At 74.9% G+C, this 54,364-nt stretch carries 57 protein-coding genes (2 of these 57 only partly in view); 36 read left to right on the forward strand and 21 right to left on the reverse strand.

Features of this window, described 5'->3' with window-relative positions:
- The 6 genes from ACFVU7_RS32415 to ACFVU7_RS32440 all read left to right on the forward strand — a co-directional run.
- Positions 1-27 carry the end of a cytochrome P450 gene (locus ACFVU7_RS32415; protein WP_049658615.1) on the forward strand. The gene continues 1,170 nt to the left of window position 1, outside the view, so only the last 27 of its 1,197 coding nucleotides appear in the window; its start codon lies off the left edge, out of view; it ends in the stop codon at positions 25-27.
- On the forward strand, positions 24-3,509 hold the full coding sequence (gene car, locus ACFVU7_RS32420; RefSeq protein ID WP_388048612.1) for a carboxylic acid reductase: 3,486 nt from the start codon (positions 24-26) through the stop codon (positions 3,507-3,509). The genes ACFVU7_RS32415 and car overlap by 4 nt, the downstream gene beginning before the upstream one ends.
- A gap of 12 nt (positions 3,510-3,521) precedes the next feature.
- The gene (locus ACFVU7_RS32425; RefSeq protein ID WP_049658964.1) at positions 3,522-3,869 is read left to right on the forward strand and encodes a nuclear transport factor 2 family protein; all 348 of its coding nucleotides are present in this window, start codon (positions 3,522-3,524) and stop codon (positions 3,867-3,869) included.
- Positions 3,870-3,989: 120 nt separating this feature from the next.
- Positions 3,990-5,033 carry a glycosyltransferase gene (locus ACFVU7_RS32430; protein ID WP_388048614.1) on the forward strand — a complete coding sequence of 348 codons (1,044 nt, stop codon included), beginning with the start codon at positions 3,990-3,992 and terminating at the stop codon, positions 5,031-5,033.
- A gap of 123 nt (positions 5,034-5,156) precedes the next feature.
- On the forward strand, positions 5,157-6,767 hold the full coding sequence (locus ACFVU7_RS32435) for a cytochrome bc complex cytochrome b subunit (RefSeq protein WP_388048616.1): 1,611 nt from the start codon (positions 5,157-5,159) through the stop codon (positions 6,765-6,767).
- Between the two features lie 31 nt (positions 6,768-6,798).
- On the forward strand, positions 6,799-7,275 hold the full coding sequence (locus ACFVU7_RS32440) for a PPOX class F420-dependent oxidoreductase (RefSeq protein ID WP_063780248.1): 477 nt from the start codon (positions 6,799-6,801) through the stop codon (positions 7,273-7,275).
- 115 nt (positions 7,276-7,390) lie between these two features.
- Here ACFVU7_RS32440 and ACFVU7_RS32445 read toward each other — a convergent pair whose 3' ends face one another.
- A complete protein-coding gene (locus ACFVU7_RS32445; protein ID WP_049655118.1) occupies positions 7,391-7,660 on the reverse strand; it encodes a DUF1876 domain-containing protein in 270 nt (89 codons plus the stop codon).
- A gap of 177 nt (positions 7,661-7,837) precedes the next feature.
- Here ACFVU7_RS32445 and ACFVU7_RS32450 point away from each other — a divergent pair, with 177 nt between their 5' ends.
- The 4 genes from ACFVU7_RS32450 (at position 7,838) to ACFVU7_RS32465 (ending at position 11,642) form a co-directional block, all read left to right on the forward strand.
- Positions 7,838-8,743, forward strand: a complete 906-nt coding sequence (locus ACFVU7_RS32450) for a YndJ family protein (RefSeq protein WP_388048618.1) — start codon at positions 7,838-7,840, stop codon at positions 8,741-8,743.
- On the forward strand, positions 8,740-9,252 hold the full coding sequence (locus tag ACFVU7_RS32455) for a DUF1990 family protein (RefSeq protein WP_388048620.1): 513 nt from the start codon (positions 8,740-8,742) through the stop codon (positions 9,250-9,252). The genes ACFVU7_RS32450 and ACFVU7_RS32455 overlap by 4 nt, the downstream gene beginning before the upstream one ends.
- A gap of 1,140 nt (positions 9,253-10,392) precedes the next feature.
- Positions 10,393-11,040 carry a hypothetical protein gene (locus ACFVU7_RS32460; RefSeq protein ID WP_388048622.1) on the forward strand — a complete coding sequence of 216 codons (648 nt, stop codon included), beginning with the start codon at positions 10,393-10,395 and terminating at the stop codon, positions 11,038-11,040.
- On the forward strand, positions 11,037-11,642 hold the full coding sequence (locus ACFVU7_RS32465; RefSeq protein WP_388048624.1) for a hypothetical protein: 606 nt from the start codon (positions 11,037-11,039) through the stop codon (positions 11,640-11,642). Before ACFVU7_RS32460 ends, ACFVU7_RS32465 begins: the two co-directional genes overlap by 4 nt.
- Positions 11,643-11,759: 117 nt before the next feature.
- On the opposite strand, the gene ACFVU7_RS32470 is transcribed toward ACFVU7_RS32465, so the two are convergent.
- The 3 genes from ACFVU7_RS32470 to ACFVU7_RS32480 form a co-directional block, all read right to left on the reverse strand.
- Positions 11,760-12,521: a zf-HC2 domain-containing protein gene (locus tag ACFVU7_RS32470; protein ID WP_388048626.1), complete on the reverse strand. Its 762-nt coding sequence runs from the start codon at positions 12,519-12,521 to the stop codon at positions 11,760-11,762.
- A complete protein-coding gene (locus tag ACFVU7_RS32475; protein WP_082345936.1) occupies positions 12,518-13,090 on the reverse strand; it encodes a sigma-70 family RNA polymerase sigma factor in 573 nt (190 codons plus the stop codon). Before ACFVU7_RS32475 ends, ACFVU7_RS32470 begins: the two co-directional genes overlap by 4 nt.
- A gap of 85 nt (positions 13,091-13,175) precedes the next feature.
- Complete coding sequence (locus ACFVU7_RS32480) at positions 13,176-13,754, reverse strand: hypothetical protein (RefSeq protein WP_053112229.1); 579 nt, start codon at positions 13,752-13,754, stop codon at positions 13,176-13,178.
- A 188-nt stretch (positions 13,755-13,942) separates the two neighbouring features.
- On the opposite strand from ACFVU7_RS32480, the gene ACFVU7_RS32485 reads away from it, so the two are divergent.
- Entirely contained in the window at positions 13,943-14,332 is a 390-nt protein-coding gene (locus ACFVU7_RS32485) for a co-chaperone YbbN (protein WP_049655132.1), read from the forward strand.
- A 106-nt stretch (positions 14,333-14,438) separates the two neighbouring features.
- Here ACFVU7_RS32485 and ACFVU7_RS32490 read toward each other — a convergent pair whose 3' ends face one another.
- Complete coding sequence (locus tag ACFVU7_RS32490) at positions 14,439-15,401, reverse strand: helix-turn-helix transcriptional regulator (RefSeq protein ID WP_388048628.1); 963 nt, start codon at positions 15,399-15,401, stop codon at positions 14,439-14,441.
- Between the two features lie 174 nt (positions 15,402-15,575).
- On the opposite strand from ACFVU7_RS32490, the gene ACFVU7_RS32495 reads away from it, so the two are divergent.
- The 5 genes from ACFVU7_RS32495 (at position 15,576) to ACFVU7_RS32515 (ending at position 20,422) form a co-directional block, all read left to right on the forward strand.
- Entirely contained in the window at positions 15,576-16,310 is a 735-nt protein-coding gene (locus tag ACFVU7_RS32495; protein ID WP_117487248.1) for an alpha/beta hydrolase, read from the forward strand.
- Positions 16,311-16,466: 156 nt separating this feature from the next.
- A complete protein-coding gene (locus ACFVU7_RS32500) occupies positions 16,467-16,805 on the forward strand; it encodes a hypothetical protein (protein WP_388048630.1) in 339 nt (112 codons plus the stop codon).
- A complete protein-coding gene (locus ACFVU7_RS32505) occupies positions 16,802-18,325 on the forward strand; it encodes a dihydrolipoyl dehydrogenase family protein (protein ID WP_388048631.1) in 1,524 nt (507 codons plus the stop codon). The genes ACFVU7_RS32500 and ACFVU7_RS32505 overlap by 4 nt, the downstream gene beginning before the upstream one ends.
- Positions 18,326-18,453: 128 nt before the next feature.
- Entirely contained in the window at positions 18,454-19,548 is a 1,095-nt protein-coding gene (locus ACFVU7_RS32510) for a glycosyl hydrolase (RefSeq protein ID WP_074002277.1), read from the forward strand.
- 124 nt (positions 19,549-19,672) lie between these two features.
- Positions 19,673-20,422 carry a GNAT family N-acetyltransferase gene (locus ACFVU7_RS32515; RefSeq protein WP_074002276.1) on the forward strand — a complete coding sequence of 250 codons (750 nt, stop codon included), beginning with the start codon at positions 19,673-19,675 and terminating at the stop codon, positions 20,420-20,422.
- A gap of 81 nt (positions 20,423-20,503) precedes the next feature.
- Here ACFVU7_RS32515 and ACFVU7_RS32520 read toward each other — a convergent pair whose 3' ends face one another.
- Positions 20,504-21,466 (reverse strand): DUF4436 family protein, encoded by a 963-nt coding sequence (locus tag ACFVU7_RS32520; protein ID WP_388048633.1) that lies wholly within the window; start codon positions 21,464-21,466, stop codon positions 20,504-20,506.
- A 156-nt stretch (positions 21,467-21,622) separates the two neighbouring features.
- Here ACFVU7_RS32520 and ACFVU7_RS32525 point away from each other — a divergent pair, with 156 nt between their 5' ends.
- Positions 21,623-22,633: a LacI family DNA-binding transcriptional regulator gene (locus ACFVU7_RS32525; RefSeq protein ID WP_049654763.1), complete on the forward strand. Its 1,011-nt coding sequence runs from the start codon at positions 21,623-21,625 to the stop codon at positions 22,631-22,633.
- 85 nt (positions 22,634-22,718) lie between these two features.
- Here the strand turns inward: ACFVU7_RS32525 and ACFVU7_RS32530 are convergent, their stop codons facing one another.
- The 3 genes from ACFVU7_RS32530 to ACFVU7_RS32540 all read right to left on the reverse strand — a co-directional run bounded on the left by ACFVU7_RS32530 (position 22,719) and on the right by ACFVU7_RS32540 (position 24,439).
- Entirely contained in the window at positions 22,719-23,237 is a 519-nt protein-coding gene (locus ACFVU7_RS32530; protein ID WP_387966370.1) for a GNAT family N-acetyltransferase, read from the reverse strand.
- A gap of 119 nt (positions 23,238-23,356) precedes the next feature.
- A complete protein-coding gene (locus ACFVU7_RS32535; RefSeq protein WP_074002275.1) occupies positions 23,357-23,818 on the reverse strand; it encodes a molybdopterin-dependent oxidoreductase in 462 nt (153 codons plus the stop codon).
- Positions 23,819-23,971: 153 nt separating this feature from the next.
- A complete protein-coding gene (locus ACFVU7_RS32540) occupies positions 23,972-24,439 on the reverse strand; it encodes a MarR family winged helix-turn-helix transcriptional regulator (protein WP_049654766.1) in 468 nt (155 codons plus the stop codon).
- A 130-nt stretch (positions 24,440-24,569) separates the two neighbouring features.
- On the opposite strand from ACFVU7_RS32540, the gene ACFVU7_RS32545 reads away from it, so the two are divergent.
- Positions 24,570-25,352, forward strand: coding sequence for a dioxygenase (locus ACFVU7_RS32545; protein ID WP_387819280.1), 783 nt, complete (start codon positions 24,570-24,572; stop codon positions 25,350-25,352).
- Between the two features lie 46 nt (positions 25,353-25,398).
- Here the strand turns inward: ACFVU7_RS32545 and ACFVU7_RS32550 are convergent, their stop codons facing one another.
- A complete protein-coding gene (locus ACFVU7_RS32550) occupies positions 25,399-26,046 on the reverse strand; it encodes an NAD(P)-dependent oxidoreductase (protein ID WP_388048636.1) in 648 nt (215 codons plus the stop codon).
- A gap of 193 nt (positions 26,047-26,239) precedes the next feature.
- On the opposite strand from ACFVU7_RS32550, the gene ACFVU7_RS32555 reads away from it, so the two are divergent.
- Positions 26,240-26,857, forward strand: coding sequence for a maleylpyruvate isomerase N-terminal domain-containing protein (locus tag ACFVU7_RS32555; RefSeq protein ID WP_388048638.1), 618 nt, complete (start codon positions 26,240-26,242; stop codon positions 26,855-26,857).
- Between the two features lie 9 nt (positions 26,858-26,866).
- On the opposite strand, the gene ACFVU7_RS32560 is transcribed toward ACFVU7_RS32555, so the two are convergent.
- From ACFVU7_RS32560 to ACFVU7_RS32570, 3 genes are read right to left on the reverse strand one after another with little or no spacing between them, the layout of a single operon-like run.
- Entirely contained in the window at positions 26,867-27,253 is a 387-nt protein-coding gene (locus tag ACFVU7_RS32560) for a VOC family protein (protein WP_049654752.1), read from the reverse strand.
- Between the two features lie 4 nt (positions 27,254-27,257).
- On the reverse strand, positions 27,258-27,803 hold the full coding sequence (locus ACFVU7_RS32565; RefSeq protein WP_388048640.1) for a GNAT family N-acetyltransferase: 546 nt from the start codon (positions 27,801-27,803) through the stop codon (positions 27,258-27,260).
- Positions 27,800-28,258 carry a group II truncated hemoglobin gene (locus ACFVU7_RS32570; protein ID WP_049654748.1) on the reverse strand — a complete coding sequence of 153 codons (459 nt, stop codon included), beginning with the start codon at positions 28,256-28,258 and terminating at the stop codon, positions 27,800-27,802. Before ACFVU7_RS32570 ends, ACFVU7_RS32565 begins: the two co-directional genes overlap by 4 nt.
- A 242-nt stretch (positions 28,259-28,500) precedes the next feature.
- On the opposite strand from ACFVU7_RS32570, the gene ACFVU7_RS32575 reads away from it, so the two are divergent.
- The 3 genes from ACFVU7_RS32575 to ACFVU7_RS32585 are packed head-to-tail and all read left to right on the forward strand — an operon-like array spanning position 28,501 to position 31,250.
- A complete protein-coding gene (locus ACFVU7_RS32575) occupies positions 28,501-29,265 on the forward strand; it encodes an SDR family NAD(P)-dependent oxidoreductase (RefSeq protein WP_388048642.1) in 765 nt (254 codons plus the stop codon).
- Between the two features lie 20 nt (positions 29,266-29,285).
- Positions 29,286-29,663, forward strand: coding sequence for a MerR family transcriptional regulator (locus ACFVU7_RS32580; protein ID WP_388048756.1), 378 nt, complete (start codon positions 29,286-29,288; stop codon positions 29,661-29,663).
- A 51-nt stretch (positions 29,664-29,714) separates the two neighbouring features.
- Entirely contained in the window at positions 29,715-31,250 is a 1,536-nt protein-coding gene (locus ACFVU7_RS32585) for an AMP-binding protein (RefSeq protein WP_380738438.1), read from the forward strand.
- Between the two features lie 18 nt (positions 31,251-31,268).
- Here the strand turns inward: ACFVU7_RS32585 and ACFVU7_RS32590 are convergent, their stop codons facing one another.
- Positions 31,269-32,093: a LuxR C-terminal-related transcriptional regulator gene (locus tag ACFVU7_RS32590; RefSeq protein ID WP_388048644.1), complete on the reverse strand. Its 825-nt coding sequence runs from the start codon at positions 32,091-32,093 to the stop codon at positions 31,269-31,271.
- 147 nt (positions 32,094-32,240) lie between these two features.
- Between ACFVU7_RS32590 and ACFVU7_RS32595 the strand changes: the two genes are divergently transcribed.
- The 3 genes from ACFVU7_RS32595 to ACFVU7_RS32605 all read left to right on the forward strand — a co-directional run bounded on the left by ACFVU7_RS32595 (position 32,241) and on the right by ACFVU7_RS32605 (position 34,312).
- Entirely contained in the window at positions 32,241-33,059 is an 819-nt protein-coding gene (locus tag ACFVU7_RS32595; protein ID WP_388048646.1) for a TIGR03084 family metal-binding protein, read from the forward strand.
- 70 nt (positions 33,060-33,129) lie between these two features.
- The gene (locus ACFVU7_RS32600; RefSeq protein WP_079272077.1) at positions 33,130-33,744 is read left to right on the forward strand and encodes a hypothetical protein; all 615 of its coding nucleotides are present in this window, start codon (positions 33,130-33,132) and stop codon (positions 33,742-33,744) included.
- Positions 33,745-33,829: 85 nt separating this feature from the next.
- Entirely contained in the window at positions 33,830-34,312 is a 483-nt protein-coding gene (locus tag ACFVU7_RS32605) for a hypothetical protein (protein WP_143204529.1), read from the forward strand.
- A 57-nt stretch (positions 34,313-34,369) separates the two neighbouring features.
- Here the strand turns inward: ACFVU7_RS32605 and ACFVU7_RS32610 are convergent, their stop codons facing one another.
- From ACFVU7_RS32610 to ACFVU7_RS32620, 3 genes are all read right to left on the reverse strand, one after another.
- On the reverse strand, positions 34,370-37,600 hold the full coding sequence (locus tag ACFVU7_RS32610) for an error-prone DNA polymerase (protein ID WP_388048649.1): 3,231 nt from the start codon (positions 37,598-37,600) through the stop codon (positions 34,370-34,372).
- A gap of 128 nt (positions 37,601-37,728) precedes the next feature.
- Positions 37,729-39,435, reverse strand: a complete 1,707-nt coding sequence (locus tag ACFVU7_RS32615) for a DNA polymerase Y family protein (RefSeq protein ID WP_388048651.1) — start codon at positions 39,433-39,435, stop codon at positions 37,729-37,731.
- 1 nt (position 39,436) lies between these two features.
- Positions 39,437-40,072, reverse strand: coding sequence for a hypothetical protein (locus tag ACFVU7_RS32620; RefSeq protein ID WP_387819302.1), 636 nt, complete (start codon positions 40,070-40,072; stop codon positions 39,437-39,439).
- Positions 40,073-40,456: 384 nt separating this feature from the next.
- On the opposite strand from ACFVU7_RS32620, the gene ACFVU7_RS32625 reads away from it, so the two are divergent.
- The 3 genes from ACFVU7_RS32625 to ACFVU7_RS32635 all read left to right on the forward strand — a co-directional run bounded on the left by ACFVU7_RS32625 (position 40,457) and on the right by ACFVU7_RS32635 (position 42,591).
- A complete protein-coding gene (locus tag ACFVU7_RS32625) occupies positions 40,457-41,158 on the forward strand; it encodes an ArsR/SmtB family transcription factor (protein ID WP_388048653.1) in 702 nt (233 codons plus the stop codon).
- Positions 41,155-41,922 (forward strand): SRPBCC domain-containing protein, encoded by a 768-nt coding sequence (locus ACFVU7_RS32630; RefSeq protein WP_388048655.1) that lies wholly within the window; start codon positions 41,155-41,157, stop codon positions 41,920-41,922. The genes ACFVU7_RS32625 and ACFVU7_RS32630 overlap by 4 nt, the downstream gene beginning before the upstream one ends.
- 96 nt (positions 41,923-42,018) lie before the next feature.
- Positions 42,019-42,591 (forward strand): dihydrofolate reductase family protein, encoded by a 573-nt coding sequence (locus tag ACFVU7_RS32635; RefSeq protein ID WP_387819308.1) that lies wholly within the window; start codon positions 42,019-42,021, stop codon positions 42,589-42,591.
- 58 nt (positions 42,592-42,649) lie between these two features.
- Here the strand turns inward: ACFVU7_RS32635 and ACFVU7_RS32640 are convergent, their stop codons facing one another.
- The gene (locus ACFVU7_RS32640) at positions 42,650-43,489 is read right to left on the reverse strand and encodes a class I SAM-dependent methyltransferase (RefSeq protein WP_388048657.1); all 840 of its coding nucleotides are present in this window, start codon (positions 43,487-43,489) and stop codon (positions 42,650-42,652) included.
- Between the two features lie 123 nt (positions 43,490-43,612).
- Here ACFVU7_RS32640 and ACFVU7_RS32645 point away from each other — a divergent pair, with 123 nt between their 5' ends.
- Entirely contained in the window at positions 43,613-44,203 is a 591-nt protein-coding gene (locus tag ACFVU7_RS32645; RefSeq protein ID WP_388048659.1) for a DinB family protein, read from the forward strand.
- 75 nt (positions 44,204-44,278) lie between these two features.
- Here ACFVU7_RS32645 and ACFVU7_RS32650 read toward each other — a convergent pair whose 3' ends face one another.
- Positions 44,279-44,836 carry an ATP-binding protein gene (locus ACFVU7_RS32650; protein ID WP_388048661.1) on the reverse strand — a complete coding sequence of 186 codons (558 nt, stop codon included), beginning with the start codon at positions 44,834-44,836 and terminating at the stop codon, positions 44,279-44,281.
- Positions 44,837-44,929: 93 nt separating this feature from the next.
- On the opposite strand from ACFVU7_RS32650, the gene ACFVU7_RS32655 reads away from it, so the two are divergent.
- The 6 genes from ACFVU7_RS32655 to ACFVU7_RS32680 all read left to right on the forward strand — a co-directional run bounded on the left by ACFVU7_RS32655 (position 44,930) and on the right by ACFVU7_RS32680 (position 49,966).
- Entirely contained in the window at positions 44,930-45,520 is a 591-nt protein-coding gene (locus ACFVU7_RS32655) for a hypothetical protein (RefSeq protein WP_388048663.1), read from the forward strand.
- A 28-nt stretch (positions 45,521-45,548) separates the two neighbouring features.
- The gene (locus ACFVU7_RS32660; RefSeq protein WP_388048665.1) at positions 45,549-45,845 is read left to right on the forward strand and encodes a hypothetical protein; all 297 of its coding nucleotides are present in this window, start codon (positions 45,549-45,551) and stop codon (positions 45,843-45,845) included.
- Between the two features lie 128 nt (positions 45,846-45,973).
- Positions 45,974-47,110, forward strand: a complete 1,137-nt coding sequence (locus ACFVU7_RS32665; RefSeq protein WP_388048667.1) for an SUKH-4 family immunity protein — start codon at positions 45,974-45,976, stop codon at positions 47,108-47,110.
- A gap of 23 nt (positions 47,111-47,133) precedes the next feature.
- Positions 47,134-47,583: a DUF6191 domain-containing protein gene (locus ACFVU7_RS32670; protein ID WP_388048669.1), complete on the forward strand. Its 450-nt coding sequence runs from the start codon at positions 47,134-47,136 to the stop codon at positions 47,581-47,583.
- Positions 47,584-48,022: 439 nt separating this feature from the next.
- Positions 48,023-49,066 (forward strand): DUF2332 domain-containing protein, encoded by a 1,044-nt coding sequence (locus ACFVU7_RS32675; protein ID WP_388048671.1) that lies wholly within the window; start codon positions 48,023-48,025, stop codon positions 49,064-49,066.
- A gap of 141 nt (positions 49,067-49,207) precedes the next feature.
- Positions 49,208-49,966 carry a MerR family transcriptional regulator gene (locus ACFVU7_RS32680; protein ID WP_375875231.1) on the forward strand — a complete coding sequence of 253 codons (759 nt, stop codon included), beginning with the start codon at positions 49,208-49,210 and terminating at the stop codon, positions 49,964-49,966.
- Positions 49,967-50,111: 145 nt separating this feature from the next.
- Here ACFVU7_RS32680 and ACFVU7_RS32685 read toward each other — a convergent pair whose 3' ends face one another.
- Both ACFVU7_RS32685 and ACFVU7_RS32690 read right to left on the reverse strand, forming a co-directional pair.
- Positions 50,112-52,505, reverse strand: coding sequence for an FtsX-like permease family protein (locus tag ACFVU7_RS32685; RefSeq protein WP_388048673.1), 2,394 nt, complete (start codon positions 52,503-52,505; stop codon positions 50,112-50,114).
- Positions 52,502-53,215, reverse strand: a complete 714-nt coding sequence (locus ACFVU7_RS32690; RefSeq protein WP_234348522.1) for an ABC transporter ATP-binding protein — start codon at positions 53,213-53,215, stop codon at positions 52,502-52,504. Before ACFVU7_RS32690 ends, ACFVU7_RS32685 begins: the two co-directional genes overlap by 4 nt.
- 301 nt (positions 53,216-53,516) lie before the next feature.
- Between ACFVU7_RS32690 and ACFVU7_RS32695 the strand changes: the two genes are divergently transcribed.
- A protein-coding gene (locus ACFVU7_RS32695) for a histidine kinase (protein WP_380738473.1) crosses the window boundary here: on the forward strand, positions 53,517-54,364 show its 5' portion. 601 nt of this gene lie beyond the right edge of the window; only the first 848 of its 1,449 coding nucleotides appear in the window; the start codon lies at positions 53,517-53,519; its stop codon lies off the right edge, out of view.

The raw sequence follows: 54,364 nt of genomic DNA on the forward strand, positions 1-54,364 counted from the left end.
GCCGACGCCCTGCCGGTCGCCTGGTGAGCTCCGCCACGGCCGGGGCCGGCCACCGTCCGGGCGCGACGGGGCAGTCGGAAGGGCCGGGCGCGACGGGGCAGTCGGAGGCCGTACGGGCGGCGCTCGCCGATCCGGCCACCAGCCCGGCCGAGATCATGGCGACCGTCATGGCGGCCTACCGGGACCGGCCCGCCCTCGGCGAACGCGCCCGCGACCACGCGACGGGGCGGCTGCTCCCGAGGTACGACACCGTCAGCTACGGGGAGCTGTGGGCGCGCGTCCGGGCGCTCGCCGGGGCCTGGGCGCACGAGCCCGGGTACCGGCTGGCCCCGGGCGACCGGATCTGCGTCCTCGGCTTCAGCAGCACCGACCACGCCACCGTCGACCTGGCCGGCGTCCACCTGGGCCTGGTCTCCGTGCCGCTGCACGCCAGCGCGCCGCTCTCCCAGCTGGCGCCGATCGTCGCGGAGACCGGGCCGCGGCTCCTCGCCACCAGCGTCGAACGGCTGGACACCGCCGTCGCCGCGGTGCTCGGGCAGCCGTCGGTCCGCCGCCTCCTGGTGTTCGACCACCACCCCGGGGTCCCCGCCGAGCGCGCCGCCGTCGAGGCCGCCGCCCGGCGGCTGGCCGAGGCCGGCGGCACCGCCGTGCTCGACACGCTCACCGCCGCGGTCGGGCGCGGCGCCCTGCTGCCCGACCCCCCGCTGCACGTCCCCGCCCCGGGCGAGGACCCGCTGGCCCTGCTCCTCTACACCTCCGGCAGCACCGGCGCGCCGAAGGGGGCGATGTACCCGCAGCGCCTCGCCCGCAACGCGTGGTGGGGATTCGTCTACGGGCCCGCCGACGTGCCGTCCGTCGTCGTCCACTACATGCCGCAGAGCCACCAGGCGGGCCGGATGTCGGTGCTGGGCACGCTCGCCCGGGGCGGCCTGGGCTGCTTCACCGCCAGGAGCGACCTGTCCTCCCTGTTCGAGGACATCGCGCTGGTCCGGCCCACCGAGCTGACCATGGTCCCCCGGATCTGCGACATGCTCTTCCAGCGGTACCGCGGCGAACTCGACCGGCGGGCCGGCGAGCCCGGCGACGTCGACGCGGCCGTCAAGGCCCACCTGCGGGAGACCGTCCTGGGCGGGCGGGTGGCGAAGGCCTTCTGCGGGACGGCGCCGCTGTCCGCCGAGGTCGCGGAGTTCGTCGAGTCCTGCCTGGGACTGCACCTGTACACCGGGTACGGCTCGACCGAGGCCGGCGGGGTGCTGCTGGACACCGTGGTGCAGCGCCCGCCCGTCCTCGACTACAAGCTGGTCGACGTCCCGGAGCTGGGCTGCTTCCGCACCGACCGGCCGCACCCGCGCGGCGAGCTGCTGCTCAGGACGAGCGCCGCCATCCCCGGGTACTACCGCCGGCCCGAGCTCACCGCCGCCGTCTTCGACGAGGACGGCTACTACCGCACCGGCGACATCATGGCCGAGGTCGGACCGGACCGGCTGGTCTACGTCGGCCGCACCAAGGACGTGCTCAAGCTGTCCCAGGGCGAGTTCGTCACCGTCTCCCGGCTGGAGGGCGTCTTCCTCGGCAGCCCGCTGGTCCGGCAGGTCTTCGTGTACGGCAACAGCGAACGCTCCCACCTGCTCGCCGTGGTGGTGCCCACCCCGGAGGCGATCGCCCGCGCCGACGGCGACCCGGCGGCGCTCAAGCTGCTGATCGACCGGGAACTGCGGAGCACCGCCCGGGAGAACGGGCTCAACCCGTACGAGGTGCCCCGGGACTTCCTGGTCGAGACGGAGCCCTTCAGCCCGGCCAACGGCCTGCTCTCCGACAGCCACAAGCTGCTGCGCCCCCGGCTCCATGAACGCTACGGCGCGGCCCTGGAGCGCCGCTACGCCGAACTCGCCGACGAACAGGGCCGGCAGTTGCGGGAACTGCGCCGGACCGGTGCCGACCGGCCGGTCCAGGAGACCGTGAACCGGGCCGTGCGCGCCGTCCTGGGCCGGGCCGACGCCGGCGCGGACACCGGCGCGCGGTTCACCGAGCTCGGCGGCGACTCGCTCTCCGCGCTGTCCTTCACCACCCTCCTGAAGGAGGTCCTGGACGTCGAGGTGCCGGTCGGCGTCGTCCTCGGCCCGGCCACCGACCTGGCCGGGGTGGCGGCGTACGTCGAGGCCCGGCGCACCGCCCCGGGGAGCAGGCCCACGGCCGCCTCCGTGCACGGCGGCGGCGCGACCGAGGTCCGGGCCCGCGACCTCACCCCGGACCGGTTCATCGACGCCCCGACCCTGGCCGCCGCGCCGGGCCTGCCCGGCCCCGCGGAGTCCCCCCGGACCGTCCTGCTGACCGGCGCCAACGGGTTCCTCGGCCGCTTCCTCTGCCTGGAGTGGCTCCGCCGGCTGGCCCCGTCCGGCGGCCGGCTGGTCTGCCTCGTCCGCGGCCGCACGCCCGCCGACGCGGCCGAGCGGCTCGACCGGGCCTTCGGCACCGGGGGCGAGGCGTCCCGGCGGTACCGGGAACTGGCCGCCGGCACGCTGACGGTCCTCGCCGGGGACCTCGCCGAACCGCGCCTGGGCCTGGACCGGGCGGTGTGGAACGGGCTGGCCGAGTCGGTGGACCTGGTCGTCCACCCGGCCGCGCTGGTCAACCACCTGCTGCCCTACGCCGAGCTGTTCGGCCCCAACGTCGCGGGCACCGCCGAACTGGTCCGGCTGGCGCTCACCGAACGGCTCAAGCCCGTCACCTACCTGTCCACCGTGGCCGTGCGCGGCGGAGCCGGGCCGTCCGCGCTCGACGAGGACGCCGACGTCCGGGAGGCGATCCCGCACCGCCGCCTCGGCCGCGGCTACGCCGACGGGTACGCCGCGGGCAAGTGGGCGGGCGAGGTGCTGCTGCGGGAGGCCCACGAACGGTACGGCCTGCCGGTCACCACGTTCCGGTCGGGCATGATCCTCGCGCACAGCAGCTACCCGGGACAGCTGAACGTGCCCGACGTGTTCACCCGGCTGGTCCTCAGCCTGGTGGCCACCGGGATCGCACCGCGGTCGTTCCACCGCGGCGGCGCGCCCGCGCGGTACGACGGCCTCCCGGTCGACTTCCTCGCCGAGGCGGTCACCGCGTTGGGCACCCCGGGCCCGGACGGCTACCGCACCTACAACGCCTGGAACCCGCACGACGACGGCGCCTCGCTGGACACCCTCGTGGACTGGCTGGTCGAGGACGGCCACCCGATCCGGCGCATCGACGACTACGACGACTGGTTCGCCCGCTTCACGACCGCGGTCCGGGCCCTGCCGGAACGGCAGCGCACCCACTCGGTGCTGCCCCTGCTGCACGCCTTCGAGCAGCCGGGCGAGGACCGGCCCGCCCCGGCCCCGCGGTTCCGGGAGGCCGTCCGGGCGGCCGGGATCGGGCCCGACCGGGACGTGCCGCGGCTGTCCCCCGCCCTCGTCGCCAAGTACGTCACCGACCTGCGCGGCCTCGGCCTGCTCGACCGGCACCCCTCCCCTCCCCGCCCGCACTGAACGGAGAAGCCCATGGACCAGGACCTCGACGCGACGGTGGACGCCGGACTGCGGCTGCTGGAGGCACGCGACCTCGCCGGCTTCCGGGCCCTGTGCACCCCCGGCGCCACGGTGTGGCAGAACGACGGCGACGGCACCCGGCCGATCGACGCCCGGCTGGAGCGGATCGCCGCGTTCTTCGCCACCGTCGACTCCCTGCGGTACGAGGTCGTGCGCCGCTTCCACAAGCCCGACGAGGTGCTCCAGCAGCACGTCCTGGTGCTGGAGGCGCCGGACGGCACCCGCAGCCGGGTCCACGCCACCACCTACTTCCGCTTCGAGGACGGGCTGATCGCCGAGATCGAGGAGCACCTGCAGTAGTCCCGGATCCCTGGTTCCCTGGATCCGGGGGGCCGTGGGTACGTGGGTACGTGGGTCCGTGGGTCCGTGGGTCCGTGGGGCCCTGTTCCGCTCAAGTCGCTGGTTCGTCAGGGAGGTTCGGTGACCGGCCGAGTCGTCTACGCGTCGTTCGAGTTCCAGTTCCCGCTGGGCGGCATCCGCGTCCTGAACCAACAGGTCGCGCTGCTGCGGGCCGCCGGCGTCGAGGCGTACCGCTGGACGCCCACACCGGGCTTCCGCTACACGTGGTTCGACGACGACGTGCCGACGCTGTCCGGGATGACCCTGGACCTCGGGCCCGAGGACGTGCTCGTGCTGCCCGAGGTCAGCGTGCTCCCGGGCCGCGACCCGGCGCCCGGCGGCCGCAAGGTCGTCTACTCGCAGGGGCACTACGTCCACTTCCTGACCTGCCCCGCCCCCGGCCCGTACCCGGGCTGGTCGGCCCGGCCGGCCCTGTGGACGGTCTCGAAGGCGGGCGCCGACATGCTCCGCCGCGCCCTGCCCGGGTTCGAACCGCACCTGGTGCCGAACACCGTCGACACCGGGCTGTTCCGGCCGGCGTCGACCGGGCGGGTCCGGCGCATCGCGTGGATGTCCCGCAAGCGCCCGGTCGAGAGCACGCTGCTCCACCGTCTGCTCCACGCCGACCCGCGGTCCAGGGGCGTCGAGCTGTACGACATCCACGCGGTTCCGCACGAGGAGGTCGCCCGCGTGCTGTCGGACACCTCGGTGTTCATCGCGCTGGGAGCGCCCGAGGGCGAGGGCTTCGGCCTGCCGCCGGCCGAGGCGATGGCCAGCGGCTGCCTGGTGACCGGTTACGCCGGCGGCGGCGGAGCGGAACTGTTCGACTCGCCGTCCGCGTGGCGGATCCCGGAGCTCGAAACGGACCGGCTGGCGGACCGGGCCCTGGAACTGCTCGACCTGCCCGGCCAGGACGAGGTGCGGCGGGCGGGCCGCCGCTGGGTCTCCGAGCGGTACACCACCGAGGCCGCGGTGGAGGCACTGCTCGACGGCATCCGCAAGGTGCGCGCCCTGCCCGGCGGCGCGGCTCCGGCCACCCATCCGACCGCCTGGATGGAGGAGTTGCTGAGGCGCTTCCCGATCCCGCCGGAGGCGTACGCCCGGGTGGAACCACCGACCGCCTAGGACCCGCCGCCCTTCGGCGCACCGACCACCCCGGATAGAAATGGGGATTACCCCCCGGTTATCGTGGGCACCAGTGCGAATCGGGGACTCCTCCCCGCTTCCTTCGGACCGAGGTGCGTGCACATGACCCGGAATCAGAGCCCTGGGCGGGGGCAGCGGGCCGCCGACTGGGCGGACGGCCGGCTGGGGATCTACTCCCTGGCCAGGGCGAACCTGCGGAAGATCTTCCCGGACCACTGGTCCTTCATGCTGGGCGAGATCTGCCTCTACACCTTCGTCATCATCATCCTGACCGGCGTCTGGCTGACGCTGTTCTTCAAGCCCAGCATGGGCGAGGTGGTCTACGCCGGCTCGTACGTGCCGCTCAAGGGCGTCCCGATGTCGGAGGCCTACGCCTCCACCGTGGACATCAGCTTCGAGGTCCGCGGCGGCCTGCTGATCCGGCAGATCCACCACTGGGCGGCGATCGTCTTCGTCGCCGCCATGTTCGTCCACATGATGCGGGTGTTCTTCACCGGCGCCTTCCGCAAGCCCCGCGAGATCAACTGGGTCTTCGGCTTCCTGCTGCTCTTCCTCGGCATGCTGGACGGCTTCTTCGGCTACTCCCTGCCCGACGACCTGCTCTCCGGCACCGGCATCCGGTTCATCGAGGGCTCGATCCTCGCCGTGCCGCTGGTCGGCACGTACATCCAGATGTTCCTGTTCGGCGGGGAGTTCCCCGGCCACGACATCGTGCCGCGGTTCTTCACCATCCACGTGCTGCTGATCCCGGGCATCATGCTCGGCCTGCTGGTGGCCCACCTGATCCTGGTCTTCTACCACAAGCACACCCAGTGGGCGGGCCCCGGCAGGACCGAGAAGAACGTCGTCGGCATGCCGCTGATGCCGGTCTATATGGCCAAGGCCGGCGGGTTCTTCTTCCTCGTCTTCGGCATCGTCGCGCTGGTCGCCGCGATCGCGACCGTCAACCCGATCTGGGCGTACGGCCCGTACCGTCCCGACCAGGTCTCCACCGACGCCCAGCCCGACTGGTACATGGGCTTCGCCGAGGGCCTGATCCGGATCATGCCCGGCTGGGAGATCGGACTGTGGGGACACACCCTCAACCTCGGGGTGCTCATCCCGTTCGCCCTGTTCCCACTGGTCCTGGGCGCCATCGCCGTCTACCCGTTCATCGAGAACTGGGTGACCGACGACAAGCGGGAGCACCACCTGCTCGACCGGCCGCGCAACGCGCCCGTCCGCACCGCGCTCGGCGCCGCCTGGATCAGCCTCTACCTGGTGGCCCTGGCCGCCGGCGGCAACGACCTGATCGCCACCCACCTGCACCTGTCGCTCAACTCCATCACGTACGCCGCCCGCGTCGGCTTCTTCGCCGTCCCGGTCGCCGTCTTCGTCCTCACCAAGCGCTGGTGCCTCGGCCTCCAGCGCCGCGACAGGGAGAAGGTGCTGCACGGCCGCGAGACGGGTGTCATCAAGCGCCTGCCGCACGGCGAGTTCACCGAAGTGCACGCCCGGCTCACGCCGCGGGAACTGCACCGGCTCACGGCGCACGAACAGCCCCGCCCCCTCGAACTGCCCGCCCCGGTGGACGAGAATGGAGTGGCCCGCCCGGCGGGGGTGCTCACCCGCACCCGGACCCGGCTCTCCCGCGGGTTCCACGGCGAGGGCGGCCGGATCCCCAAGCCCACCGCCGAGGAGTTCCACGAGATCACCGAGGGCCACGGGCACTGACCCGCACCCCCCGATGGCACAGGGAGGACAGGTGCACGACCGAACCGACCGAAGCGACCGGACCGACCAGGTCGACCCGACCGACCGGATCGCCGACAGCAGGTACCTCCTGCTCACCACCTTCGGCGAGGACGGCAGCCGGCTGGAGTCACAGCTCTGGGTGGTGCAGGACGGCACGGCCCTCGGGGTCTGGACCCCGGCCCACTCCGGCGAGGCCGAACGGATCCGCCGCCACCCCCGGGTACTGATCGGCCCCTGCGACGCCCACGGGCGCCCCACCGGCCGCCGGATCCCGGCCCGGGCCCGGCTCTGCGACGCCGACGACACCGCCCGCTACCGCACCTCGCTGATCAACAAGTACGGCCTGACGGCGCTGATCGCGCTCGCCCGCAGCCGGTTCCGGGTGGGGCTGGCCGGGACGGTCGGCATCCGGATCACGCTGAACGAACTGGAACGGCGGCTGGTCGGGCCGGAGTGGCTACCGCCGGCCACCTACTGCGTCAACTGACGGGCCGTCGCGTCCGGTCGTCAACCTCCGTCGAGTGCCGGGGCCTTGAGAAGGTCTGCCCCGGCACTCGGCGCTTTCCGGCACCTCGACGCGACTGCTGGCAGCGGGCCGGAGGTCACGACAGCGGGTGGGTCGGGACCGGACTGACCTCCTGGATCTCGGCGTGGGCCTTGGTGAGCAGCTGCGAGGCGAGCTCGTTGAGCGCACGGGCCCCCGCGATCTCCTCGCCGACCCTCAGCTGTTCCGGGTCGGAGGGGTGGCGGCTGCTGTAGCCGTGGGCGCGCAGTTCGCTCCCGTCGCGCAGCCGCAGCAGTGCGGCGGCGCTGGTCCGTGCCCCCTCTTCGCGGAACTCCATCTCGATGTGCCAACCGACCAGAGTCTGCATGGCGGATCACCTCCATCGGTTACCCCTCCAGAGTGCGCCGCACCCACCGTGAACACCAGGCCAGCCGGTCCGGGCGGCACCGGGGGCGACATCGGCGCTGAGTTGAACACGTTCAACTCAGCCGCGTAGAGTCGGCGGCGCAAGCTATTTGAACGCGTTCAAGGGGGTGTGTCCACGATGGCTTCGCTCGCGACGGCCGTGTCCGCGATGGGCCCGAGCACCACGGAACTGGTCGACCTGCTGGTCCTGCTCGGCATGGGAGCCGTCGTCCCGCTCGGCCTCGCCCTGGTCGACGAGCCCGGCCTCGCCCGGATCCGCCGGCTCTGGCCGCTCGCCGCCGTCCCCGGCGCGCTCTCGCTCTGGCTGCCCCGCGGCGGCGGCCTCGCCACCAGCTGCGCCCTGCTCTACGCGCTCGGCACCCTGGCCGTCGCCCTGCACGCCCCCCTGCGGCTGGCCCGCACCCGCTCGCTCGCACCCGCCGAGGTCGCGGTGCTCACCGCGCTCGCCGCACCCTCGGTCGCCGGGGTCGCCCTGGTCGCCGAACGCTCCGGCTACCCGCTGTTCGGCTTCGAACCGCACATCCTGGCGCTCACCGTCCCCCACTTCCACTACGCCGGATTCACCGCCGCCCTGGTCGCCGGACTGGTCTGCCGCGCCGCCCGCCCGGGCTCCACCCCGGCCCGCTGCGCGGCCCTCAGCGTCCCGGCGGGCACCCTGCTGGTGCTGGCCGGCTACTTCCTCGGCAACTGGTGGCAGTTCGCCGGAGCCGCCGTCCTGACCACCGGAATGTGGCTGGTCGGCCTGGTCACCTGGCGCGACCTGCGCCCCCGCAGCGGCGACCGGACCACCGCCCGCCTGCTCGCCGCCTCCTCGGCCGTCCTCGCGCTCACCATGCTGCTCGCCCTGTGGTGGGCACTCGGCCGGGCCGCCGGACTCCCCCACCCCACCCTGACCTGGATGGCCGCCACCCACGGCGTCGGCAACGCGCTCGGCTTCGCCCTCTGCGCACTGCTCGCCTGGCGCCGGATCACCGCGGACCGGACCGACGCCACCCGGACCGACACGACGGAGACCCCCCGATGAACGACTACAGCTACCCCGAGCAGGGCGCCAGCCGCACCGGCCACCTCCCCGCCGGCTACAACCACCTGCGGCACAGCGCCCTCATCGGCCACGGCCGCCCCGCCCTGGAAGCCGCCGGCGCCGCCCTGCTCGACTGGCGGATGCACCGGCTCGCGGGTGTCCGCATCGACGCGACGGCCGACCGCGCCGCCCCCGGCGTCGCCGTGCACTGCGCCATCGGCCTCGGCCCCCTGCGGGCCGGCGCCCCCAACCGGGTCCTGGCCACGGTCGACGGCCCGGACCGGTACGGCTTCACCTACGGCACCAGGACCGGCCACCTGGCCCAGGGCGAGGAGACCTTCCTGGTCGCACTCGCCCCCGACGGCGAAGTCCGCTTCTCCGTCACCGCCTTCAGCCGCCCCGTCGCCTGGTACGCCCGCCTCGCCGGCCCACTCCTCCCCCTCGCCCAACGCGCCTTCGCCCACCACTGCGGACGCGTCCTCACCCGCATCGCCACCCAGGCCACCTGACCAGCGCCCCAGCACCATCAACCAGCCCGCCTAACACTTCGGGCCCACACTCACCCACATCGCGGCGCAGACCGCCCAGGCGATGGCGGAGTGGCCACCCGAGCACCCCGCGAAGGCCAGCCGGACGGCGACCCGGTCCAGCGGCAACCACCCGACGGCAGAGGCCAGTCGGGAGAAGCTCTGCCCGAAACCGAAGGCCCGCAACTGGCCCGCAGCGCGGCGCAGACCGCCTGGAGGGGCATCTCACCGCCACCACCATCAATCAACCGGTCCACCTGGCCCACCCATTCACCAACCCACAGCCCCCGCGCGCCCAACCCATAGCCGCCCGACGGTGTGGGCTCGTACTGGCCCGCAGTGCGGCACCGACCACCGGGGCGACGGCGGAGGGATCCGGCTGGGCAGCAGAGCCACCCGAACGCCTCCCGGAGGCCGGTCGGATGGCAAGCCGTTCGAGCACAACCGCCCAACAGCAAAGGCCGGTCGGGCGGTGGAGGCGGGCATCGGCTGGATGGCAGGGCCACCCGAGCCATGGTGAAGGCCGGCTGGACGACTGCCGCCGGGCAGCCGAGGCCGGTTGGGGCAGCGCTCCGCCCGACACCGCCAGCCCACACTCACCCACCTCACGGCGCAGACCGCCCAGGCGATGGCAGGGAACTCCAACTGGTCGGCAAGGCCACCCGAGCGCCTCGCGGACGCCGGTCGGATGGCGATCAGGTCGAACACAACCACCCGACGGCAAAGGCTGGTTGGATGGCGCTCTACCCGAAACCGCGGGCCCTCACTGGCCCGCATCGCGTCACAGGCCGGCCGAGCGACGGCGGCGGGCATCGGCTTGATGGCAGGACCACCCGAGCCATAGTGAAGGCCGGCTCAACGACGGCCGCCGGGCAGCGGAGGTCGATTGGGGGCGGCGCTCCGCCCGACACCGCCAGCCCACACTCACCCACATCACGGCGGAGGCCGGTCGGAGGGCGGGCCGGCTGGACGGCAGCCGCGAGGCGGGCGGCCGAGGCCGAGCAGGTGGTGACGGAGGCCGGCTGGGTCTCGGGGCCAGCCGGGCGGGGCGGGGGTCGGCTGGGTGGGGGTGGGGCATAAAACGGCTGGTCGGGGCGGGGGTGTGTTCGGGATGATCGGCGGATGATGTCGATGCGACCGGTCCTGGAGATCTTCGCCTCCGACGGCTTCACGCTCTGGCCGACGGCCGAGCTCGGGCCGTACGGGGATCTCGCGCTGGACGGGCGGTTGACGTCGGACGAGGTGGGCACGGTGGTGTGGCGGCTGGCGGGCTGCAACGACGTCGAGCCCGACCCCGGGCAGGCCGAGGGGCGCGGTCCCCGGCCGGCGGACCCGTTGGGCGCGTTCCTGCAGGCGCTGTTGACCGAGCCGCACCCGTACGCCCCCGGCGGGCTCGTGGTGGCCGACTCCGCCACCGGCGCCGTCTTCAGGCCGGGCTGCTGCAACGGGCTGGAGGGCTGGCGCGAGTGGCTGAACGTCACGGACGGGTCCGGCACCGCCTGGTTCGGCCACGACCCCGACGCCCGGGCCGAGTGCGTCGGCCGGGTGGTCCGGCTGACCCAGGATGCCGAGGGCGACGAGGGCCCGGTGGTCGAGTTGCCGGTGGACGAACTGCGCCGGCTGCTCGCCGGAGTCGAGCGGGACCTGCGCGACTTCCTCGCGCTCGCGGCGGGCTGGGCCGAGCGGCAGCTGCCCGGGCACGCCGCCGCCGTCACCGCCGCGCTCGCCCGAGCCCTGGACCTGGACCCGGACCTGAAGCCGCCGTCATGACCAGCTTCCACACCCACCGGGCCCGGGTGCACGACGCCTCGCTCCCGCCGTACCGGCGGCACAGCGCGCTGCGCACCTGCCTGACCCGCTTCGCCCCGTACGGCCTGCGGGCGACGTACCACCACCTCACCGTCAGCGCCCGGATTCCGCGCTTCCTGGAGGCCGACCCGGACGCCCTGGTCCGCGCGGTGGACGAGCTGCACGAGGCGCGCGAGCTGTGGCGGGCCAGGGCCGAGGAGTACGCGGAGCGGCGCCGGGCGCAGAAGCGGGCCGGGCGGCGGCTGCCTCCGGAGACGGCCTGGTGGCACGTGCGCTGGTGGGGGTCGCCGAACGCGGCCTGGGAGCACGACCCGTTCCTGCACCCGCCGTTGCGGCTGCCCGACTATGTCCGGCGGCAGAACGCTCTGCTGGACGGTGTCGTGCTGCCCGGGTGCCCGGCCTGTGGGGAGCAGGGCCCGCCGGTGCCGCTCCCGACCGGCCCCGGCGACGACCGCGGCGACGGCCACGGCCGGGCCGAGCTGTGCCGCTGCTGCGCGCGGGTGCTGACGCCCTGCGGTTGCGGGCGGTGGCACAGCTTCGAGCCGGCGCTGCGGACCGGCTGAAGCCGGATCTGGGGTCGGGAGCACATGACCGGCGGCGGCGAGCCGAGCCCGTACTGGCCGGGTGTCCGGGGCGAGGCCCGGGTGGAGCGGTTGGAGTCGTACACGATCCACTGGGGGTCAGGGGTGGTGTACGGGGATCGCGACCAGTAGCGCGCCGCCGTCCTGGACGCGGACCTCGAAGTGGTCGATGTCCGCCAGTCGGAAGGCCGCGCCGCCGGTGGTGCGCACGGTGCCGTCGCCGCTCCCGTCGCCGTTCCCGTAGCCGCCGGCCGGGACGGACCAGGTGGTGACCGTCTGCTGCTCGCCGGTGTACGAGACGGCGACCAGTCGGCAGGTCAACGGGCCCTGGATGCCGGAGAGTTGCAGGCTGACCTGGGTACCCCAGGTGGTGCCGTCCAGGCCGACGGTCGCGTGCGCGCCGGTGCCCGGGTCGGTGGCGCTGAACTGCTCGGCCACCGCGACCACGGCCGGGGTGTTGTCGGCGGTGAGCACCGCGGCGGTGACGGCGGGGCCGGCCGCCACCATCGCGGTGGCGGCCAGGGCCAGCACCAGCCGCCGCACCCGGCCCCGCCGCCGGGTGGCGCCGACCTCGGCGACCAGCCGGTCCAGCAGTCGGGGGTCCGGCTGCGGGGCGGGACCGGCCGGGTCCGTTCCGGCCGCCCGCGCGGTGGCCGCGTATTCGGCCAGCAGCGGTTCCACGGGCCCGAGTTGGTCCACCTGTCCGGCGCACTGCGGGCAGTCGGCGAGGTGTTGCTCGAAGGCGGCGCGCTCGGCGGGTTCCAGCAGGCCGAGGACGTACGCGCCGGCGTCGGCGTGCACCGGGCCGCCGGGCGCCCGGTCGGGGTCGGGGACGGGGTCGCGGTCGGGGTGCCTGGTCACGATGTCACTCCCCGTTCCTCCAACGCGAGCCTGAGCGAGCGCAGCGCGTAGAACACCCGCGAGCGCACCGTCCCGGCCGGGATGCCGAGTTCGGCGGCCGCCTCGTTGGCCGTACGGCCCTTCAGGTAGGTCTCGACGATGATCTCCCGGTGCACGGGCGAGAGGTCGCCGAGCGCGTCCGCGACGGTCATCATCCGCAGCGCCCGGTCGATCTCGTCCTCGGCGGGCAGCTGCTCCAGTGCCGAGGCGTCCACCTCGCGCGGCCGGGCCATGGCGCCGCGGTGGCCGTCGATCACGATCCGCCGCGCGACGGTGACCAGCCAGGGCCGCAGCGAGCCGGCCTCCGGGTCGAGCCGGTGGATGTTGCGCCAGGCGCGGAGCAGGGTCTCCTGCACGACGTCCTCGGCCCGCTGCCGGTCCCCGGCGACCAGGTGGAGCACGAACCCGAACAGCGGACCGGCATGCTCCCGGTACAGGGCGCGCATCAGGTCCTCGTCCGGCGCCCCCGTGTCGTGGCCGCCGGTGCGGCCGACGGGGTGCTCCTCGGTCACCACTTCATCGTTGCGCACCCGGGCCTCCTGGGCGAGGGCGGTCGGAGCCGGTCATCGGGACCGGTCATCGGAGCCGGTCATCGGGACCGGTCATCGGAGCCGGTCAGTAGCCCGGGGTGCTGGGCGTCGGGTTACCCGGTGCCGGGGTGCCGGGCGTCGGGTTCATCGGGCCGGAGTTCGCGGCGCCCGCCCTGCCGCCGGTCGGGGTCAGCGCGAACCAGGTGCCGGCCACGCCCTGGCCCTTGGTGTCGCCGGGCTTGGTGTCCGGCGAGTAGCGGTAGGCCGGCCAGCCGTTCAGAGTGACCTGCTTGGTGCCGTCGTCGCGGGTGACGGTGCCGACCAGCTTGCTGTCGATGCCCTTCACCGTGACGTTGCCGTTGCCGTCGGCGTGCTCGGGCGGCCAGATGACGGCGCAGCTGCCGTTGCAGTAGGACTCCGGCGGGCTGTTCCGGTCCTGGTCGAAGCGGTAGAGCGTGAAGCCCGCGCTGTCGGTGACGATCGTGCCCAGCTTCGGGTCCTGGGCGGTCTGCAGGGTGACGGCCGCCGGGGTGCCCGGACTGCTCGGGCTGCTCGACGGACCGGAGGAGCCGCCGGACGATCCGCAGCCGGCGATCAGGGCGGCCGCCGCGATGCCGGACGCGGTCAGCGCGAGCGTCCGCCGGGTGCGGAGTGTGCTGCGCATGGGGTGCCTCCCTCGGGGGGAAGGGGTCGGAACGGACCGGACACCCTTCCGTACGGGCGGCGGGCGCCGGCTGCTCAGTCCCTGGCTCCGACAACCGCCGGAACGCCGCCGGAATACCCCGCCGACCGGGACGGTTGTGGCGGGCACATGGCCTGAACCGCCACGTCCGGAAGGGAAGGAATCACGAGATGAGCAACACGGTCGAGCTGACCAAGGAGAACTTCGACGAGATCGTCCCGGGCCCGGAGGGCAAGGACTTCGTCTTCATCGACTTCTGGGCCGGGTGGTGCGGGCCGTGCCGCCAGTTCGCCCCGGTGTACGAGAAGGCCGCCGAGCGCCACTCGGACCTGGTCTTCGCCAAGGTGGACACCGAGGCGCAGCAGGAGCTGGCGGCCGCGTTCGACATCCAGTCGATCCCGACGCTGGCGATCATCCGTGAGGGCGTGCTGGTCTTCTCGCAGCCCGGTGCGCTGCCGGAGGCGGTGTTCGAGGACCTGATCGGCCAGGCCCGCGAGCTGGACATGACCGAGGTGAAGCGCAAGGTCGCCGAGGAGCGGGCGGCCGGCGGCCAGGCCTGATCCGGACGTCCGAAGACAGGCCCCAAGGCCCGGGGAGTCGAAGCTCCCCGGGCCCTCGGCATGCCCGCTCCCCGCTCCCCGGGGCCGTCCACCGCCGCACCCGCCGTCACGACGGCTCGGCGCCCCAGGCGGCGAGCCGGTCCGCGAGCGCCCGCACCTCGGCGCGCAGCGCGGCGGGCTCCCGGACGGTGAACGGCCACCCGAGGCCGGCCAGCAGCACCGCGACGCCGTCCAGGTTCTGCGCCCGGGCCCGTAGCAGCACCCGGTCCTCGGCGAGTTCGGTGAGCGTGCCGACGGCGGGCGGCAGCCGGCGGCGGGCCTCGGCGAGGGTGGTCCGCAGCTCGACCTCCACCCGGTGCCGCCAGGGCGCGCCGGCCAGTGACTCCACCACCCGCTGGACCGGGTCGTAGTCCTCCGGCGGCTCGAAGCCGGCCTCGCCCTGTTCGACCCGGGTGATCCGGTCCAGCCGGAAGGTGCGCGGCTCGCCGCTGCGGTGGTCGAGCCCGGTGGTGTACCAGCGCCCGGAGTGGAAGACCAGCCCGTACGGGTCGAAGTCGCGTTCGCTGGGCCGGTCCTCCCGGTCCCGGTAGGCGAGCCGCACCCGGCGACGGCGGCGGGCCGCCTCGGCCAGGGTGAACAGCGCGGCGGCGGCCGGGCCGGGGCCGGTGGCGGGTGTGGCGGTCAGTCCGAGGGTCTGTTCGACGGCCGCCACGCGCTCGCGCAGCGGCTGCGGCAGTACCCGCTGGATCTTGGCGAGGGCCGTCCCGGTGGCCTCCTCCCCCACCGACAGGCCGGAGCTGCGGCCGGCCAGCAGGCCGAGCACGACGGAGGCGGCCTCGTCCGGGGTGAGCATCAGCGGCGGCAGCCGGTAGCCGGGCCGCAGGCGGTAGCCCCCGTAGCGGCCGCGGTCGGCCTCGACGGGGATGCCGAGTTCGGTCAGCCGGGAGACGTAGCGGCGGACGGTGCGCTCGTCCACGTCGAGCCGGGCGGCCAGGTCGGCGCCGGTCAGGCCGGGGCGGTCCTGGAGCAGTTCCAGCAGGGCGAGGACGCGGCTGACCGGGTGTTCCATCGCGCGCACTCCTTTCCTCGGCGGAAATCCGGGCGACTTCTGTCCGGATCCGATCCTAGAGTCGGCGGTGGAGGAGGCCCCGCCTCGATGGAGCCCCTCGCGGGCCGCCCGTCGAGACGTCCACGGCTCGTCGCGGCCTCCCCCGACTTTCCACCGACGAAGGAGCGATCCGCCATGAGCACGTTCGTACTGGTCCCCGGATTCTGGATCGGCGCCTGGGCCTGGGACGAGGTGGCCGCGCCGCTGCGCGCGGCCGGGCACCGGGTGTACGCCGTCAGCCTGCCCGGAGTGGGCGAACGCGCGGGCGAGGAGGGCGAGTTCGGCCTGGAGGACCACATCGCCGACCTCGCCGGGCTGCTGGTCCGGGAGGACCTGTCGGATGTCGTCGTGGTCGCCCACAGCGGCGCCTGTGCCCCGGTGGGCGGGCTCGCGGACCGGATGCCGGAGCGGATCCGCCGGGTGGTCTACCTGGACAGCGGCCCGCTGATCGACGGCTCGTCGGTGTACGACCTCTGGCAGCCCGACTACCAGAAGACGGCCGAGGCCTCGGTGGTCGACGGCCGCCTCCCGCTGCCGTCCTGGGAGTACCTGGGCGAGCAGGGCACGAGCACGGCGGGGCTGGACGAGGCCGCCCTCGCGTCCATCCGCTCCCGCTCCACCCCGCACCCAGCCGGGGCGTTCCGGGACCGGCTGCGGCTGACCGGCGCCGGGGCCGCGCTGCCCCAGGCGCTGGTCTCCTGCTCCTTCCCGCTCTCCCAGGTGCGCGAGCTGATCGCCGCCGGGCACCCGTACTTCGCCGGGATGTCCGGGCCGAACTGGGAGCTGCGCGAACTGCCCACCGGGCACTGGCCGATGCTCTCCCGCCCGGCCGACACGGCGGCGTTGCTGGCGGAGCTCGCCGCGCTCTGAACCCGCCCGTCCGGCCGCCGGTCCATCTCCTCGCCCTGTCCCGTCCGTGCCCGGTGGTGCGTCCCACGGCGCCCTCGGCGTGTCCGTCCGTCGCGCAACCGCGCCCGGACCGGCAGGATGGGGCCCACGCCGTACCCGAGCGAGGAGCGAGCACCCGTGCGCGAGCAGCCCAGCCGGACCGAACCTCCGGACGCCGTGCCGGAGTTCCGGCCGGACGGCGGTCCGGGGCCGGTCGGCCCGCGGCGTGCCCCGCTCGGCTCCCGCGCCCCGCTCACCCCGCGCTCCCTTCTCGCCCCACGCGTCCCGCGCTCGCGCGACCGGCGCGAGAAGTGGCCGCGGTGGGCGGTCCGGGTCACGCTCGGGTACGGAACCGCAGGCGGCAGCGGCGGGCCCGGGGTCGGGCGCGACCGGCCGCTCGACACCCGTGGGCGCACGCCCGCCGCCCCCGCCCGGCGGGCCGGGGCGGCCATCGAGACGACGGAGGACAGGGCATGACCAGCACCGCCGAGGAGTACGACGTCATCGTCCTGGGGGCCGGTCCGACCGGCGAGAACGTGGCCGACCGGACGGTCGCCGCCGGGCTGCGCACCGTGATCGTGGAGGCCGAGCTGGTCGGCGGCGAGTGCTCGTACTGGGCCTGCATGCCGAGCAAGGCGCTGCTGCGGCCGGTGGCCGCGCTGGCCGACGCCCGCGCGGTGGCCGGCTCCCGGGAGGCGGTCGGCGACCGGCGGCTGGACCCGGCCGCGGTGCTGGCCCGGCGGAACTCCTTCACCTCCGACTGGAAGGACGACGGCCAGGTGGAGTGGCTGCGGGGCACCGGCATCGAGCTGGTGCGCGGCCACGGCCGGCTGGCCGGGGTGCGGACGGTGACGGTGGAGGCCGAGGACGGCAGCGAGCGGGTGCTCACCGCCCGGCACGCTGTCGCGGTGTGCACCGGCAGCCGCCCGGTGCTGCCCGCGCACGTGCCGGGGCTCGCCGAGGCCCACCCGTGGACCAACCGGGAGGCGACCGGCTCGCAGACCGTCCCCGGGCGGCTGGCGGTGGTCGGCGGCGGGGTGGTCGGGGTGGAGATGGCCGCCGCCTGGCGGGCGCTCGGCTCCGAGGTGGTGCTGCTGGTCCGCGGTGACGGGCTGCTGCCGCGGATGGAGCCCTTCGCGGGCGAGCTGGTCGCGGAGGGCCTGCGGGCGGCCGGGGTGGACCTCCGCTTCGGCACCGAGGTCACCGCGCTGGAGCGGGCGGACGGCTCCGGGCCGGTGACCCTCACCCTCGCCGCCCGGGACGGCCGGAACGGGGACGGAAAGGGCGGGGACGGCCAGCACGGGGACGGCCAGGGCGGGACCGGGACGCTGACCGTCGACGAGGTGCTGTACGCGACCGGCCGGGCCCCGCGCACCGCCGACATCGGGCTGGAGCAGGTCGGCCTGAAGCCGGGCGGCTGGCTGGAGGTGGACGACAGCTGCACGGTGCTCGGCGTGGACGGCGCGGAGGGCGTGGACGGCGCGTGGCTCTACGCCGTCGGGGACGTCAACCACCGGGCGCTGCTCACCCACCAGGGCAAGTACCAGGCCCGGATCACCGGCGCGGCGATCGCCGCCCGCGCCGAGGGGCGCCCGCTGGACACCTCGCGCTGGGGCGCGCACTCCGCGTCCGCCGACCTCGCGGGCGCGCCCCAGGTGGTGTTCACCCAGCCCGAGGTCGCCGCTGTCGGCCTGACCCGGGCCGCCGCCGAGGCCGCCGGACTGCGGGTGCGGACCGTCGACCACGAGATCGGCTCCGTCGCCGGGGCCTCGCTGTACGCCGACGGCTACCGCGGCCGGGCCCGGGTGGTCTTCGACCTGGACCGGCAGGTGATCGTCGGCGCCTGCCTGGTCGGCCCCGGGGTCGCCGAACTGCTGCACTCGGCGACCGTCGCGGTGGTCGGCGAGGTGCCGATCGACCGGCTCTGGCACGCGGTGCCCTCGTACCCGACGATCAGCGAGGTCTGGCTGCGGCTGCTGGAGGACTGCCGGGGGTAGCGGCACCCCCGGCACGGACGGCCCCCGGGCGGTCGGCGCGGCGAGATGTGACCACCGGTGGACGGCGGGACACTGGCACTCGGGGGCCGTCCCGGGGGGCCGTTGCTCGTGACCAGGTGGTGTGAGACATGACCGAGGTGCTGTTGGCCGTCGGAACCGAGAAGGGCCTCTTTCTCGGCCGCAGCCGCGACCGGCTGACGTGGGAGTTCAGCGGGCCGCACTTCCCGATGAACGCGATCTACTCCGTCTCCGTCGACCGCCGCGACGGCCGGACCAGAGTGCTGGCCGGCGCCGACAGCAGCCACTGGGGGCCGTCGATCTGGCGCTCCGACGACCTCGGCGCGAGCTGGTACGAGCCCCCGCGGCCGGCCATCCGCTTCCCGGAGTCCACCGGCGCCTCGCTCACCCGGGTCTGGCAGCTCCAGCCAGCCGGGGCGGAGGCCCCCGGCGTCGTCTACGCGGGCACCGAGCCCGCCGCGCTGTTCCGCTCCACCGACGGCGGCGAGACCTTCGCGCTGGTCGAGGCGCTCTGGAACCACCCGCAGCGGCCGCAGTGGGGCGCCGGCTACGGCGGCCAGGGCCTGCACACGATCCTGACCGACCCGCGCGACCCGCAGCGGCTGCTGGTCGCCGTCTCCAGCGGCGGCGTCTACCGCAGCAAGGACGGCGGCGACAGCTGGCAGCCCTCCAACACCGGCCTGCGCGCCGAGTTCCTCCCGGAGGAGAGCCAGTACCCGGAGTTCGGCCAGTGCGTGCACAAGATCGCCCCGGACCCGGTCCACCCGGACCGGCTCTACCTCCAGAACCACGGCGGCGTCTACCGCAGCGACGACTGGGGCGCGAGCTGGCGCTCGATCGTGGACGGCCTGCCCGCCGAGTTCGGCTTCGCCGTGGCCGCCCACCCCCGCCGGGCCGACACCGCCTACGTCTTCCCGCTCGGCGGCTCGGACGACCGCATCCCGCCCGGCCGCCGCTGCCGGGTCTTCCGCACCACCGACGCCGGCACCAGCTGGCAGCAGCTCGCCCACGGCCTGCCCGGCGAGGACCACTACGGCATCGTGCTGCGCGACGCCCTGCGCACCGACGACGCCGACCCGGCCGGGATCTACTTCGGCAACCGGACCGGCGACGTGTACGGCAGCCGGGACGAGGGCGAGAGCTGGTCCCTGCTGGTCTCCCACCTGCCGGACGTGCTCTGCGTCCGGGCCGCGGTGGTGGCCTGACCCGGTGGCTGCCCGATGCGGTGCCGGCCCGACGCGGTGGTGGCCGGAAATAACCGGTTGCCGGACGGCGGGGCCTCGGTGAACATGGCCGCCGACGAACGATCACGCGATTGTGGGGTGGGCCATGGCCGAGGACTGGGTGGTCAGGCGGGGTACCGACGGCGAGCCGGTGCTGCGCTACCTGCTGGACGAGCGGGAGGGCCGGCCCTGGGCCGACCTGCTGGAGGTCCTGGACGAGTCGGTGGACGCCGCCGCGTTCGTCCGGGCCGAGCTGCCCGGCTGGGTGGTCTCCGGCCCGCCCGGGCTCGGGCAGGAGCTGGTGGCGCACGGCGCGCGGGTGCTGCGGCACGCCCACACCTTCCGCCGCGACCTGCGCGCCGACCCCCCGCCCGCCGACTGGGCCGGGACGCCGCTGCGCGAGGGCCTGCGGGCGGTGCCCTGCGACCGCGCGCCCGAGGAGCTGTACGAGGCCTGGCGGGCCGCCTTCGCCCCCGACCACGTCGACTTCTACCCGGGTGAGGACGCCCGGGTGGTGGCCGAGCGGATCACCCCGCTGCTGGAGGGCGAGGTCATCGGCCCGGTGCTGCCGTCCAGCCTGCTCGCCGTGGACGCCGAGGACCGCGTGGTCGCCGGGCTGATCCTCACCGACCGCGACGGCCTGCCCTGGATCGGCGACGTCTTCCGCCACCCGGAGCGCGGCTACCGCGGCCTCGGCGCCGACCTGCTGCGCCGCGCCGTCGGGGACGCCGCCGAGCGCGGGCTCGCGGACGTGACGCTGGTGGTGTCCGAGGGCAACCCGGCCCGCCGGGTCTACGAGTCGCTGGGCTTCCGGCTCCAGGAGACCTCGCTGACGGTGGTCGTGCCCGACGCCTGAACCCCTGAGCCTCGGAGCCTCCGAACCCCTGAACCCTGAGCCGAGTGGCCGGGCCGCCGGACACGTGCGCCCGGGCACCCGCTACTCCCGGTGCCCGCCCTCGATCCGGGCGCCGCGCACCACGACCATGGTCAGGCCGACCGCGACCAGCAGCTCCGCCCAGAAGAACGCCGCGTAGTCCAGCAGCGAACCGATCGGCGGGCTGCCGGGCGCGGCGTTGCGCATGCCGACCAGAGCGAACAGCGTGGCCGCCATCCAGCCGAGGGCGGGCCAGACGATGCCGCGCCGCTGGCGGACGATCAGCCAGGCCGCCACCAGCACGGACAGCGCCAGCGCCCACATCGCGGCCATCATGAACCAGGCCAGGATGAAGGTGCTGCGCGAGCGGCTGATCCGCTCGGTCACCACGACGGCGCCGCCCTCGCTCTGCTGCTCGGCCTGCTTGAAGACGAAGAAGGGGTCGGCCTCCTCCACGCCGATCACCACCGGGACGGGCTGCCCGCCGGCGGTGGCCTGGAAGCCGATCAGCGCGTGGTAGTGGTCGAAGGGGTAGTCGGTGACCCGGCCGTCGAGGAGGCTGAACGCCACCGCGCTGGAGGCGACCTGCTGCCCGGCCGGGTACCTGAGCACGGTCTGCTCCAGCGAGGTGGTCTCCAGCACCACGTCCCGGGCCGGGACCAGCAGGCTGTCCGGCTGCTCCAGGGCGCCGTGCGGGTGGACCAGGACCTTCGCGGTGAGCGTCTGCGCGGCCGCGTCCACCCGCTGGAGCGTCACGTCGACCTCCAGGAAGTCCGGGCCGGGCACCGTCCCGACCACTTGGACGCGGCCGCGGCTGGAGCGTTCGTCGAGGTAGAGCAGCAGCCCGGCGACGACGGACAGCACGATCGCCGCCACCACGGCGTACGCGCGCCAGGGCCTGACCTTCGGCCGGGGAGCGGTGCCCGCGCCGCGCGCCCGGGCGTGGACGCGGACCCGCGGCCGGGCCGCCGGGCGCGTGCGCCGGACGGCCCGCCGGTGCGGCGGCGCGCCCATCGGCCTGCTCATCGGCCTGCTCCACGGTCGGCGGTGGCGGCTGCGGGTGCCGCCTGTCCCGCCACCCTCCGGGCGGCCGCGGCCGCGGCGCAACCGCAGAGGGCCGATCGGGCGGGCCCGAGACTCGGCAAAGACGCTGGTCGGAGGGGCTGTGTAGGCTCAACGGTCATGGCGAGGGTGACACGGGACGATGTGGCGCGGGTGGCGGGGACGTCCACGGCGGTCGTGAGTTATGTGATCAACGACGGGCCGCGGCCGGTGGCGGCGGCGACCCGGGCGCGGGTGCTCGCGGCGGTCGAGGAGCTCGGCTACCGGCCGAACCGGGTCGCCCAGGCGATGGCCCGGCGGCGGACCGACCTGCTCGGGATGGTCGTCCCGGACGCCCGCCAGCCCTTCTTCGCCGGGCTCGCGCACGCCGTCGAGCAGGCCGCCGCCGAGCACGGCCGGCTGCTGCTGATCGGCAACTCCGACTACGCCGACGAGCGCGAGGCGCACTACATCCGCGCTTTCCTCGGGATGCAGGTGGACGGTCTGGTCCTGGTCACCCAGGACCCGGCCACCCCCGGGCTGACCGGCTTCGACGTGGCCGACGGCACCCCGGTGGTGCTTCTGCACCACCGGGCGGAGAGCACCGGCGGCGTCGCCGTGGTCGCGGACGACCAGGGCGGCGCCCGCGAGGTGGTCCGCCACCTGCTCGGGCACGGGCACGCCGAGGTGCACTGCTTCGGCGGCACCCTCGCGCTCAGCCCGCACGACCCGGTCACCGGGCGGACGGCCGGCTGGCTCGCCGCGCTGGAGGAGGCCGGGCTGCCCACCGAGGGACGGCTCACCCCGGCGCCGTTCGACCGGGTCCGGGCGCACGCCGAGGCGCTCGCCCTGCTCGCCCGTCCCGACCGGCCGTCCGCCGTGTTCTGCACGACGGACGACCAAGCGATCGGCCTGCTGCGGGCCGCCGACGACCTCGGCATCCGGGTGCCGGAGGACCTCGCGGTGGCCGGCTTCGACGACATCGCCGAGGCGGTGATCGCCGGGCCCGCGCTGACCACCGTCACCACGGCGCAGGACGAGATGGCCCGGGCCGCGGTGGAACTGGTCCTCGGCGGGCCGGAGCGCCGCGCCCAGGGCGCCCGCACCTTCCCGGCCCAGCTGGTGGTCCGGCGCTCCTGCGGCTGCCCGTAGGGGACGGCACGGGGCTGAGGCCGGGGGCGACCCCGGACCGGCCGGGCAGCGGCGCGGGGCTGGTGTCGGGGACGGTACGGGCGCCTCAGCCTTCGAGCAGTTCGTCCGCGAGCAGGTCCATCAGCAGGTTGTCGTGCCAGGTGCCGTCCGGCCCGCGCTCGTACTGGCGCATGGTGCCGACGGTGCGGAAGCCGACCTTGGTGTAGCAGCGGATCGCGGCGAGGTTGTCCGCGGCCGGGTCGATCACCAGCCGGTGGTAGTGGTGGTCGTGCACCAGGTACCGGGCCATCGTCCGCACGGCGTCGGTGCCCAGGCCCAGGCCGTGCACCGTCGGGTCGAGGTAGAGGTCCATCCCGGCGTGCCGGTACTCGTCGTCGTTGTTGGCGTACCACTGGATGGCGCCGACCACCTTGCCGCCGAGGTCGATCGCGAAGGTCTCGGTGCCGGGCGACTCCAGGTCGTTGGCGACCTCGTCGGCCAGGTCGTCACCGCCACGCCAGCGCTCGAACACCTCGGGCGTGCCGCGGATGGCCGCCAGCGCCGGGATGTCCTCGCCGGTGGCCGGGCGGAGCGTGACCAAGGTGCCGTGCAGAATCGTCCCCATATGGGGCATGTTGGCACGGAAACCCGGCTCCGGCGAGTGTTTTCGACCCGCCGTCCGGCCCCTTCCGGCGTGCGGCCTCGGGGCCGGGGCCGCACGCGCGCGAGGCGGGCGCCCGGGCGTCAGGCGGTGGGGCGCGCCGGGTCGCCGAGCGGGCCGAGCCAGACGGCCGTGACGGCGCTGACGTAGCGGGCGCCGCAGTGGTCGCCGGGGACGACGAGCTGCGGACCGGCGGCGTCCAGCGGGGCACCGTCCATGCTGGTGGCGAGCAGGATCTGCTGGCCGCCGAAGTCCGGGTCGATCTCGGCCCAGGAGACCACCGCCCGGTGGCCGTCCGCGCCGGCCACCGAGAGCAGGAAGCGCAGCCGCTGCTTGCGGCCGGAGAAGTCGATCCGGGGCCGGGCCGCGCGCAGCACGTCCAGCAGCGCCGGGCCCTCGTAGCCGTGCCGCTGCTCGCCCGCGGTCCGGCAGTCGAAGCTGACCTCGACCCGGCGGGCGGGGAGGGCACGCAGCTGCGCCACCGTCAGCTCGGCGGGGCGGTCGAGGTGGCCGTGCAGTCGGACGGTGGGTCTCGCCGGGGTCATGGGTGCTCCCTCCTCCCGGGCCGCGGCGCCGCGGCCCGGGAGGAGGAGTACCCGAGCAGCGGCCGGAGCATTCGCAGATGCGATGGACCGGGCGGACTTCCACTCGCAGGTGCGGGCCCTGAGCCCGGGTGGCGGCTGTCGGCGGGGCCGGTCCTACGGGGTCTCGTCCTGGCGCAGCCGGGCGCTGACGGCGCCGAGCCCCTCGGCGAGCACCGCGAGCTGCTCGCGGCTGAGCACGTCGATCAGCAGCTCGCGCACCAGGGCGACGTGCCCGGGCGCAGCCTGGCGCAGCGCCTCGCGGCCCTGGTCGGTGAGTTCGGCGATGACGCCGCGCACGTCGCTGGGGCAGGAGCGGCGGGCGACCAGGCCGGCCCGCTCCAGCTGGGTGACCTGGTAGGTCAGGCCGCTCTTGGAGGTGACCAGCTTGTCGGCGAGCTCGGTCATCCGCAGCGAGTCGCCGGGGGCGGCGGACAGGTGCACCAGGATCTCGTACTGCTGGTGGGAGAGTCCGGAGTCGTCCTTGAGCTGGCGTTCCAGCCGCCGGTTCAGCAGGTTGCTCGCGACGACGAAGCCCCGCCAGGCGGCCGCCTCGTCCGGGTCCAGCCAGCGGGGTTCGTTCAGTGTGGACATGGGGTGAAGCCTACTCCTGTTGTTCAAATTCGAACGAAGGTGTACCGTCGGTTCCGTAAAGGTTCAAATTTGAACTACCTGTCGGACTACCTGCCGGTCGAACGGCCCCGAGGAGGACGCCATGAGCACCGCGGCCCCTGAGCGCATGCCCGCCCTGTACCTGTCGCACGGCGCGCCGCCGCTGGCCGACGACCCGGTCTGGCCGGGCGAGCTGGCCGCCTGGTCCGCCGACCTGCCCCGGCCCAAGGCCGTCCTGATGGTCTCCGCCCACTGGGAGGAGGCCCCGCTCGCCCTCGGCGCCGTCACCACCGTCCCGCTGGTCTACGACTTCTGGGGCTTCCCCGAGCACTACTACCGGGTCCGGTACGCCGCCCCCGGCGCGCCGGACCTCGCCGAGCGCGTGCGCAAGCTGCTGCGCGCCCCCGGCACGCCCGTCCAGGACATCCCCGACCGCGGGCTCGACCACGGCGCGTACGTCCCGCTGGTGGAGATGTACCCGGACGCCGACATCCCGGTGCTCCAGGTCTCGCTGCCCACCCTCGACCCGCAGCGGCTGATGGAGATCGGCCGCAGGCTCGCCCCGCTGCGCGACGAGGGCGTGCTGATCGTCGGCAGCGGCTTCTTCACCCACAACCTGCGGGCGCTCAGCAACGACGGCCGGATCACCTCGGTGATGGCCGAGTTCGACGACTGGGGCCGGCGCGCCCTGGAGGCCCACGACCTCGACGCGCTGCTCGACTTCGAGCACAAGGCCCCGGCCGGACGCCTGGCCCACCCGCGCACCGAGCACTTCGCCCCGCTGTTCGTCACCCTCGGCGCCGGCGAGGCCGACCTGGACAGCCAGCGCAGCGTCATCGACGGGTTCTGGATGGGCCTGGCCAAGCGCTCGATCCAGCTGGGGTGAACCCCTCCCCTTCGAGCACCCCACCCACCGGACGCCTCACAGCCCCTCACAGGGAGCAGCAGGTGAACCGCTCGCCGATGTGCTCGGGCTGCTCGATCTCGTCCACCAGCGCGACCGCGTAGTCCGCCACCGAGATCCGGCTCCGCCCCTCGGCATCGGTGAGCAGCTGGTCCAGGCCGGTGCGGTAGCGGCCGGTCCGCTCCCCCGGGCCGATCTCGGCGGCCGGGCTGAGCACCGTCCAGCGCAGGTCGGAGACCGTCCGGTAGTAGTCCAGCGCCGCGCCGTGGGCGTGCATGATCTGGAGGAGCGGCTCCGGCAAGCCCGGGGCGTCCCAGACCCGCACGCCCGGCGCGGTCTCCAGGTTGCCCGCCCCGCCGACCGCGATCAGCCTGGGGGCCGCGCCGCCCAGCGTGCGCAGGCCTTCGACCAGGGAGCGGGCGGCGGGCTCGACCAGCGCCTGGTGGCCCGGGCCGTCGCCGCCGCCGACGGCGCTCACCAGGACGTCCCGGCCGGCCGCGACCCGGGCCACGTCCGCCGGGTCCAGCACGTCCGCGCGCTCCACGGCGGCGGCCGCGCCCCGGTAGCGGTCCAGGTCCCGGACCACCGCGGTGACCTCGTGCCCGCGCGCCGCCGCCTCCCTGACGACCGCGCTGCCGATGGTGCCGCCGGCGCCGATCACGGCGATTCTGGCCATGGGTACCTGCCTGGGTACTCGCGGGTGGGGCGGCGTCGGACCGCGGGACGCTGGATCGCAGGGCGCCGGACGCCGGACGCGCCGGACAGGACCGATTATCGGACGAACTCCCGGCGCGAGCCGGGGCACTGGGCCTATCGTGTGACGCCCCGGACGCCCCGGACACCCCGGACGCCCCGTCGAAGGAGTGGTCATGCGCAATGGCGACGCCGTACCAACCGCCAACGGCGACGCCGTACGAACCGCCCTGGACGCCGCCCTGGCCGTCCTCGCCCCGCACACCGGGAACCGCGACTGGGACGCCCCCGCCGGGCTCCTGGAGTGGAGCTGCCGCGACACCGCCGCCCACATCGCCCACGACCTGCTCGCCTACGCCGGCCAGCTCGCCGCCCGCCCCCGCGACCGCTACCTGCCGCTGGACCTCACCGTCCGGCCCGAGGCCGACCCGGCCCAGGTGCTCACCGTGGTCACCGCCGCCGGGCACCTCCTCGCCACCGCCCTGGACGCCGCCCCGCCCGAGCTGCGCGCCTACCACCACGGGCCCTGCGACCCGCTCGGCTTCGCCGCGATGGGCGTCGCCGAGACCCTGCTGCACACCCACGACATCACCCGCGGCCTCGGCCTGCCCTGGCAGCCGCCCGCCGAACCGTGCCGCTTCGCGCTCGACCGGCTCTTCCCGCACGCACCGCGGGAGCCGGATGCCCACCCGGCGGAGGTCCTGCTCTGGTGCACCGGGCGCGGGGAACTGAACGGCCGCCCGCGCAAGTCCTCGTGGACCTGGCGGGCGGCCATGGGCGAGTGGCCGGACTGATCCGACCGGTCAGGCGCTCCCGGTGGCGATCCGCTCGGCCTGGCTGCGCTCGATGCAGAACTCGTTGCCCTCCGGGTCCCCGAGGGTGACCCAGCCCTTGCCGTCCGGGAGGCGGTGGTCCGCCAGCACGGTCGCCCCGAGGGCGACCAGGCGCTCCACCTCCTCGTCCCGGCTGCGGTCCTGCGGCTGGAGGTCGAGGTGGACCCGGTTCTTCGCCGCCTTGCCCTCGGGCACCCGGATGAAGAGCAGCGAGGCGCCGGCGGAGTTCACCACCGCCTCCTCGTCGCACGGGTTGTCGTCCTCGCCCAGGGTGCCGTCCAGCGCCTGCGCCCAGAAGGAGGCCAGGGCGTGCGCGTCGCCGCAATCGATCGTCACATGTCGTACCAGAGATGCCATCCGCCTACTCTGACCTGCGCGGTTCGGGTTCGTCCAGCCATTTGCGGGAGTGCCGGTGGCCGTCCAGCGGAAAGGGCGGGAAGGGCGGGAGCAGTTCCACGAACGGGTAGCCGGCCTTCTCCGCGACCCGGCAGGAGGCGGGGTTGTCCACCTGGTGCAGCAGGTCGATCCGGCGCAGGCCGCCCTCGGCGAAGGTGGCGAAGGCCCAGGCGGTGAGGGCCTCCACCGCGCGCGGGGCCACCCCCCGGCCGCGGGCCGGGGCCGCCGTCCAGTACCCCACCTCGGCCGTCTCCCCGCCGGGAGTGGGGTACTTGAGGGCGACGTTGGCGACGAGCTCGGCGCCGTCCAGGACGGCGAAGCTGTACCGGGTGCCCGCCGCCCGGCCCTCCTCCTGAAGGCGCAGCCAGTGCGCGGCCTCCTCGGCGTCGCCGACCGGGGTCCGGGTGAAGCGGCGCAGGGTCGCGTCCCGGTAGGCCTCGATCAGGGCCGGCGCGTCGGCGTCCTCGAAGGGGCGCAGCAGCAGGCCGTCGGCCCTCAGGGCGGCGGTCACTTGAGGCCCTCCCAGCCCCAGCGCGGGGTCGGGCCGGGATCGCCGAGGTCGGTGCCGGCCGGGGAGCCGGAGACGTCCTCGGCGATCCTGGTGCCCCAGTCGAAGTACTCCAGCACCCGGCGGCGCAGCAGTTCGTCCCCGGGCAGCTCCGCGCGGACGGCCTCGGCCATCAGCTCCATCCAGCGCAGCCGCTGCTCCTCGGTGACGGCCAGGCCCAGGTGGGCGCGGAGCAGCGCCTGGTGGCCGCCCAGTCGGTCGGTGTAGCCGGTCGGGCCGCCGAACACCTCGGCCAGCCAGACCGCGACGTGCTCGATGTGGGTGGGGGTGAAGTCGGCGAAGACCGGCGCGAGCAGGGGGTCGGCGAGGGCGCCCCGGTAGAAGGTCCGGCTGAGCCGGCGCAGGACGTCGATGCCGCCGACGGCCTCGTAGAGCGTGCCGGGCCGTTGGTCGTTCATGGCTGTGCTCCCCGTGGGTGAACCGTACGTTGCGACCTTCCTAGCAGCCGGAGGGCCCGGTCGGCGCGGCCCCGGGCCCGCTGTTCGCGCCGGGCTCGGCGGGCGGAGGCCCGGGCTCCCCCGCCCGGGCCCGGGTGGCGGGCGGGGTGGGCCCGGGTGCGCGGCGTCCTGGCGGACCGACCCGACGGCTCCGCCGTTCCCGCTTGACCCTGACGCTGGCGGCAGGGTCGGAGGGTGGGCCCATGGACGACGAGAGCGGGACGCGGAGCCGGGTCGTGGTGGTCACGGGGGCCGGGACGGGGATCGGGCGGGAGACGGCGCTGGCCTTCGCCGCCGAGGGGGCGCGGGTGCTGGCGGTGGGGCGGCGACCGGAGCCGCTGGCCGCGACGGCCGCCGCGTACCCGGCACTGATCGAGCCGCTGGCCGCGGACGTGACCGGGCCCGGGGCACCGGAGGAGATCGTCCGGGCGGCACTGGAGCGGTTCGGGCGGCTGGACGTGCTGGTCAACAACGCGGCGATCGTACGGAGCGGGCAGGGGATCGGCGGCTTCGACCGCGCGGGCGTCGAGGCGCTGCTGGCGACCAACCTGGTCGCCCCGGTGCTGCTCGGCCAGGCCGCGGTGCCGGCGCTGAGCGGGAGCCGGGGCGTGGTGGTCAACGTCAGCACCGCCGTCGGGCAGCGCGGCTGGCCGAGCAACTCGGTGTACGCGGCGACCAAGGCGGCGCTGGAGACGGTCACCCGCAGCTGGGCGGTGGAGCTGGCGCCGCGCGGGATCCGGGTGGTGGCGGTGGCGCCCGGGGCGATCGACACCCCGATCGGCGACCACTCCGGGTACGGCCCCGAGCAGCGGGCGGCGATCCGGACGTGGCAGATCGAGCACACCCCGCTGGGCCGGATCGGCCGCCCCGAGGAGGTCGCCTGGGCGATCACCCGACTCGCCTCGCCGCAGGCCTCGTTCGTGACCGGCGTAGTGTTGCCGGTGGACGGCGGCGCGCTGGTGGGCTGACCGGGAGGGGACGGGTGGCGGTGCGGATCGGCGAGCTGGCGGCCCGGACCGGCAGTACCGCGCGCGCTCTGCGGCACTACGAGCAGGCCGGGTTGATCGACTCCGAGCGCGCGCCGAACGGCTACCGCGAGTACGGCGAGCCGGCGGTCGTCCGGGTGCGCAACATCCGTGCGCTGGTGGCCGCCGGGCTCACCCTGGAGGACGTCCGCCCGCTGCTGGGCTGCCTGGACGGGGACGTGCTGGCGGTCCGGCCGTCCGAGCAGGTGCTGGGGATCGCCCGGCGGCGGCTGGCGGTGCTGGAGCGCCGGATCGCCGCCCAGACGGAGGCCCGGGACCGGCTGGCGGCGGCGCTGGCGGCGGCCGGGGTGGTGGCGGACGGGGTGGGCGCGGACGGGTGACACCCCCGATCGGGGGTGTGCAGGGGGCGGGTGGGGGAGGACAGTGGCCCCATGCAGATTCCACTCTCCGTGATGGACTTCCTCGACCGGGCCGAGCTGGTCTACGGCGACCGGGTCGGCATCGTCGACGAGCCCGTGCAGCCCGCCGAATCCTGGGGCGAGCTGAGCTACCGCCGGGTCGCCGAACTGGCCCGGGCCCAGGCCGCCGGGCTGGACCGGCTCGGTGTCGGGCCGGGCGAGCGGGTCGCGATCGTCTCGCACAACTCGGCCCGGCTGCTGACCTCCTTCTTCGGGGTGAGCGGGTACGGCCGGGTGCTGGTGCCGGTGAACTTCCGGCTGAAGGCCGAGGAGGTCTCGTACATCGTCGAGCAGAGCGGCGCCTCCGTGCTGCTGGTCGACCCCGAGGTCGCCGACGCCCTGGACGGGGTGGTGGCCAAGCACAAGTTCGTGCTGGGCGCGGACAGCGACGCCGTGCTGTACGACACCGACGCCACCCCGCGGCGGTACGCGGTGGACGAGAACGACACCGCCACCATCAACTACACCAGCGGAACCACCGCCCGCCCCAAGGGCGTTCAGCTCACCCACCGCAACGTCTGGCTGAACGCGACACTGATGGCCCTGCACTACGGGGCCGGCGACCGGGACGTCTACCTGCACACCCTGCCGATGTTCCACGCCAACGGCTGGGGCCTGCCGTTCTCGCTCACCGGCCTGGGCGCCCGGCACATCGTGCTGCGCAAGGTGGACGGCGCGGAGATCCTGCGCCGGGTCGAGCGGCACGGGGTGACCTTCCTGTCCGGCGCGCCCGCCGTGGTCCAGATGGTGCTGGACGCGGCCGCCGACTGGGACGGCCCGGTGCCCGGCCGGGACCGGGTGCGGCTGGTGGTGGCCGGCGCCCCGCCGCCGACCTCGGTGATCCAGCAGGTCGAGGAGCAGCTGGGCTGGGAGTTCATGCAGCTCTACGGTCTGACCGAGACCTCCCCGGTGGTCACGGTCAACCGCTCGCGGGCCGAGTGGGACGCGCTGCCGGCCGCCGAGCGGGCCGAGAAGCTGGTGCAGGCCGGCTCCCCCGCGCTCGGCACCCGGCTGCGGGTGGACGCGTCCGGCGAGGTGCTGGTGCGCTCCAACACCGTGCTGGACGGCTACTGGCAGCAGCCGGAGGCCTCGGCCGAGGCGCTGCGGGACGGCTGGTTCCACACCGGCGACGGCGGCACCCTCACGGACGGCCTGCTGACCATCTCCGACCGCAAGAAGGACGTCATCATCAGCGGCGGGGAGAACGTCTCCTCGATCGAGGTGGAGGACTGCCTGTACGACCACCCGGCGGTCGCCGAGACGGCGGTGATCGGGGTGCCGCACGAGAAGTGGGGCGAGACGGTGAAGGCGCTGGTGGTGCTCCGGGAGGGCCACGAGGCCGTCACCGAGGCCGAGTTGATCGCGCACTGCAAGCAGCGGCTGGCCGGCTACAAGTCGCCCACCACGGTGGAGTTCCGGGACGCCCTGCCGCGCACCGCCACCGGGAAGCTGCAGAAGTTCCGGCTGCGCGAGCCGTACTGGACCGGGCGGGAGCGCCGGGTCAACTGAGGCCGCGCCGGGGGCCCGTCACCCGACGAGCCCCGACTCCCGCGCCGCGAGGGCGAGTTCGGTCCGGTTGCGGACGCCGAGCTTGTGCATCGCGGACTTGAGGTAGCCCGTCACCGTGTTGCAGGTCAGGCCCAGTCGGGCGGCGATCTCCGGGTTGGTCCGGCCGGTCGCCGCCCAGCGCAGCACCTCGTGCTCGCGCGGGGTCAACGGCGGTACGGGGGCGACCGTCCGGGGCTTGTCGAAGGGCTTTCCGCAAGGCTGCCCACAGGGCTTTCCGCCGGGCCGTTCGCGGCTCCAGGCGGCGGCCCCGGCCAGTGCCCGGGTCGCCGCCTTCGCCAGGGTGCCGACCGCGGAGATCCGCACGTCCCCGAACGGGACGACGGCGCGCAGCGAGGCGTACACCACGCCGTGCACGGTGTCGCCGTCCATCAGCGGGACGGTGAGCATCGCGTACAGGTCCTCGGCGGCCACGGCCGCGTCGTAGTGGTGCGAAATGGTCGTCGCCGCACGGTAGTCGGGCACCCAGCTGGGCGCGCGTTCGGCGAGCGCCCGGCCGCCGAGGCCGAGTCCGGCCGGGACGGGCACGTCGTGCAGCAGGTCGGCCCGGGTACCGGCCCAGTGCCGCAGCACCATGCCCTCGCTGCCGGGACGGCTGCCGGGCAGCGGCTCGGGCACGCCGACCAGGCCGACGTCGGCGCCGCACTCGGCCACCACCCGGCGGGCGAGGTCGCCGAGCACGGCGTCCCGCACCAGCTCGGCGGCGCGCGCGGCGAGTTCGGGGTCCTCGGGTCGCGCGGCGTCGGCGACGGGGTGCGCAGGATGGGGGTCCGCAGCCCTGGTCATCGCGGAATTGTCACACGCGGTGCGGCCGGTGGCGAGAGTCCTGACGTGCGTGTTTCGTGGAGTGGCGGACGCCGCCGCCGGGCCGGGAGTAGTGTCCGGCCGTACGCTACCGGCGGGTAGCAACTGCCGTGACCGGAAAGGGAGCCGATGACCGAGCCGAACGCGCCGGGCGACGTGCTGGGCGGCCTGCTGGCGGACCTGCGGGCCGAGAGCGCGGTGCTGGACGACCTGGTCGCCGGGCTGCCGGCCGAGGAGTGGGCCCGCCCGACCCCCGCCGAGGGCTGGACGGTGGCGCACCAGATCGCCCACCTGGCCTGGACCGACGACTGGACGGCCCTGGCCGCGCGCGACCCGGAGGGCTTCGGCGCGTCGCTCGGCGGGCACTTCACCGAGCTGCTGGCGGCCGGCGCCGACCCGGTCGAGGACGGCGCCCGCGCCGGACTGTCCGCCGGGCCCGCGGCGCTCCTCGCCCGCTGGCGGGCCGGGCGGGCGGAGGTGCTGGCCGCGCTCGGCGCCGCTCCGGCCGACGCCCGGCTGCCCTGGTTCGGCCCGCCGATGAAGCCCGCCTCGATGGCGACCGCCCGACTGATGGAGACCTGGGCGCACGGCCAGGACGTCGCGGACGCGCTCGGCGCCACCCGCGAGCCCACCGACCGGCTGCGGCACATCGCCCACCTGGGGCTGCGCACCCTGGGCTTCGCCTTCACCCTGCACGGACTGGCCGTGCCCGAGCGCCCGGTACGGCTCGACCTGACCGCGCCCGACGGCGGGTCCTGGCCCATCGGCCCGGCCGGGGCGCAGGACGTGGTGGCCGGCCCCGCCCTGGACTTCTGCCTGCTGGTGACCCAGCGCCGACACCGGGACGACCTCGCCCTCACCGCCACCGGGCCCGTCGCCACCGCCTGGCTCCCGATCGCCCAGGTCTTCGCCGGGGCGCCGGGCAAGGGGCGGCAGCCCGGGGCGTAGGGCGGCGCACCAGGCAAGGCGCGGCGGCCCGGGGCGCGGGCGGCCCGCCGGGGTTGGTTGAATGGCGCCCATGGACGACCTGCTCAACCGACTGCCCGCCATCCCCGACCTGCGCGACCGCTGCCGCGCCCTCGCCACGCTCGACGCGATCCTCAGCCCCGACGACTGGGAGGCGCGGTACCACTCCTTCGACGCCTCCTGGGACGAGGGCGAGGAGTTGGCCTCGATGCGCGACGGCGAGGGCGACGACTGGTGCCTGGTCTTCTCCCCCGTCGGCGCCTACGGGCGCGGCTTCGACCACGAGGCGCCCAACGCCCCGGAGCTGCTCGCGGCCGTGCCCGAGGAGTTCCGCCGCTTCGCCGAGGAGCCCGCCTTCGGGGACGAGGACGGGCCGACGGTCACCCGCTGCTTCTGGCGCGCCCACGAGGACGGCGCCTGGCGGGGCGCGGCCGCCGAGCGGGGCGCGGAGGGCCTCTTCGACCTGCTGCTGGACGGCTCGGCCGCCGGGTACCGGGCCTGGGCCACGGAGTACTTCGAGCCGGAGCACGAGCTGGACCTCGCCGCGATCGAGCACGTCCTGGCGCTGCGCCCGCTCACCCCGGCCGTGCTGGCGGCGCTCAACCCGGACATCGACGAGGAGGAGCTCGCCGTCGACCTCGCGGAGATCGGCTACCCCGCCGCCTGACGTATCGTCACATCTGTTGGGCAGTACGGGTACACCACTCCTTCCGGCGATGGGCCGGAGCCTTCCGGGGTGGTGGAATGCCCGCATGATCCGTACACGTGCCATGCGCACCGCACTGTCCTTCACCGCCGCCCTGCTCGCCGTCGGCGGCCTGGCCGCCGCCCCCGCCCAGGCCGCCGTCGCGGCGCCCGCCCCCGTGGTCACCGGGGCCCAGGTCCGGGCGGCCACCCCGGCCGCCCAGCAGGTGCTCACCTTCCTGGCGGCGTACCGCGACGCCGTGGAGGGCGGGGGCGGCACCGAGAGCCCGCGACAGGTCCGCGAGCAGTACCTCTCCCCGTACCTGAACTACCGGCTGGACCAGTGGGCGATGCGGAACGACGCCGATCCGGTGTTCCGCGCGCAGAACGTCCCGGCGAGCTGGTCGGCCCAGCAGGTCAAGGAGGAGGAGGGCTACGCCTCCGTCCGGCTGACCGAGTTCTGGAGCGGCGGGGGCAGCCAGGACGTCTGGTACACCGTCCGCCTCACCGACCTGCGGATCTTCGACCTCGGCGACCAGCCCGCCTTCTAGCCGCACCCCGACGCTTCGACGCGCGCCGCCTCACAGGCACACGCCGGCCCGCCCCGCTCAGAGGCCGATCCGGAGCGGGGTGAGCCGGGTGGCGACCAGGTTGGTCGCACCCCGGTCGCGCTCGACGCGGCCGTGCACCAGCAGCCCGGCCCGGTCCAGGGCGGTGCGGCGCTGGGACTCCCAGACCGGACGGTTGCAGATCACGTTGATCAGCCCGGTCTCGTCCTCCAGACTGAGGAAGAGCACCCCGCCGGCCGTCGGCGGCCGCTGCCGGTGGGTGACCAGGCCGCCGACCACCACCTCCGTTCCCGGTGGCACATCCGGGAGTTGGGCGGCGCTGAGCGCGCCGCCGCGGTCCAGGTGGGCGCGCAGGTGCTGGAGCGGGTGGCTGGTGGCGGAGGTGCCGGTGGCCCACAGGTCGGCGATGGTCTCCTCGACCGGGCTCATGCCGGGCAGCTCCGGCGCCTCGGTCCCGGGGGTGGTGCCGGGGATCAGGCCGTCCGAGATCCCGGCGAACGCCCCCGCCGCCCACAGTGCCTGACGCCTCGTCAGTTCGAAGCAGTCGAAGGCCCCCGCCGTCGCCAGCGCCTCCAGGGCGGGACCGGGCAGGCCGGTGCGGCGGGCGAAGTCCTCCAGGTCGGCGTACGGCTGCCCGGCCACGATCGCCTCGGCCTGCGGGGTGCCGATGCCGCGCACCGTCTCCAGGCCGAGCCGGATCGCCGGCTGCGGGCGCCCGGCGGTCAGCGGCGGTTTCGGGGTCGGCCCCCGGTACGGCTCCAGGGTGGGCCGCGCCCCGCTGGCGTTGACGTCCACCCCGCGCACCCGCACGCCGTGCCGCCGGACGTCCGCGACCAGGCTGAGCGGCGAGTAGAAGCCCATCGGCTGGTTGGCCAGCAGGGCGCAGGTGAAGGCCGCCGGGAAGTGGTGCTTCAACCAGGCGCTGGCGTACACCAGGTAGGCGAAGCTGATCGCGTGGCTCTCCGGGAAGCCGTAGTTGGAGAAGGCCTCGATCTTGCCGTAGACGTCCTCGGCCACCTCGGCCGGGATGCCGCGCTCGGCCATCCCGGTGAGCAGCCGCTCGCGCAGCCGGGCGACCCGCTCGTGCGAACGCTTGGCGCCCATCGCCTGGCGCAGCCGGTCGGCCTCCTCCGGGGTGAACCCGGCGCAGTCGATGGCGAGTTGCATCATCTGCTCCTGGAACAGCGGCACCCCGAGGGTCTTGCCGAGGGCGTTCTCCATCAGCGGGTGCGGGCAGCCGGGCGGCTCCGCCCCGGCCCGGCGGCGCAGGTACGGGTGGACGGAGCCGCCCTGGATCGGGCCGGGGCGGATCAGCGCCACCTCGACCACCAGGTCGTAGAAGTGGTCCGGCTTGAGCCGGGGCAGGGTCGCCATCTGGGCCCGGGACTCGACCTGGAACACCCCGACGGTGTCCGCCCGGCGCAGCATCGCGTACACGCCCTTGTCGTCGTCCGGGATGGTGGCCAGGTCGTAGCGCAGGCCGTGGTGCTCCGCGACCAGGTCGCAGGCGTCGTGCAGGGCGGCGAGCATGCCCAGGCCGAGCAGGTCGATCTTCACCAGCCCGGCGCCGGCGGTGGACTCCTTGTCCCACTGGAGCACGGAGCGCCCGGGCATCCGGGCCCACTCGGTGGGGCAGATCTCGCCGATCGGCTCCTTGGTGAGCACCATGCCGCCCGAGTGGATGCCCAGGTGGCGGGGCAGGCCGTGGAGCTGGGCGGCGAGTCGGAGCACGTCGGCGGGGATGACGGCGTCCGCGCCGGGGGCGGAGCGGAAGTCGGTCTGCCGGCTGAACGCGTCCACCTGCCCCTGCGGGTAGCCGAGCACCCGGGCGGCGTCGCGGATCGCCAGCCGGGGCCGGTAGGTGATCACGTTGGCGACCTGGGCGGCGTGCTCGCGCCCGTAGCGGCCGTAGACGTACTGGATGACCTCCTCGCGGCGGCGGTTCTCGATGTCCAGGTCGATGTCGGGCGGCCCGTCCCGGGCGGTGGAGAGGAAGCGTTCGAACAGCAGCTTGTAGTGGACCGGGTCGACGGCGGTGATCCCGAGGGCGTAGCAGACCGCCGAGTTGGCGGCCGAGCCGCGGCCCTGGCACCAGATGTCCCGGCTCCGGCAGAAGTCCACGATGTCGTGCACGATCAGGAAGTAGCCGGCCAGGTCGAGGTCCTCGATCACGTCCAGCTCCTTGGCGAGCTGACGGCGGGCGGCCGCGTTGCCGGAGCCGAAGCGGGCTGGGCCGCCGGCCGCGACCAGGGCGCGCAGGTGGCCGATCTCGGTCCCGCCCGCGGGGACGGGGAAGCCGGGCAGCTCCGGGTCCAGCCGGGCGAAGTCGAAGGCGCAGGCCCGGCCGAGTTCGACGGTGGCCCGCTGCACCCCGGGGAAGCGGGCCAGCCGGCCGGCCATCTCGCGGCCCGAACGCAGGTGCGCGGTGCCGGCCGCGCTGGTCCAGCCGACCGCGTCCTGGAGGGTGCGGCGCTCGTGCAGGGCGGCGAGGCTCTGCGCGAGGCGGCCCTGGGCGGGGCCGGCGTGGTGGGCGTTGGTGGAGGCGACGACGGGGAGCCGCGCCTTCGCCGCGAGGGCGGCGAGGGCGTCGTTGCGCCGGTCGTCGCCGGGCAGCCACTGGTCGATCAGCTCGACGTGGACGTTCTCCGGGCCGAACGCCTCGGCGAGGGTGCGGAGCCTGCGCTCGGCCTCGCCCTGGTCCGGGCCGTTCCTCCCCGCGAGCGCGGCGGGGACCCGGCCGAGGCGGCAGCCGGTGAGCACCGCCCAGTGGCCGTCGTGCGCCCCGGCGAGCGCCCCGAGGTCGTACACCGGGTTGCCCTTGGCGCCGCCGACCAGCTGGGCGGCGGCGATCGCGGCGGAGAGGCGGCGGTAGCCGGCCGGGTCGCGGGCGAGGACCAGCAGGTGCTCCTCCGTCCCGCCGTCGCGGATCGTTAGCTCGGCACCGAACACGGTGGCCAGGCCCGTGCCCCGGGCCGCCTCGGCGAGCCGGACGGCGGCGTACAGGCCGTCGTGGTCGGTGATCGCGAGGGTCTCCACGCCGAGCCGGACCGCCTCGGCGACCAGGTCCTCCGGGTCGCTGGCGCCGTCCAGGAAGCTGAAGGCGGAGTGGACGTGCAGTTCGGCCCAGGGGGTGGCGGGCTGCTCCGGTGCGGCGCGTTCGGGAGCCGGGGCGGGGCGGCGCAGCGGGACGACCGTACGGTCCGGCGCCGCGCCGGTCAGCCGGCGGTGCAGTTCGCTCCAGGGGAGCGTGGGGTGGCTGGTGAAGCCCATCGGGGGTTGCCTTCGTCGTTCTCGTTCTCGTGCTCGTCCTGCTCCCCCCTGCTCGCCTCCTCGGCCTTCTCGGCCCGCTCCCTTCGGCCCTGCCCTTGCGGGCCTGCTCCGTTCGGGTGCCGGGGCCGCTAGTCGTAGCCGGCCTCCAGGTACCAGGCACCCCCCTCCACGGTGAGCAGCAGCGCCCGGCCGCCCTCCACCACGACCTGGAACCGTGCCCGGCGCCGGGCCAGCGACTGGTCCCACCAGTACTCGACCGCCGGCCAGGGCCCGGTCCAGCCGTCCACCCGCTCCTCCCGACCCCGGACCACGACCAGGGCCGGCCGGGCCGACACCCCCGCCCGGCCGTCCACCGTGACCGGCCGCCCGGCCCCGTCCAGCACCCGCACCGGCGCCGGCTCCCGCAGCACCACGGCGGGCCACACCTCCGGCAGCCGCCCCGGCCACGGCGCGTCGGCCGGCACCGCCGCCTCGTACGGCTCGCCCCACGGCACCTTCACCGCCTGCTCGCCCGGGCCGCGCCCGCCGGCCGGCTCGATCCGGCGCAGCCCGGCGTGGCCGAGCACCGCCTGCACCCGGGCGACCGCCCGCTCCACCCGGTCGTCCGCGACGGCCTGGCCCCACAGCGCGAGCTGGCGGCCCTGGTCCGGGGAGAGGCCGTCGGGGGCGAGCCGGAGCAGGGTGAAGCCGGTGTCCTCCCTACCTTCCCCGTTGCCGTTGCCGTCCCCGTCTCCGTCGCCTGTGCCGGTGAAGGTGCCGGTGCCGATGCCGGTGAAGGTGCCCGCGCCCTGCCAGGCCTGGAGCTGCCAGCGGACCCGCTCGGCCAGCGCCGTCGCGGACAGCCGGCCTTCGTGCCGCCACAGCCGGGAGGCCGTCCGGCCGTCCGCGCAGGCCACCTCGACGGCCACCCGGCGGCAGGTCAGCCCGGCCCCGGCCAGCCGCTGGTGCAGCTGCTCGGCCAGCGCGCGGGCGACGAACACCAGCGGTTCGGCCGACGGCTCCGGCGGGTCGAAGCGCTGCTCGACGGCGAGGTCCGGCTCCTCGTCGCGGGGCACCAGCGGACGCGGCTGCAAACCCCGGGCCAGCCGGTGCGCGACCGTCCCGGACGGGCCGAAGCGGTCCGCAACCGACTCGGCCGGCAGCGCGGCGAAGGCCCCGACGGTGGGCAGGCCGAGCCGCCCGAGCAGTTCGGCCAGTGCCTCGTCGCCCAGCGCGCTCACCGGGTACGGGGCGAGGAACTCCGCCGTCCGTCCGGCCGGGACCAGCACCCCGGCCCGGGCGGCGAGCACGGCGGCGAACAGGCCGTCGGCGACACCGACCCGGGCCCGGGGGGCGGTGGCGGCCAGTGGAGGGGTGGTGGGCTGCCGCTCTTCGACGGCCGGCGCGCCCGGAACGGCGTCCGGGACGAGCGGCTGCCCGAGGGCGTCCGCCACCGCCCTGCCGACCTTGGCGGCCAGTGCCTCCTCGCCGCCGAAGTAGCGGCCCGGGCCCTTCACCGGGATCGCGCACAGGCCCGGGCGGATCACCTCCACCCGGGGCGTGAACGCCTCCACCGCCGCGACCACCGGCTCGAAGCGGCGGGTCTCCGCCTCCGGGTCGCGGTCGCGCAACTCCAGCTCCGGGCAGAGCCGTTGGGCCAGCTTGAGCCGCTGCCCCTGCCGCACCCCGGCCGCCCGGGCGCCCTCCGAGCAGGCGAGGATCCGCCCGCCCTCGGTCACCGCGACCGGGTCGTCGCCGGTGACGGCCACCACCGGCCAGTCCGGGCACCAGACCACCAGCACCCGGGGGGTCCTGTCGTCCGCCGTCCCGGATACCATCGCTGTCTCGGCCGTCACCTCAGACCACCGCCGCCACGCGGGGTGCCATCGGCTCCGCCGCCGGTATCACCGTGGGTTCCGCCACCGGCTGCGGCTGCTCCTGGAGCGGACGCACCGCGCCGTACTCGTCCGGCAGCCAGAGCCGGGCCGTCCGGCCGCGCACCGCCGAGCCGCGGCCTTCGGCCACCACCTCCACCTGTCGGCCGACGAGCTGTCCGTGGCCGTCGCCCAGCCCGAACCAGCGCCCGGAGCGCACCCCCAGCCGCAGTGCCGCGCCCGGCCACGGTCCGGCGACCAGCAGCACGCAGCCGCTGCGCCGCAGCACCGCCGCCAGCCGGGCGGCCAGCTTCGGCGGCACCGGCCCGTCCGGGCGCAGCATGATCAGCTCGACCGCGCCGGCCAGCACCGAGACCACCTCGGCCCAGTGCGGCCCCGGGTCGTCCGCGACCAGCAGCCGGCGCAGGTCCAGCCCGTACCCCTCGGCGGCGGCCAGCCCCAGGTCCGGCAGTCCGACCGCCGCGGCCCAGCCGCCCCCGGTCTCCTTCACCCCGGCGGCGAGCGCCAGCAGCAGCCCGGTGTCCCCGCCCGCCACCGACACCGCCGTCCCCCGGCGCAGCCCGGCCTCGGGCAGCACCTCCCGGAGGGCGGACGGCACCGGCAGCAGCCCCCGCCCCTCCCTCTGCTCCCTGCCCTCCCCCTGTTGCCCCCGTTTTCCCGGCACGGCAGCCGGGGACGCCACCGGGCGGAGCACAGGGCGTGCGATCTGCTCGGCGGTTGATTCGAAAAAAGGTTCGAAAACGGGCACACCCCCAGGATCGAACATTCGTTCGCAAAGATTCAAGTCCGATCCGTCCACCCCACCCGTCACTCTCCGCTGTCCCGCCTCGGCGGGGCCGCGCGGATCGCGGCGCGGGGCCGCGCACCTCGGCGCGGCCGCCGGAGGCTCCGGCACCGGACGGGCGACACCCGTTCATCCGACCGGACTACCGACAAACCTTATTTCCTTGACAAATTTTTTTGTCGGATGAATGCTGGAACGGTGCTGGAAGTCGCCGTGATCGAAGAACCCGCCGCGGCCGAGGCCTCGCTGGACCCCCTGCGGTCACGCCTCCTCGCCGCCCTGACCGAGCCCGCCTCGGCCGCCATGCTGGCCGCCCGGCTGGGCCTGCCCCGGCAGAAGGTCAACTACCACCTGAAGGAACTGGAGCGGCACGGCCTCGTCGAACTCGACGAGGAACGCCGCAAGGGCAACGTCACCGAACGGGTGTACCGCGCCACCGCGGCCTCCTACGTGATCTCCCCCAGCGTCCTGGCCGCCGTGAGCCCGGACCCCGCCCGCTCCCCCGACCAGCTCTCCGCCCGCTGGCTGCTGGCGCTCGGCTCCCGGCTGGTGCAGGAGGTCGGGGCCCTGCTGACCGGCGCCTCCCGGGCCCGCCGGCGGGTCGCCAGCTTCGGCATCGACGCGCAGGTGCGGTTCGCCTCCGCCGCCGACCGGGCCGCCTTCGCCGACGAACTGGCCCAGTCCGTGGCCACCCTCGTCAGCCGCTACCACGACGAGTCCGCCCCCGGGGGCCGCAGCCACCGGGTGATCGTCGGACTCCACCAGATCCCCGCCGCCCAGCCCGGCCCCGGGGCGGAGCAGGACGGGACCAGGGCGGAGCAGGACGTGACCGGCACGGAACAGGCCGGCCCCGGCACGGAACAGGCCGTCACCCGGGCGGACCAGGAGGACCCACGATGACCCACCCGTTCGAGATCGAGCTGGAGACCTCCCTGCCGGTGAGCCCGGAACAGGTCTGGGAGGCGATCGCCACCGGACCGGGGATCGACTCCTGGTTCATGGGCCGCAACGAGCTGGACCCGCACGAGGGCGGCACCGCCGTCATGGAGACCGGGGGCCACCGCGCGGAGGCGGTCGTCACCGCCTACGAGCCCGGCAAGCGCCTGGCCACCCGTACGGCCACCGGCGAGGACGGCCGGTTCATGGCCTTCGAGTACCTGATCGAGGGCCGGGACGGCGGCGCCACCGTGCTCCGCGTCGTCCACAGCGGCCTGCTCGGCGACGACTGGCAGGACGAGTACGACGCGCTGCGCCGCGGCTGGCCCTTCCACCTCCACACGCTCCGCGAGTACCTCACCCACTTCCCGGGCCGCACCGCCGTCCCCGTCTTCGCCGCCGCACCGTCGGCCGACCGGACGGGACCGGAGGTCCGGGCCCTCCTCGCCCGGGCCCTGTCGCTGCCGCTCCCGGTCGCCGCGGGCACCCGGGTCCACGGCGAACCGGCGGGCCTGCCGCCGCTGGACGGCGAGGTGGTCTGGGCGGACGACGAGCGCTTCGAGGTCCGCACCGCCGACGGGCTCTACACCTTCCACCACGGCTCCGGCCTGGTGCTGATGTTCCACCACCTCTTCGGCCCGACTCCGGGCGGGGCCGGGGGTGAAGCCGGGACCGGGGGCGAGGCCGAGGCCGCCTGGCAGCGGTGGCTGACCGGCGCTCTCACCTGACCTTTCGGACCTTCGGGCCATCAGACCTTCAGATCTCCTTCAGACCTCCTTCAGATCCGACAGAAGCAGAACCGCACGAGAACCGAGGTACCACCCATGCGCACCCTGATCAGCACCGCCTTCATCTCGCTCGACGGCGTCGTCGAGGGCCCCGGCGGCGAACCCGGCTACCGCAACTCCGGCTGGACCTTCAAGGACATCGAGTTCCTCCCCGAGGCGTTCGAGATCAAGGGGCGGGAGCAGGAGGAGGCCACCGCGATGCTGCTCGGCCGGGCCAGCTACCAGGCGTTCAGCCCGGTGTGGCCGGACATGGCGGAGTTCGCCCACTACAAGACGCTGCCGAAGTACGTCGTCTCCACCACCCTCACCGAGGCCGACCTGGTGTCGAACTGGGGCGAGACCAGCATCCTGCGCTCGCTCGACGAGGTCGCCGCACTGAAGGAGACCGAGGGCGGCCCGATCATCGTCCACGGCAGCGCCACCCTGAACCACGCCCTCTCGGACGCCGGCCTGATCGACCGCTACCACCTGCTCGTCTTCCCGCTGCTGCTCGGCGCCGGCAAGCGCCTGTTCAGCACGACGGACAAGGACGCCCAGAAGCTGAAGCTGGTCGAGTACGGGGCCTACGGGAACGGCATCCAGAAGCAGGTCCTCGACGTGGTCCGCTGACCGCTCTCCACTCCTCCTCTCCATCCTCCCCTGTGGGAGCGTTGACGGCCCCGGACCGTCAACGCTCTTCCGTGGTGCGCCAGATGAACACCTCACTGCTCGGCTGCCGCTCCGAGAAGAGCCCCGACGGCGAGGTCCGGGCGAGGAGGCGGCGGAGGTCCGCCTCGAAGGCCGGACGGCGCTCGGCGAAGAGGTGCGGGGCCGAGGAGGAGAGCGCGAAGACGCCCGCGACCGCGTCGTCGGCCGTGCGCTCCAGCGGCCGTCCGCCCGGGACGACGATCCGCTGCGGGCCGGCGAAGCCCGCCCGGGCGAGGACGGCGGCCTCGTCGCCCGGCGTGCCGTGCGGCAGCAGCCCCTGCCCGGCGCGGCGGACCGGGCCGAGGTAGCGCCGGACCAGCCCGTCGATCGCGGCGTACGGGACCGGCGGGTGCGGCAGCCCCTCGGTGGGACGCGGTTCGCCCTTCAGGTCCGAGACGTGCGCCAGGGCACCGCCGGGCCGCAGCATGCGCCGTACGGTCGCCGCCACCAGGTCGCGGTCCATCCAGTGGAAGGACTGGCCGAAGACCGCCAGTGTGAAGGTGCCGAGGCCCGGCGGCAGTTCCTCGGCCCTGGCCCGCACCCAGCTGGCCTTGGGCTCCTCGGCGCCCACGCGGCGCGCCTCGGCGATCATCCCGGCGTCCGGGTCCACCCCGACGACCTCGTCGAACAGGTGGGCCAGCCCCAGCGCCAGCGTGCCCGGCCCGCACCCCACGTCGAGCAGCCGCCCCCGCCCGTCGAGCCCCAGCGCCCCGGCCAGCGCCTCCGCCAGTCCGGGGGCGTACGGGAGCCTGCCCCGGGTGTAGTGGGCGGCCGTTCCGGCGAACAGCGTCTCGTCCCAGGACCAGGCGTCGCCGGTCATGGCTGCTCCTCACAGGTCTGTTTCGGGTGAACAGGCTTGATCGTGGCACAGGTTGACGCCTGGTCGGGGCGGGTGGGACCGGAAATCAATGGACAGGCATCATGCGATCAACAGACTGATCCCATGACCACTGCAGATGACAAGAACGACCTCCGGATCTACATCCAGGACGCCCGCGACGCCCTGCTCTGGAAGCTCGAAGGCCTCTCCGAGTACGACCTGCGCCGCCCGCTCACCCCCACCGGAACCAACCTGCTGGGCCTGGTCAAGCACGTCACCGGCGCCGAGACGCTGTACTTCGGCGACACCTTCGGCCGCCCCTTCCCCGAGCCGGCCCCGGTGTGGATCACCGGCCAGACCGAGCCGAACGGCGACCTGTGGGCGCGGGCGGACGAGAGCACCGACGAGGTCGTCGGGCGCTACCGGCGGGTCTGGGCGCACTCCGACGCCACCATCGAGGCCCTGCCGCTGGACGCCGTCGGCAAGGTGCCGTTCGGCGCCCGCCACGAGCAGACCCTGCACCGGGTACTCGTCCACATGATCGCCGAGACCCACCGCCACGTCGGCCACGCCGACCTGGTCCGCGAACTCGTCGACGGCGCCACCGGCCAGCGCTCCGACGGCGCCAACACCGCCCCCGGCGACACCGACTGGTGGCGGGCCCACCACGACCGCGTGGAGCGGGCGGCCCGGGAGGCCGGCGGCCTCGCCTGAACCGGAGAACACCGGGAGGACGGCAGCATCGCCTGAGCCCGAGAGCGCGGGGAGGCGGAGGAGCGGCCGGGGATCTCAGCTTCCGTACCGGGCGGGCGCGCCGACGTGCCGCACGACGGCCGCCGCCCGGTCGGCGAGCGGCCCCGGGGCGATCGGGACGCACACGTACCCGAACCCGGCATAGGCCTCCCGGTGGATCCGCTCGAACCGCAACGACTCCTCGTACGAGATGCGCCGCGCCTCGGTCGGGGTGACGAAGCCAGGGCTCTCCACGAAGAACACCTCGCGTTCGTACACCCCCTCCGCCCGGATGCGATTCAACTCCCGGGCGAGGAAAGGGGTCACGGGATGACCGAGGTACACCGCCAGGGCGTACGTGCACACCGGCGAGCGGTCGAAGAACCGCACCTCCCCCGGCCCGCCGACGGCCCCCTCCTGCCGCTGCCTCTGCAGGGCGACCACCGCGTCCACGAACGACGGGTCCGTCCACGGCTCCGGCACGCCCTGGGCCTGCCGCAGCGCGATGACGTCCGTGGCGGCCTCCTCTACCACCGGGTAGCCCGCGCACTCCAACCACCGCAGGACCGCCGTCTTCCCGGCCCCCGGGGTACCGGTCAGCAGATAGCGCTTCATCCCCGCACTCTACGGGCCCGGGGGTGGCGGGTGCGGGGCGCCGTAGGGTGTCGGACATCGGGGGCAGGGCACGGGCACACGGGAGCATGGGGCATGGGGGCATCCGGCGTGACGGACGAGGGACAGGGTGTGAGGACGGCCGTCCGGTGCCCGGACTGCGGGGGCACCGCCGTCCGCAGCGTCGGCCAGTTCCTGCTGCACGGGCGGGAGTTGCGGTGGGACGCCGAGCGGTTCTGCCCCCGGTGCGCAGCCGTCTGCTGCGACTGGGGCCAGGAGGCCGCGCCCCGGGACATCCGCGAGGCGCTGCTGACCACCCACGGACCGGCCCGGCTCCGACTCTCCGCACCGCTCACCGACCCGGCGGCCACCCTGGCCGCGCTGCGGGTGCTCCGCGAGGGCTCGGGGCTCCCGCTCCGGCGGACCCGGGAACTCCTCGACGAGCTGCGGGACTTCGGCCTGAGCGGGACGACCGTCGAGATGGCGTACTGGCGGGTGCGGCTGGCCGAACGGGGAGTCGCGGCGGAGACGGCGGACGGGCACCGGACGCGGCCAACCGGTACGGACAGCAGGCGAGTTCGCCGCCTGGGCGGAGGAGCGGGCGGATCGGACGGCGGCGGAGCTCGCGGAGCCGTTCACCTTCGTGGTCGGTCTCGGCGGCACACTGCGGCTCGCTCCGCGCCGTAGCGAGCATGTGGCCTGCGCGGGTGGGGAGTTGGTGCTGAGCGCCGGGGAGATCGGGTTCCGGCGTTCGCGGGACGGCTGGGAGGTCGAGACGGTCGGCAACCACTCCACCGGCTACTGCCCCGACACCACCTCCTGGCCCGCCGTCGCCGCCGCCCTCACCCTCGTCGGACTCCCGCACCCCGGCGCCTTCACCCACGCCGTGGTCTTCCGCCGCTGCCCGCGGTGCGGCAACTGCAACCTCGTCCGCGAGGAGCACTACGCCTGCGCCTGCTGTGACGCGGACCTGCCCGAGCAGTGGAACGTCGACGAGGTCGCGCTGCCGTGACCCGCGCGGGCCACCGCACCCCACCGCCCCCACCCACAGCGCACCTCAGCACTGTCAGGCCGGACCGCTAGGGTCTGTGGGTCACGGGGCAGGCCGGGAAAGGGTGGGGGCACGTGAGGTGTGAGCGGGTGGCGGAGCTGCCGGGTGGGGTGGTGCACGCGGGGAGCCGGGAGTTCCTGGTGCGGGAGGGGCTGCCGGCGGCCGGGGCGTTCCTGGACTTCGAGGCGCTCCGGGGCGGGGAGCTGACGGCGCTCCCGGCGGAGGCGGAGCGGCTGTTCGTCCTCGGGGAGACGGAGTACTGCACGCCGTTCGCCGCCGGCGGCAGCCTGGTGCTGCTGGATGGGGTGACCGGTGAGGTGTTCCTGGACAACGGCGGCCCGCGCCGCGACCTGCTGGCCTCCGGCCTGACCGCGCTGGCGGGCCTGGTGCGCGAGGTCGACGCGGTGGCCGAGGCGGCGCTGCGCCCGGAGGCGCTGGACGGGCGGCGCGGGCCGGCCGTCCTGGCCGAGGTGCTGGCAGGAGCCGAACGGCGGATGCGGGAGATCGATCCCGGCCTGTTCGGCGACGGCTCCGCACCGCCCCCGCACTGGGGCACCGCGCTGCTGGTGCGGGCGCTGGGCTGGGGTGCCCTGCCGGGCGGTCCGGACGGGCCCGCGTACGCGATAGCCCCGGAGCTGGTGGCGGAGCTGGCCGCACTGACCGACGAGGACGGCGGCCCCGGCCGGGTGCACCGCTTCCGGCCCGCCGAGCTGCCCGCCGCCCTGGTCCACGAGCCGACCCGGCGGCTGCTGACCGAGGTCGGCCTGCCGCTGGGCGGGGCGATGTTCGGGGTGTGCGAGGAACCGCTGGTCACCATGGGCGAGGCCTACCCCGAGTACTTCGACGGCGAGGAGGAACGCCCGTACCAGCGGGACTTCCTCGCCCTCGGGGACTGGCCGACCGACCTCACGATCGCCCTGGACGGCGCCACCGGCCGGCTGGAGCTGCCGGACTGGTACGACGACGGCCACCCCGAGGCCTACCTCAACCGCGACCTGTCCGCCCTGCTCTACGCCCTCTGGACGTACGAGCGGCTGCGCGCCGAATGGGACCGCTGGGACTACGGCCGGGCCCGGGAGACGTGGTCGGTGTTCGATCCGCAGGCGCTGCTGAGCGCGGTGGTGGACCGGCTGGTGGAGGCCGTCGACCCGGAGGCGTTCGCCTCGCCCGGCTGCTCCTGGCGGCTACTCGCCGAGGACGGCCACATGGGCGGCCTGCTGGGCTGAACGCCCAGGAGCCGTTGCCGCCGGTGGGCGACAAGCCCGGTCGGCCGCCGGTTCACGCCGAGCGGCGGCCGACCGGCGGCCGATCGGCGCCGCCGTGGACGGCGGCAACGGCCAGGAACGGATGTGTCACCTCCACGCGTTGGACCGACATGGTGATGATGGCGGGTCTGCTCCTCATGGCAGTACTGGTGATCGTGCCCTTCACACTGGCCTCGATCCGGCATCTCGTGGTGCGATCGGGCAGCCCGCGATGGTTGTGCCGCCGCCTGACCACCCGGACGCGAAGGAGCGGACTCGGCCTTGGCACCACCGCGACCGAGGAGTTGCACGCCTTCTTCAATGCCAACAAGCGCGTGCAGATCGAGCAGCGGCGGACTCAACTGGTCCTACGGGACGACGACCACGCCGGCGCCCCGCCTCGCCTGGGTGTCGACTTGGGCGCCGGCACCGCAGTCGTCCGACAGCAGCGGTAGTTCACCCTCCTTCTCCTTGCGCCCGACGCGTGCTGGGGCCTGCCGAACTCGCGGACGAGCCCTGGGAAGCGGCCTGGGGAGCTGCTCCTGGACAATGACGCGCTCGCCCTCGCCGTTGGGTTCCTCGAAGGCGGCGAAGTGGCGTTCCAGGAGATCATCGGAGCCGGTGATGCTGTTCACCGCAGGCCCAACACCGAACTCATGCTCGCCCGACGGGCCACCTGCCGGTCACCCGGTGGCCGATCCGCCGGGCCGGTACGCCCCGAACCCAGTCGCTCCCAAGGCCGTGAGCTCCCCACCACCCGGCGGTCACGGCGGACCGCGCCACTCCTGCTTCACCGTCCGGGAGAGCGCTTGGGGTCAGCGGGTGGCACGTCGGTCCGGGCGTAGGCTGGGCCGATTCGATCACTCGCGAAGGCGTCGAAAGGACCGGTGGGGGATGCGCGGCGACACGGAGGAGCTCTACCGGGCGTTCGCGGAGCGGGAGGCGCGCGGGAACTCGCCGATCTACCAGGAACTGGCCGAAGGCATCGCCGGGGACGGGCAGTTGCGCGCACTGCTGGACGGGCTTCCGGCCGCGAAGCGGCAGCCGAACCTGCTGTTCGGCGCGGTCCGGCACCTGGGTGGGCCGGTGACGGAGGGCTGGCCGGCCTTCCGCGACTGGGCGGCGCAGCGGTGGGCCGAGGTCTCGGCGACGATGCTGGAGCGGCGGACGCAGACCAACGAGGCGGGCCGCTGCGCCACCCTGCTGCCACTGCTGGCCGCGCTGCCGCAGCCGCTCGCCCTGATCGAGGTGGGCGCCTCGGCCGGGCTCTGCCTGTACCCGGACCGGTATCGGTACCGGTACCTGGCCGGGGACCAGGACGGGGACGGGCAGGGGGACGGGGACGGACATGAGCGTGGGGCCGGTGCCCCGGTCGCCGAGTTCGGCGCCGCCGCGAGCCCGGTGACGCTGGACTGCGTGGTGAGCGGGCCGGTGCCGCTCACAGACTCCCTGCGGGAACGGCTGCCCGAGGTGGTGTGGCGGGCCGGGATCGACCTCAATCCGTTGGACGTGCGGGCCGAGGAGGACATGCGCTGGCTGGAGTCGCTGGTCTGGCCCGAGCAAACCCACCGGCTGGAGCGGCTGCGCGGCGCCGTCCGGGTCGCCCGGGCCGAACCGCCGCTGCTGGTGCGCGGCGATCTCAACGCCACGGTACGGGAGTTGGTCGCGCGGGCCCCGGCGGGGGCGACGCCTGTGGTGTTCCACAGCGCGGTGCTCGCGTACCTGCCGCCGGAGGAGCGGGAGGAGTTCGCGGCGACGATGCGTGAGCTGCCCGGGCACTGGATCTCCAACGAGGCCGTCTCGGTGCTGCCGGCCGTCGCCCGACGCCTCCCCCGCCCGGCGGCCGTCGCCGGGTTGTTCGCGCTGGCCCTGGACGAGCGGCCGGTGGCCTTCACCGGACCGCACGGGCAGTCCCTGGACTGGTTCGGCGAGGCCTGAGCGGCCGTACGACAACGTGCGGGCAGCGCGGAAGTCCCGGGCTTGAAGCTGCCGCAGCGGCAGCTTCTACCGTCGTGACCAGGACCGGAGAACCGGCCCTGGTCCACGCGAACGTGGGATGTGGAAACGAGGGAGGCAACCATGGCCTGGCCCATCGCCGAGGTGGCCCGGATGTCCGGTGTGACGGCCAGGACCCTGCGGCACTACGACGAGATCGGGCTGCTGCCCCCGGCCTGGATCGGCTCCAACGGCCACCGCTACTACGAGGAGCGGCAGCTGCTCCAGCTGCAACAGATCCTGGTACTGCGGGCGCTGGGCGTGGGGCTGACCGAGATCGCCCGGATCCTGAGCGATCAGGTGGACGAGCTGGAGGCCTTGCGGGGCCACCGCCGGCGGCTGGTCGCCGAGCGCGACCGGCTCGACGCCCTGGCCGCCACCGTTTCCCGCACGATCGCCGACCTGGAACGCTCCCAGAAGGACGGCACACCCATGACCATCAACCGCCCCGAGAACCTGTTCGAGGGCATCCAGCCCGACGACGTCGACGCGAGCCTGCGTGACTTCCCCGAGCACGCCGAGGCGGCCCGGCGCGCGACCGCCGCGATGACCCCGGCCGAGATCGAGGCCGGGCAGCGCGAGCGGACCGCCCGCATGATCCGCCTGGCGGAGCTGAAGGCGGCCGGCCACCCGGCCGACGCCGAGGCCGTGCAGAGCACGGTCGAGGAGGAGTACCGGCTGCTCCACGACTTCCGGTCCGTCTCGACCGAGGAGTACCTGGCGATCGCCCGCTCCTGCACCGAGAACGAGCAGTGGAGCGCCGCGTACGAGGCCATCGCCCCGGGCCTGGCCGCTTACCAGCGTGCTGCCATGGAGGCGTACGCGGCGGCACGGCTGTCCTGATCCGGGCCTGGTCCGGGCCTGGTCCGGGTGATCGGACGGCCTGGGTCGGCCCTGCCCGGCCCGGCCCTGTCTGGGAGCCTTACGGGGGGTTCCCAGACGGGGCCGGGTACCAGGTGTGTTTCCTCGCCTGGCCCTCCCCGCGTCGTCACTCCGTCCGCAGCGCCGTGACCGTCCTGGTGCGGGCCGCCCAGGTGGCCGGGAGGACGGCTCCGAGCAGGGCCAGCACCAGGCCGCCGAGTATCAGCGGCCCCACCACCGACGGGGCGAACACGGCGAGGTCGGCGTCCGGCACCCCGATTCCGGCGGCCCGTGCCATCGCGGGCATCACCCGGTGGTGCACCAGGATGCCGATCGGGACCCCGATCACCCCGGCCACCAGCCCGCTGCCGCAGACCGAGGTGAGCACCATGCCGACGGTCTGCCGGGGTGACATCCCGAGCGCCTTGAGCACCCCGAGGTCGTGCACCCGCTCCCGGGTGTCCAGCAGCACGGTGTTGAGCACCCCGAGTCCCGCCACCACGGAGAGCAGCAGCGTGAGCGTGCCCGCCAGGGTGTTCATCGCCAGCACCACGATGCTGAGGTGCTCCTCTCCGGGGTCGGCGCTCAGGCCCAGCGGCTTCACGGCCTGGTCCAGCCCGTCGGCGTAGGACTTCGCATCGGTGCCCGGGGTGAGGTCGATGTGGAAGGTGAGCGCCTCGGCGTGGATCGCGCCGCCGAGCGGCGCCAGCGTGGACCGGTCCGTGAACACCAGGTCGTTGGTAGTCAGGACCTCGCCGGTGATCTTCGCCGGGGTGCTGCGTCCGTGGTCGGTGAGGGTGACGGTGTCACCGACCTTCGCCTGGGTGGCCCGCAGGGTGGCGGCGGCCACCACGACCTCTCCGGGGCCGTGGAACCAGCGGCCGGAGACCAGTTGGAAGCCGCTCCAGGAGGTGTCGCCGCTGAACGCGACCACTTCGGAGCGCCCGGTGCTGCCGGCCAGGGCGACCGGGGTCGGGACGGTGCTGTACCAGGCCCGGGTGCCCGGGCGGGAGTCGACGGCCCTGGCCACGGCCGCCTCGTCCACGTGGTCGGCGGACGGCGCGGCGCCGTCGAACGGGGTCTGGACCACCACCTTGCCCGCGCGGTCGGCCGCCAGACCGTCCTGGATCGAGCCCAGCGAGAGCGTCAGGCCGACGCAGAGGGTGACCCCGACCGTGCCGAGCACCACGGCGGCCCCGGTGGTCGCCGAGCGGCCCGGCCGGTTGAGCGGGGAGGCCAGCCCGAGGCTGAGCGCCCGTGGCACCGGCAGCCGGCCGATCAGCTCCTGCGCCCGGGACACCGGGCCCACCGCCCCCGCCCCGCCGACCGTGCCGCGGGCGGCTGCCCGCTTGGCGCCCGGCGCCGTCCGGCCGACCGCGAGCGCCTCCACCGTCCGCAGCCGCCCGGCCCGCAGCGCCGGTACCAGCGCGGTGCCCGCCACCGCCCCCAGGGCCGCCACCGCGACCACGACGTCCACCCAGACCGGGATGCCGAGCAGCCCGCCGCGCAGGGCCTTGTGAGCCAGCCCGAGGACCGGTACGGACAGCAGGTTGCCGAGGAGCACACCGAGCGCCGTGCCGACCCCGGCGGGTATCAGCGCCTGGCCGACGTAGGCGCGCGCCACCTGGGCCGGGGTGAAGCCCAGGGACTTGAGGATGCCGATCCGCCGGGTGGCGGCGCTGACCGCGCCGCTGACCACGACTCCGATGATCAGCACCGACATGGCCAGGCCGAGCACCCCGAAGGCCGTGACGAACGGGACGAAGGTCGAGGCCGTCCGGTTCGCCTCCTCCTGGGCGGGCCGGTAGGAGGTGGCCCTGGCGAGCGCCCCGCCCGGGACCGCGGCGGCCAGTGCGGCGCGGTCGGCCTCCACCTCGGCGTCGCCGCCGGCGTGGGCGAAACGGTAGAGGTACTGGACGGAGGGCTCCGTGCCGGGCGCCGTCAGCCCGGCCACCTGCTCCGGGGCGACCCAGCCGTCCGCGCTCCAGGAGACCGAGGCCGCCAGGCCGACGACCTTGAGCGTCGGATGCCCCGGCAGCTCCGGGAACTCCATGCTGTCGCCGACCGCCAGCGGCGAGTGCCCGTCCAGGAACACCACCTCGCCGGGGCCGGCGACCCAGCGGCCCCTGGTGATCCGCAGGCCGTCCAGCGGGCCGTCCTGGGCGCGGCCGACCAGCGTCATCGGCGGCAGCGGGCTCCCGGCCGGCGGGATCCGGGTATCGGGGCCGGAGCGCGGCTGGACGGCGACCGCCTGGTAGGGGCCGGCCGAAGCCGTCACGCCGGGCGCGTGGGCCGTCGCGGCGAGCTGGGCCGGGCTCGCCCTGGCCCGGTCGTACAGCACGTTGAGATGGGCGCCGCGCTGGTCGGCGAAGGAGCGCTGGTACGGGCCCTGGGCGGCGACCAGCAGCCCGAGCGCGAGGATGCACGCCGTCACGGACACCATCGTGGTGAGCACCATCACCAGGGTCTGCACCCGCCGGCGGCCGACCCCGGCGCGCACCACCTTGCCGAGCGCGCTCATCGGCCACCGCCCGGTGCCGGCACGGCCGCCGTGTCCCGGACCAGCCGGCCGTCGAGCAGTTCGATCGTCCGGTCGGCGCAGGCCTCGGCGAGCGCGGTGTCATGGGTGACCAGCAGGATCGTCTGGCCCTCCGCGTTGAGCCCGCGCAGCAGGTCGCGGACGTCGGCGGCGGAGGCGGTGTCCAGCGCCCCGGTGGGCTCGTCGGCCAGCAGCAGCGGCGGACGGTTCATCAGCGCCCGGGCGACCGCGACCCGCTGGCGCTCCCCGCCGGAGAGCCGGCCGGGGAAGGCCTTGGCGTGCCGGGCCACCCCCAGCCGCTCCAGCAGCTCCCCGGCCCGGGCCCGCGCCTGCTCCCGCCGCATCCCGGCCAGCTGGGCCGGGAGCAGCACGTTGTCCTCCGCGGTCAGGTCGTCCAGCAGGTTGAAGAACTGGAACACCATGCCGATCCGCGCCCGCCGGTACTCGGCCAGCGCGGCCTCGCCGAGCCGGTGCACGGCGACGCCGTCCACCTCCACCTCGCCCTCGCTCGGGCGGTCGAGGCCGGCGATCAGGTTCAGCAGGGTGGACTTGCCGCTGCCCGAACGGCCGAGCACGGCCAGTGCCTCGCCGGCCCGGACCTCCAGGTCGAGCCCGGCCAGGGCGGGACGGGCGGCGTCGGATCGGTCGTACGTCTTGCTGACGCCGCGGATCCGGATGATCGGCGCGTTCACGGGCCCTCCACTGTTCGGCGTCCGGCCCCGGGAAACCCGGGCCGGCTGACGGAACATCACGCTACGAATCGGCGGCGGGGTGCCGACAGCCGTCTGGACGGCCTCTGCGGGGTGTATCCAGATACACCCCGAACTGGGTGTTCAGGCCTAGAGCACCAGGGGCCCCGGCCGGGCAGACTGACCCAGCGAAAGATCGGAACCGGGGTCCGCGGGGCCCCGGAACGACAGCTTCGGAACCGCGGCTTCGGGCCGCGGCGCCGCGGCCTCCGGGCGGGGCCGCGCAAGGGAGAGGGGGCGCGTCATGGACGCGGGAGTGCTGAACGGACTGGCCCTGCGGGTCGGCCGGGCGTGTGCGGACGGGGTGCGCGCCTGGTACGCGGTGACGCTGGCCGTGACGGGGTTCCTCGCGCTGCTGGCGGGGCCGGTCCTGCTGGCCACCGCGCTGTTCGGTCCGGACGAGCCCGGGGACTTCACCCCGGGCGGGCCGCTGATCCTGGCGGTGCCGATGGCACCGGTCGCCCTGTGGGCGCTCTGCTGGGCCACCGGGGGCGGCGGCCGGGCGGTCGGCGCCGCGCTGTTCGCTCCGGGGACGATAGCGCTGATGGCGGCCCACCTCTACGGCGGTGCGGCGCCGGGCGGCCGGTCCGGTTCGGTCTGGCTGGCGCCCGCACTGCTGGTGCTCGGGCTGTTCGGCGCCCGCTGGATCGCGACGGAGAGCAGGCGCACCGTCGGGAAGTGGAGCGGGCGGCCGATACCGGTGCCGTACCGCCGGCCGGTCCGCGCCGGGGCCTGGCCGCGGCTGCGGGCCGGCGGCTGGCTCACCGACCCGGCGACCTGGCGGGACTTCGCCTGGACGCTGCTCACCGGCGCCACCGTGCTGCTCACCGCCGCGATCGTCGTGCTGACCCCGGTCGCCCTGGAGGTCTTCGGCCGGAACGGACCGTTCTTCGCCCTGGGCGTCGTCTACTCGATGGGCCTGACCATCGCCCCGTTGGCCGTCCTGTGGGCCGCCCCGCCGGCCCTGCGGATCCACGAGAAGGCCGCCCGGGCCCTGCTCGGGCCCTCCCGCCGAGCCGAGCTGGCCCGCCAGGTCAGCCATCTCGCACGGACCAGGGCGGACACCATCGACGCCGGCGCGGCCGAGCTGCG

Source organism: Kitasatospora sp. NPDC058046 (assembly GCF_042885595.1).
In the GTDB taxonomy this organism is placed as follows: domain Bacteria; phylum Actinomycetota; class Actinomycetes; order Streptomycetales; family Streptomycetaceae; genus Kitasatospora.

Excerpts from the sequence above, each read along its gene's own strand:
- ACFVU7_RS32570 (WP_049654748.1), bottom strand. The coding sequence starts at position 28,258 with ATGAACGACCAACGGCCCGGCACGCTCTACGAGGCCGTCGGCGGCATC.
- ACFVU7_RS32450 (WP_388048618.1), top strand. The coding sequence starts at position 7,838 with ATGGCTTCGCTCGCGACGGCCGTGTCCGCGATGGGCCCGAGCACCACG.
- ACFVU7_RS32655 (WP_388048663.1), top strand. The coding sequence starts at position 44,930 with ATGGGGGCATCCGGCGTGACGGACGAGGGACAGGGTGTGAGGACGGCC.
- ACFVU7_RS32505 (WP_388048631.1), top strand. The coding sequence starts at position 16,802 with ATGACCAGCACCGCCGAGGAGTACGACGTCATCGTCCTGGGGGCCGGT.
- ACFVU7_RS32525 (WP_049654763.1), top strand. The coding sequence starts at position 21,623 with ATGGCGAGGGTGACACGGGACGATGTGGCGCGGGTGGCGGGGACGTCC.
- ACFVU7_RS32480 (WP_053112229.1), bottom strand. The coding sequence starts at position 13,754 with ATGCGCAGCACACTCCGCACCCGGCGGACGCTCGCGCTGACCGCGTCC.
- ACFVU7_RS32520 (WP_388048633.1), bottom strand. The coding sequence starts at position 21,466 with ATGAGCAGGCCGATGGGCGCGCCGCCGCACCGGCGGGCCGTCCGGCGC.
- ACFVU7_RS32675 (WP_388048671.1), top strand. The coding sequence starts at position 48,023 with ATGCGCGGCGACACGGAGGAGCTCTACCGGGCGTTCGCGGAGCGGGAG.
- ACFVU7_RS32645 (WP_388048659.1), top strand. The coding sequence starts at position 43,613 with ATGACCACTGCAGATGACAAGAACGACCTCCGGATCTACATCCAGGAC.
- ACFVU7_RS32460 (WP_388048622.1), top strand. The coding sequence starts at position 10,393 with ATGATGTCGATGCGACCGGTCCTGGAGATCTTCGCCTCCGACGGCTTC.
- ACFVU7_RS32590 (WP_388048644.1), bottom strand. The coding sequence starts at position 32,093 with ATGACCAGGGCTGCGGACCCCCATCCTGCGCACCCCGTCGCCGACGCC.
- ACFVU7_RS32600 (WP_079272077.1), top strand. The coding sequence starts at position 33,130 with ATGGACGACCTGCTCAACCGACTGCCCGCCATCCCCGACCTGCGCGAC.
- ACFVU7_RS32535 (WP_074002275.1), bottom strand. The coding sequence starts at position 23,818 with ATGACCCCGGCGAGACCCACCGTCCGACTGCACGGCCACCTCGACCGC.
- ACFVU7_RS32630 (WP_388048655.1), top strand. The coding sequence starts at position 41,155 with ATGACCCACCCGTTCGAGATCGAGCTGGAGACCTCCCTGCCGGTGAGC.
- ACFVU7_RS32510 (WP_074002277.1), top strand. The coding sequence starts at position 18,454 with ATGACCGAGGTGCTGTTGGCCGTCGGAACCGAGAAGGGCCTCTTTCTC.
- ACFVU7_RS32640 (WP_388048657.1), bottom strand. The coding sequence starts at position 43,489 with ATGACCGGCGACGCCTGGTCCTGGGACGAGACGCTGTTCGCCGGAACG.
- ACFVU7_RS32445 (WP_049655118.1), bottom strand. The coding sequence starts at position 7,660 with ATGCAGACTCTGGTCGGTTGGCACATCGAGATGGAGTTCCGCGAAGAG.
- ACFVU7_RS32605 (WP_143204529.1), top strand. The coding sequence starts at position 33,830 with ATGATCCGTACACGTGCCATGCGCACCGCACTGTCCTTCACCGCCGCC.
- ACFVU7_RS32530 (WP_387966370.1), bottom strand. The coding sequence starts at position 23,237 with ATGGGGACGATTCTGCACGGCACCTTGGTCACGCTCCGCCCGGCCACC.
- ACFVU7_RS32560 (WP_049654752.1), bottom strand. The coding sequence starts at position 27,253 with ATGGCATCTCTGGTACGACATGTGACGATCGATTGCGGCGACGCGCAC.
- ACFVU7_RS32545 (WP_387819280.1), top strand. The coding sequence starts at position 24,570 with ATGAGCACCGCGGCCCCTGAGCGCATGCCCGCCCTGTACCTGTCGCAC.
- ACFVU7_RS32575 (WP_388048642.1), top strand. The coding sequence starts at position 28,501 with ATGGACGACGAGAGCGGGACGCGGAGCCGGGTCGTGGTGGTCACGGGG.
- ACFVU7_RS32635 (WP_387819308.1), top strand. The coding sequence starts at position 42,019 with ATGCGCACCCTGATCAGCACCGCCTTCATCTCGCTCGACGGCGTCGTC.
- ACFVU7_RS32465 (WP_388048624.1), top strand. The coding sequence starts at position 11,037 with ATGACCAGCTTCCACACCCACCGGGCCCGGGTGCACGACGCCTCGCTC.
- ACFVU7_RS32585 (WP_380738438.1), top strand. The coding sequence starts at position 29,715 with ATGCAGATTCCACTCTCCGTGATGGACTTCCTCGACCGGGCCGAGCTG.
- ACFVU7_RS32490 (WP_388048628.1), bottom strand. The coding sequence starts at position 15,401 with ATGGAACACCCGGTCAGCCGCGTCCTCGCCCTGCTGGAACTGCTCCAG.
- ACFVU7_RS32680 (WP_375875231.1), top strand. The coding sequence starts at position 49,208 with ATGGCCTGGCCCATCGCCGAGGTGGCCCGGATGTCCGGTGTGACGGCC.
- ACFVU7_RS32610 (WP_388048649.1), bottom strand. The coding sequence starts at position 37,600 with ATGGGCTTCACCAGCCACCCCACGCTCCCCTGGAGCGAACTGCACCGC.
- ACFVU7_RS32685 (WP_388048673.1), bottom strand. The coding sequence starts at position 52,505 with ATGAGCGCGCTCGGCAAGGTGGTGCGCGCCGGGGTCGGCCGCCGGCGG.
- ACFVU7_RS32495 (WP_117487248.1), top strand. The coding sequence starts at position 15,576 with ATGAGCACGTTCGTACTGGTCCCCGGATTCTGGATCGGCGCCTGGGCC.
- ACFVU7_RS32515 (WP_074002276.1), top strand. The coding sequence starts at position 19,673 with ATGGCCGAGGACTGGGTGGTCAGGCGGGGTACCGACGGCGAGCCGGTG.
- ACFVU7_RS32435 (WP_388048616.1), top strand. The coding sequence starts at position 5,157 with ATGACCCGGAATCAGAGCCCTGGGCGGGGGCAGCGGGCCGCCGACTGG.
- ACFVU7_RS32455 (WP_388048620.1), top strand. The coding sequence starts at position 8,740 with ATGAACGACTACAGCTACCCCGAGCAGGGCGCCAGCCGCACCGGCCAC.
- ACFVU7_RS32485 (WP_049655132.1), top strand. The coding sequence starts at position 13,943 with ATGAGCAACACGGTCGAGCTGACCAAGGAGAACTTCGACGAGATCGTC.
- ACFVU7_RS32550 (WP_388048636.1), bottom strand. The coding sequence starts at position 26,046 with ATGGCCAGAATCGCCGTGATCGGCGCCGGCGGCACCATCGGCAGCGCG.
- ACFVU7_RS32650 (WP_388048661.1), bottom strand. The coding sequence starts at position 44,836 with ATGAAGCGCTATCTGCTGACCGGTACCCCGGGGGCCGGGAAGACGGCG.
- ACFVU7_RS32595 (WP_388048646.1), top strand. The coding sequence starts at position 32,241 with ATGACCGAGCCGAACGCGCCGGGCGACGTGCTGGGCGGCCTGCTGGCG.
- ACFVU7_RS32555 (WP_388048638.1), top strand. The coding sequence starts at position 26,240 with ATGCGCAATGGCGACGCCGTACCAACCGCCAACGGCGACGCCGTACGA.
- ACFVU7_RS32425 (WP_049658964.1), top strand. The coding sequence starts at position 3,522 with ATGGACCAGGACCTCGACGCGACGGTGGACGCCGGACTGCGGCTGCTG.